This is a genomic window from Nonomuraea angiospora (assembly GCF_014873145.1).
Lineage (GTDB): Bacteria > Actinomycetota > Actinomycetes > Streptosporangiales > Streptosporangiaceae > Nonomuraea > Nonomuraea angiospora.
The window spans coordinates 6,651,238-6,705,943 of the sequence record NZ_JADBEK010000001.1; the positions used below are offsets into that span (position 1 = coordinate 6,651,238).

61 protein-coding genes, 2 tRNA genes and 2 pseudogenes (1 of these 65 cut by a window edge) are annotated in these 54,706 nt (G+C 67.5%); 32 read left to right on the forward strand and 33 right to left on the reverse strand.

Going from position 1 to position 54,706, the window contains the following annotated elements:
* A protein-coding gene (locus tag H4W80_RS29965; protein WP_225963734.1) for an alpha-L-fucosidase crosses the window boundary here: on the reverse strand, positions 1-515 show its 5' portion. The gene continues 832 nt to the left of window position 1, outside the view; only the first 515 of its 1,347 coding nucleotides appear in the window; it begins with the start codon at positions 513-515; its stop codon lies off the left edge, out of view.
* 91 nt (positions 516-606) lie between these two features.
* Here H4W80_RS29965 and H4W80_RS29970 point away from each other — a divergent pair, with 91 nt between their 5' ends.
* Positions 607-1,308, forward strand: a complete 702-nt coding sequence (locus tag H4W80_RS29970; protein WP_192788142.1) for a GntR family transcriptional regulator — start codon at positions 607-609, stop codon at positions 1,306-1,308.
* A gap of 262 nt (positions 1,309-1,570) precedes the next feature.
* Here H4W80_RS29970 and H4W80_RS29975 read toward each other — a convergent pair whose 3' ends face one another.
* Together H4W80_RS29975 and H4W80_RS29980 are read right to left on the reverse strand one after the other, a co-directional pair.
* Positions 1,571-1,786, reverse strand: a complete 216-nt coding sequence (locus H4W80_RS29975) for a hypothetical protein (RefSeq protein WP_192788143.1) — start codon at positions 1,784-1,786, stop codon at positions 1,571-1,573.
* A gap of 165 nt (positions 1,787-1,951) precedes the next feature.
* Positions 1,952-2,563, reverse strand: a complete 612-nt coding sequence (locus H4W80_RS29980; protein WP_225963735.1) for a TetR/AcrR family transcriptional regulator C-terminal domain-containing protein — start codon at positions 2,561-2,563, stop codon at positions 1,952-1,954.
* A 50-nt stretch (positions 2,564-2,613) separates the two neighbouring features.
* Here H4W80_RS29980 and H4W80_RS29985 point away from each other — a divergent pair, with 50 nt between their 5' ends.
* Positions 2,614-3,414: an alpha/beta fold hydrolase gene (locus tag H4W80_RS29985; RefSeq protein ID WP_192788144.1), complete on the forward strand. Its 801-nt coding sequence runs from the start codon at positions 2,614-2,616 to the stop codon at positions 3,412-3,414.
* Between the two features lie 34 nt (positions 3,415-3,448).
* Here H4W80_RS29985 and H4W80_RS64670 read toward each other — a convergent pair whose 3' ends face one another.
* Positions 3,449-3,949, reverse strand: coding sequence for a BTAD domain-containing putative transcriptional regulator (locus H4W80_RS64670; protein WP_192788145.1), 501 nt, complete (start codon positions 3,947-3,949; stop codon positions 3,449-3,451).
* A gap of 214 nt (positions 3,950-4,163) precedes the next feature.
* Positions 4,164-4,772 (reverse strand): helix-turn-helix domain-containing protein, encoded by a 609-nt coding sequence (locus tag H4W80_RS29995; protein ID WP_192788146.1) that lies wholly within the window; start codon positions 4,770-4,772, stop codon positions 4,164-4,166.
* 113 nt (positions 4,773-4,885) lie between these two features.
* Between H4W80_RS29995 and H4W80_RS30000 the strand changes: the two genes are divergently transcribed.
* Positions 4,886-5,797 carry an MBL fold metallo-hydrolase gene (locus H4W80_RS30000; protein ID WP_225963736.1) on the forward strand — a complete coding sequence of 304 codons (912 nt, stop codon included), beginning with the start codon at positions 4,886-4,888 and terminating at the stop codon, positions 5,795-5,797.
* A 179-nt stretch (positions 5,798-5,976) separates the two neighbouring features.
* Here H4W80_RS30000 and H4W80_RS30005 read toward each other — a convergent pair whose 3' ends face one another.
* Complete coding sequence (locus H4W80_RS30005; RefSeq protein WP_192788147.1) at positions 5,977-6,720, reverse strand: polysaccharide deacetylase family protein; 744 nt, start codon at positions 6,718-6,720, stop codon at positions 5,977-5,979.
* Between the two features lie 30 nt (positions 6,721-6,750).
* Here H4W80_RS30005 and H4W80_RS30010 point away from each other — a divergent pair, with 30 nt between their 5' ends.
* Positions 6,751-7,242, forward strand: coding sequence for a hypothetical protein (locus H4W80_RS30010; protein ID WP_192788148.1), 492 nt, complete (start codon positions 6,751-6,753; stop codon positions 7,240-7,242).
* Between the two features lie 335 nt (positions 7,243-7,577).
* Here the strand turns inward: H4W80_RS30010 and H4W80_RS30015 are convergent, their stop codons facing one another.
* The 4 genes from H4W80_RS30015 to H4W80_RS30030 form a co-directional block, all read right to left on the reverse strand.
* Positions 7,578-7,811 carry a hypothetical protein gene (locus H4W80_RS30015; protein WP_225963737.1) on the reverse strand — a complete coding sequence of 78 codons (234 nt, stop codon included), beginning with the start codon at positions 7,809-7,811 and terminating at the stop codon, positions 7,578-7,580.
* A gap of 317 nt (positions 7,812-8,128) precedes the next feature.
* On the reverse strand, positions 8,129-8,830 hold the full coding sequence (locus tag H4W80_RS30020) for a DUF6199 family natural product biosynthesis protein (protein WP_475717270.1): 702 nt from the start codon (positions 8,828-8,830) through the stop codon (positions 8,129-8,131).
* Positions 8,722-9,291, reverse strand: coding sequence for a zinc-binding dehydrogenase (locus H4W80_RS30025; protein WP_225963739.1), 570 nt, complete (start codon positions 9,289-9,291; stop codon positions 8,722-8,724). The genes H4W80_RS30020 and H4W80_RS30025 overlap by 109 nt, the downstream gene beginning before the upstream one ends.
* A 627-nt stretch (positions 9,292-9,918) precedes the next feature.
* On the reverse strand, positions 9,919-10,386 hold the full coding sequence (locus H4W80_RS30030) for a hypothetical protein (RefSeq protein WP_192788150.1): 468 nt from the start codon (positions 10,384-10,386) through the stop codon (positions 9,919-9,921).
* Between the two features lie 230 nt (positions 10,387-10,616).
* Here H4W80_RS30030 and H4W80_RS30035 point away from each other — a divergent pair, with 230 nt between their 5' ends.
* From H4W80_RS30035 to H4W80_RS30045, 3 genes are all read left to right on the forward strand, one after another.
* Positions 10,617-10,937: a TetR/AcrR family transcriptional regulator gene (locus tag H4W80_RS30035; RefSeq protein WP_318787126.1), complete on the forward strand. Its 321-nt coding sequence runs from the start codon at positions 10,617-10,619 to the stop codon at positions 10,935-10,937.
* Between the two features lie 637 nt (positions 10,938-11,574).
* Positions 11,575-12,021: a VOC family protein gene (locus H4W80_RS30040; RefSeq protein ID WP_192788152.1), complete on the forward strand. Its 447-nt coding sequence runs from the start codon at positions 11,575-11,577 to the stop codon at positions 12,019-12,021.
* Positions 12,022-12,428: 407 nt separating this feature from the next.
* Entirely contained in the window at positions 12,429-13,562 is a 1,134-nt protein-coding gene (locus tag H4W80_RS30045; RefSeq protein ID WP_192788153.1) for a serine hydrolase domain-containing protein, read from the forward strand.
* Between the two features lie 371 nt (positions 13,563-13,933).
* Here the strand turns inward: H4W80_RS30045 and H4W80_RS30050 are convergent, their stop codons facing one another.
* Positions 13,934-14,530, reverse strand: a complete 597-nt coding sequence (locus tag H4W80_RS30050; protein WP_192788154.1) for a DUF6461 domain-containing protein — start codon at positions 14,528-14,530, stop codon at positions 13,934-13,936.
* 267 nt (positions 14,531-14,797) lie between these two features.
* Here H4W80_RS30050 and H4W80_RS30055 point away from each other — a divergent pair, with 267 nt between their 5' ends.
* Together H4W80_RS30055 and H4W80_RS30060 are read left to right on the forward strand one after the other, a co-directional pair.
* Positions 14,798-15,364 (forward strand): hypothetical protein, encoded by a 567-nt coding sequence (locus H4W80_RS30055; RefSeq protein WP_192788155.1) that lies wholly within the window; start codon positions 14,798-14,800, stop codon positions 15,362-15,364.
* A gap of 48 nt (positions 15,365-15,412) precedes the next feature.
* On the forward strand, positions 15,413-16,081 hold the full coding sequence (locus H4W80_RS30060) for a hypothetical protein (RefSeq protein WP_192788156.1): 669 nt from the start codon (positions 15,413-15,415) through the stop codon (positions 16,079-16,081).
* Between the two features lie 372 nt (positions 16,082-16,453).
* Here the strand turns inward: H4W80_RS30060 and H4W80_RS30065 are convergent, their stop codons facing one another.
* Entirely contained in the window at positions 16,454-17,533 is a 1,080-nt protein-coding gene (locus tag H4W80_RS30065) for an amidohydrolase family protein (protein ID WP_318787127.1), read from the reverse strand.
* A 112-nt stretch (positions 17,534-17,645) separates the two neighbouring features.
* Here H4W80_RS30065 and H4W80_RS30070 point away from each other — a divergent pair, with 112 nt between their 5' ends.
* Positions 17,646-18,224: a TetR/AcrR family transcriptional regulator gene (locus H4W80_RS30070; protein WP_192788158.1), complete on the forward strand. Its 579-nt coding sequence runs from the start codon at positions 17,646-17,648 to the stop codon at positions 18,222-18,224.
* Between the two features lie 131 nt (positions 18,225-18,355).
* Here H4W80_RS30070 and H4W80_RS30075 read toward each other — a convergent pair whose 3' ends face one another.
* Positions 18,356-18,607 (reverse strand): FtsX-like permease family protein, encoded by a 252-nt coding sequence (locus H4W80_RS30075; RefSeq protein WP_318787628.1) that lies wholly within the window; start codon positions 18,605-18,607, stop codon positions 18,356-18,358.
* 17 nt (positions 18,608-18,624) lie between these two features.
* Here H4W80_RS30075 and H4W80_RS30080 point away from each other — a divergent pair, with 17 nt between their 5' ends.
* Positions 18,625-19,071: a tyrosine-type recombinase/integrase gene (locus H4W80_RS30080; RefSeq protein WP_192788160.1), complete on the forward strand. Its 447-nt coding sequence runs from the start codon at positions 18,625-18,627 to the stop codon at positions 19,069-19,071.
* A 57-nt stretch (positions 19,072-19,128) separates the two neighbouring features.
* Here the strand turns inward: H4W80_RS30080 and H4W80_RS30085 are convergent.
* The 7 genes from H4W80_RS30085 to galU form a co-directional block, all read right to left on the reverse strand.
* A tRNA-Ala gene (locus H4W80_RS30085) sits at positions 19,129-19,202 on the reverse strand.
* Positions 19,203-19,251: 49 nt separating this feature from the next.
* Entirely contained in the window at positions 19,252-19,839 is a 588-nt protein-coding gene (gene sepX, locus H4W80_RS30090) for a divisome protein SepX/GlpR (RefSeq protein WP_192788161.1), read from the reverse strand.
* A gap of 124 nt (positions 19,840-19,963) precedes the next feature.
* Positions 19,964-20,608: a GNAT family N-acetyltransferase gene (locus H4W80_RS30095; protein WP_192788162.1), complete on the reverse strand. Its 645-nt coding sequence runs from the start codon at positions 20,606-20,608 to the stop codon at positions 19,964-19,966.
* A 54-nt stretch (positions 20,609-20,662) separates the two neighbouring features.
* Positions 20,663-21,145: a MogA/MoaB family molybdenum cofactor biosynthesis protein gene (locus H4W80_RS30100; protein WP_192788163.1), complete on the reverse strand. Its 483-nt coding sequence runs from the start codon at positions 21,143-21,145 to the stop codon at positions 20,663-20,665.
* A complete protein-coding gene (gene moaC, locus H4W80_RS30105) occupies positions 21,142-21,624 on the reverse strand; it encodes a cyclic pyranopterin monophosphate synthase MoaC (protein ID WP_192788164.1) in 483 nt (160 codons plus the stop codon). The genes H4W80_RS30100 and moaC overlap by 4 nt, the downstream gene beginning before the upstream one ends.
* Positions 21,621-22,808, reverse strand: coding sequence for a molybdotransferase-like divisome protein Glp (gene glp / locus H4W80_RS30110; protein WP_192788165.1), 1,188 nt, complete (start codon positions 22,806-22,808; stop codon positions 21,621-21,623). Before glp ends, moaC begins: the two co-directional genes overlap by 4 nt.
* Positions 22,795-23,697: a UTP--glucose-1-phosphate uridylyltransferase GalU gene (gene galU / locus H4W80_RS30115; protein ID WP_192788166.1), complete on the reverse strand. Its 903-nt coding sequence runs from the start codon at positions 23,695-23,697 to the stop codon at positions 22,795-22,797. The genes glp and galU overlap by 14 nt, the downstream gene beginning before the upstream one ends.
* 24 nt (positions 23,698-23,721) lie before the next feature.
* On the opposite strand from galU, the gene H4W80_RS30120 reads away from it, so the two are divergent.
* The 3 genes from H4W80_RS30120 to H4W80_RS30130 all read left to right on the forward strand — a co-directional run bounded on the left by H4W80_RS30120 (position 23,722) and on the right by H4W80_RS30130 (position 26,184).
* Positions 23,722-24,291: a 5-formyltetrahydrofolate cyclo-ligase gene (locus H4W80_RS30120; protein ID WP_192788167.1), complete on the forward strand. Its 570-nt coding sequence runs from the start codon at positions 23,722-23,724 to the stop codon at positions 24,289-24,291.
* 23 nt (positions 24,292-24,314) lie between these two features.
* A complete protein-coding gene (locus H4W80_RS30125; protein WP_192788168.1) occupies positions 24,315-25,820 on the forward strand; it encodes a potassium/proton antiporter in 1,506 nt (501 codons plus the stop codon).
* A 67-nt stretch (positions 25,821-25,887) separates the two neighbouring features.
* Positions 25,888-26,184, forward strand: coding sequence for an FmdB family zinc ribbon protein (locus tag H4W80_RS30130; protein ID WP_192788169.1), 297 nt, complete (start codon positions 25,888-25,890; stop codon positions 26,182-26,184).
* A gap of 196 nt (positions 26,185-26,380) precedes the next feature.
* Here H4W80_RS30130 and H4W80_RS30135 read toward each other — a convergent pair whose 3' ends face one another.
* Positions 26,381-26,611, reverse strand: coding sequence for a hypothetical protein (locus tag H4W80_RS30135; RefSeq protein WP_192788170.1), 231 nt, complete (start codon positions 26,609-26,611; stop codon positions 26,381-26,383).
* 141 nt (positions 26,612-26,752) lie between these two features.
* Here H4W80_RS30135 and H4W80_RS30140 point away from each other — a divergent pair, with 141 nt between their 5' ends.
* From H4W80_RS30140 to mscL, 3 genes are read left to right on the forward strand one after another with little or no spacing between them, the layout of a single operon-like run.
* Positions 26,753-27,559: an S-methyl-5'-thioadenosine phosphorylase gene (locus H4W80_RS30140; RefSeq protein ID WP_192788171.1), complete on the forward strand. Its 807-nt coding sequence runs from the start codon at positions 26,753-26,755 to the stop codon at positions 27,557-27,559.
* Positions 27,556-28,146 (forward strand): RcpC/CpaB family pilus assembly protein, encoded by a 591-nt coding sequence (locus tag H4W80_RS30145; RefSeq protein WP_318787128.1) that lies wholly within the window; start codon positions 27,556-27,558, stop codon positions 28,144-28,146. Before H4W80_RS30140 ends, H4W80_RS30145 begins: the two co-directional genes overlap by 4 nt.
* Positions 28,147-28,167: 21 nt before the next feature.
* Positions 28,168-28,560, forward strand: coding sequence for a large conductance mechanosensitive channel protein MscL (mscL, locus tag H4W80_RS30150; protein ID WP_192788172.1), 393 nt, complete (start codon positions 28,168-28,170; stop codon positions 28,558-28,560).
* Between the two features lie 6 nt (positions 28,561-28,566).
* Here the strand turns inward: mscL and H4W80_RS63830 are convergent, their stop codons facing one another.
* Positions 28,567-29,610: a D-alanyl-D-alanine carboxypeptidase family protein gene (locus tag H4W80_RS63830; protein ID WP_192788173.1), complete on the reverse strand. Its 1,044-nt coding sequence runs from the start codon at positions 29,608-29,610 to the stop codon at positions 28,567-28,569.
* Between the two features lie 810 nt (positions 29,611-30,420).
* Between H4W80_RS63830 and H4W80_RS30160 the strand changes: the two genes are divergently transcribed.
* Positions 30,421-30,493 (forward strand) — tRNA-Arg (locus H4W80_RS30160).
* Positions 30,494-31,474: 981 nt separating this feature from the next.
* Positions 31,475-32,119 carry a Crp/Fnr family transcriptional regulator gene (locus H4W80_RS30165; RefSeq protein ID WP_192788174.1) on the forward strand — a complete coding sequence of 215 codons (645 nt, stop codon included), beginning with the start codon at positions 31,475-31,477 and terminating at the stop codon, positions 32,117-32,119.
* Positions 32,120-32,139: 20 nt separating this feature from the next.
* Here the strand turns inward: H4W80_RS30165 and H4W80_RS61200 are convergent.
* Positions 32,140-32,334, reverse strand: a pseudogene (locus H4W80_RS61200) (IS256 family transposase); the annotation flags it as partial.
* Between the two features lie 803 nt (positions 32,335-33,137).
* Between H4W80_RS61200 and H4W80_RS30175 the strand changes: the two are divergent.
* From H4W80_RS30175 to H4W80_RS61215, 4 genes are all read left to right on the forward strand, one after another.
* A complete protein-coding gene (locus tag H4W80_RS30175) occupies positions 33,138-33,863 on the forward strand; it encodes a hypothetical protein (protein WP_192788176.1) in 726 nt (241 codons plus the stop codon).
* Positions 33,860-34,138 (forward strand): helix-turn-helix domain-containing protein, encoded by a 279-nt coding sequence (locus H4W80_RS30180; protein WP_192788177.1) that lies wholly within the window; start codon positions 33,860-33,862, stop codon positions 34,136-34,138. Before H4W80_RS30175 ends, H4W80_RS30180 begins: the two co-directional genes overlap by 4 nt.
* Before the next feature lie 709 nt (positions 34,139-34,847).
* On the forward strand, positions 34,848-35,720 hold the full coding sequence (locus H4W80_RS30185; protein WP_192788178.1) for a hypothetical protein: 873 nt from the start codon (positions 34,848-34,850) through the stop codon (positions 35,718-35,720).
* A 484-nt stretch (positions 35,721-36,204) separates the two neighbouring features.
* A complete protein-coding gene (locus H4W80_RS61215; protein WP_225963740.1) occupies positions 36,205-37,602 on the forward strand; it encodes a HEPN domain-containing protein in 1,398 nt (465 codons plus the stop codon).
* A gap of 327 nt (positions 37,603-37,929) precedes the next feature.
* On the opposite strand, the gene H4W80_RS30195 is transcribed toward H4W80_RS61215, so the two are convergent.
* On the reverse strand, positions 37,930-38,184 hold the full coding sequence (locus tag H4W80_RS30195) for a hypothetical protein (RefSeq protein WP_192788179.1): 255 nt from the start codon (positions 38,182-38,184) through the stop codon (positions 37,930-37,932).
* On the opposite strand from H4W80_RS30195, the gene H4W80_RS64675 reads away from it, so the two are divergent.
* On the forward strand, positions 38,158-38,472 hold the full coding sequence (locus tag H4W80_RS64675) for a tetratricopeptide repeat protein (RefSeq protein ID WP_225963741.1): 315 nt from the start codon (positions 38,158-38,160) through the stop codon (positions 38,470-38,472). The genes H4W80_RS30195 and H4W80_RS64675 overlap by 27 nt on opposite strands.
* A 558-nt stretch (positions 38,473-39,030) precedes the next feature.
* Here H4W80_RS64675 and H4W80_RS30205 read toward each other — a convergent pair.
* Positions 39,031-39,447, reverse strand: coding sequence for an NUDIX domain-containing protein (locus tag H4W80_RS30205; protein ID WP_192788181.1), 417 nt, complete (start codon positions 39,445-39,447; stop codon positions 39,031-39,033).
* Between the two features lie 451 nt (positions 39,448-39,898).
* Here H4W80_RS30205 and H4W80_RS30210 point away from each other — a divergent pair, with 451 nt between their 5' ends.
* Complete coding sequence (locus H4W80_RS30210) at positions 39,899-41,560, forward strand: GmrSD restriction endonuclease domain-containing protein (protein WP_192788182.1); 1,662 nt, start codon at positions 39,899-39,901, stop codon at positions 41,558-41,560.
* A 585-nt stretch (positions 41,561-42,145) separates the two neighbouring features.
* A complete protein-coding gene (locus H4W80_RS30220; protein ID WP_192788184.1) occupies positions 42,146-42,706 on the forward strand; it encodes a cysteine hydrolase family protein in 561 nt (186 codons plus the stop codon).
* 190 nt (positions 42,707-42,896) lie between these two features.
* On the opposite strand, the gene H4W80_RS30225 is transcribed toward H4W80_RS30220, so the two are convergent.
* Positions 42,897-43,859: an ankyrin repeat domain-containing protein gene (locus H4W80_RS30225; protein WP_192788185.1), complete on the reverse strand. Its 963-nt coding sequence runs from the start codon at positions 43,857-43,859 to the stop codon at positions 42,897-42,899.
* Positions 43,860-44,113: 254 nt separating this feature from the next.
* Between H4W80_RS30225 and H4W80_RS30230 the strand changes: the two genes are divergently transcribed.
* Both H4W80_RS30230 and prfH read left to right on the forward strand, forming a co-directional pair.
* Positions 44,114-45,280: an RNA ligase RtcB family protein gene (locus H4W80_RS30230; RefSeq protein ID WP_318787130.1), complete on the forward strand. Its 1,167-nt coding sequence runs from the start codon at positions 44,114-44,116 to the stop codon at positions 45,278-45,280.
* Positions 45,277-45,990, forward strand: a complete 714-nt coding sequence (prfH, locus tag H4W80_RS30235) for a peptide chain release factor H (protein WP_192788187.1) — start codon at positions 45,277-45,279, stop codon at positions 45,988-45,990. The genes H4W80_RS30230 and prfH overlap by 4 nt, the downstream gene beginning before the upstream one ends.
* A gap of 104 nt (positions 45,991-46,094) precedes the next feature.
* On the opposite strand, the gene H4W80_RS30240 is transcribed toward prfH, so the two are convergent.
* The 4 genes from H4W80_RS30240 to H4W80_RS30255 form a co-directional block, all read right to left on the reverse strand.
* Positions 46,095-46,313: an EF-hand domain-containing protein gene (locus H4W80_RS30240; RefSeq protein ID WP_192788188.1), complete on the reverse strand. Its 219-nt coding sequence runs from the start codon at positions 46,311-46,313 to the stop codon at positions 46,095-46,097.
* A 177-nt stretch (positions 46,314-46,490) separates the two neighbouring features.
* Positions 46,491-47,369, reverse strand: a complete 879-nt coding sequence (locus H4W80_RS30245) for a phosphorothioated DNA-binding restriction endonuclease (protein WP_192788189.1) — start codon at positions 47,367-47,369, stop codon at positions 46,491-46,493.
* Between the two features lie 212 nt (positions 47,370-47,581).
* Entirely contained in the window at positions 47,582-47,818 is a 237-nt protein-coding gene (locus H4W80_RS30250; RefSeq protein ID WP_192788190.1) for a DUF4190 domain-containing protein, read from the reverse strand.
* 13 nt (positions 47,819-47,831) lie between these two features.
* Entirely contained in the window at positions 47,832-48,110 is a 279-nt protein-coding gene (locus H4W80_RS30255) for a hypothetical protein (RefSeq protein ID WP_192788191.1), read from the reverse strand.
* Positions 48,111-48,240: 130 nt separating this feature from the next.
* Between H4W80_RS30255 and H4W80_RS30260 the strand changes: the two genes are divergently transcribed.
* The 4 genes and pseudogenes from H4W80_RS30260 to H4W80_RS64930 form a co-directional block, all read left to right on the forward strand.
* Positions 48,241-48,633, forward strand: coding sequence for a hypothetical protein (locus H4W80_RS30260; RefSeq protein ID WP_192788192.1), 393 nt, complete (start codon positions 48,241-48,243; stop codon positions 48,631-48,633).
* Positions 48,634-48,715: 82 nt separating this feature from the next.
* Positions 48,716-51,121, forward strand: a complete 2,406-nt coding sequence (locus H4W80_RS30265) for a DUF4132 domain-containing protein (protein WP_192788193.1) — start codon at positions 48,716-48,718, stop codon at positions 51,119-51,121.
* A gap of 14 nt (positions 51,122-51,135) precedes the next feature.
* Positions 51,136-51,534: a hypothetical protein gene (locus H4W80_RS61220; RefSeq protein ID WP_225963742.1), complete on the forward strand. Its 399-nt coding sequence runs from the start codon at positions 51,136-51,138 to the stop codon at positions 51,532-51,534.
* Positions 51,535-51,548: 14 nt separating this feature from the next.
* Positions 51,549-51,653, forward strand: a pseudogene (locus H4W80_RS64930) (hypothetical protein); the annotation flags it as partial.
* A 258-nt stretch (positions 51,654-51,911) separates the two neighbouring features.
* Here the strand turns inward: H4W80_RS64930 and H4W80_RS61230 are convergent.
* The 3 genes from H4W80_RS61230 to H4W80_RS30280 are packed head-to-tail and all read right to left on the reverse strand — an operon-like array spanning position 51,912 to position 54,624.
* Entirely contained in the window at positions 51,912-52,292 is a 381-nt protein-coding gene (locus H4W80_RS61230; RefSeq protein ID WP_225966531.1) for a hypothetical protein, read from the reverse strand.
* Entirely contained in the window at positions 52,289-53,539 is a 1,251-nt protein-coding gene (locus H4W80_RS30275; protein WP_192788194.1) for a hypothetical protein, read from the reverse strand. Before H4W80_RS30275 ends, H4W80_RS61230 begins: the two co-directional genes overlap by 4 nt.
* The gene (locus H4W80_RS30280) at positions 53,536-54,624 is read right to left on the reverse strand and encodes a hypothetical protein (RefSeq protein ID WP_225963743.1); all 1,089 of its coding nucleotides are present in this window, start codon (positions 54,622-54,624) and stop codon (positions 53,536-53,538) included. The genes H4W80_RS30275 and H4W80_RS30280 overlap by 4 nt, the downstream gene beginning before the upstream one ends.
* Positions 54,625-54,706 lie beyond the last annotated feature (82 nt).

Below are 54,706 nucleotides of genomic sequence, written 5' to 3' on the forward strand. Positions count from 1 at the left end.
GGGTAGGGGCGATCGGCGTCGGTGAACGCCGGGTAGTCGGGATGGCTCCAGTCGAGCAGCGAGTAGTAGACCCCGACGCGCAGGCCCTCCGCGCGCAACGCGTCGAAGAACTCCCGGGTGATGTCACGTCCGTACGGCGACGCCGCGATGGAGAACTCCGACTGCCTCGTGTGGTACATCGAGTACCCGGCGTGATGGCGGACGGTGAAGACCACGTAGCGGGCACCGGCGTCGCGGGCGAGCCGAGCCACGCCTCGCGGGTCCCAGCGCCGCGGGTCGAACGTGGCCGCACTCGACTGGTACTGCGTGATCGTCATGTCTGCTTCGGGTTCTGTCCGGCCCGGAAGGATCGAATGGCCGACCAGTGGCCAGCCGATCTCCACGCCTTGCTGACTCGCATGGTCCCAGTGCACGAACAGGCCGAAACCCGCGTCGCAGAACCAGTCGGGAAGGGTCACGAGCTCATCCTTCTGCGTCGAGCGGGCTCGCTCAGATCGGATACGATACGATTGCATGAGAATGCAGGGCGTTTCGGGCACGTGTCAACCATGAGTGGCGAAGTTGTCCGGAACCCAGATGTCCGCGGCGGCCTGGGATGGAGGGGCGATGAGTGACTCAGCGCAGGTGACAGGCGCATCCGGCGGCTCGGGTTCCGACGAGCCTGCCAAGGTCAGCGTCCGCGAATCGGTCTTCCAGGCCCTGAAGGCCAGGCTCATGGATCACGACCTGGAGCCCGGGACCAAGCTGTCCATCGACGGGCTCGCCCGCGAACTGGACGTGTCGCAGACGCCGGTCCGCGAAGCGCTCGCGCGCTGCGAGTCAGAGGGGCTCGTCGTCCGCCGGCCGAACGCCGGCTACCTGGTGGCTCCCCTGCTCGACCGGGCCGCCCTTGACGACCTGTACGACGTTCGCCTGCTCCTCGAACCGTCGGCTGCCGCGCGTGCCGCACGGTACGCCACCGACGCCGAGGTGAACGTCATGCGGGAGGCGCTGGAGCAGATGATGTCACCGCTGCTCGGCGACACCTACGAGGCGTACCGCGGCTTCGCGGAACTGGACGCCCTGTTTCACAACGCGATCGCCGAGGCCAGTCGCAGCCCGCTCATCGCCGACACGCTGCGCAGGTTCCGCGCGCACACCCATGGCTACCGCCTCTACTTCCGCCACGGGATCGCCACTCACGCCGCCGATGAGCACCGCGCGGTGCTCGATGCCATCCGCCGCAAGGATCCCGAGGCGGCGGCGAGCGCCATGACCGCCCACCTGGAGGCGTCGCGGTCACGCCTGACGAGCGCCTACAGAGCTTGACCCGGCAGGTCCGCGAGAGCGTGGCGTCTTGAGCGCAAGGCACTCGCCCGGCAACAGGCCGAGCACTGCTGAAGGTCGCCGAACTCCATGCCTACGTGATGATCGGTCTCATCACGGCAGTCCGCACCGAGGAGGCACGCGCGCCGCGCTGGGATCACGTCGTCGCCTCGGGCGCGCGGCGCGCCTTCCGGCCGGGCACTGACAGCGCTCTGCGTGCGGCACACGTCGGCGAGGAACCGGGAGGTCATCCATCACCTGAGGTTCAGGGGCCGTCGGACCAGATGTACCAGGGGCCCGTGAAGTGCTCATACCTTCCCTCCGGCGCGTCGGTCTTGACGAGCAGCACGGTGCCCAGCACCCGTGCGAGCGGGACGAACATCCAGGACACCCGCCCCCGCCGGCCCGACCCTCGACCCGACATCCACGACCCGATCGCCCCGCTGAAGAGCAGAGCGCGGCGGTTGCGTGTCAGGCCCACAGGGCGATCTTGCCCGACACCAGGATCAATCGCAGCAGATCATCTGCCTGCACCCTGGACAAGTTCGGCCGGGACTGCCCTACCTGAGCCCACACTGCCGCAGCGCGTGCCCGCCGCCGGCTTCACCATGCCCGGCAGCGTGTTCACCGCGCCTATTTGGCGCCCTCACGCCAGGGCGGCGGTCGTCCCGGCGATGATCGCATGCAGGCCGTGCTCGAAGGCGTCCTCGCTGAGCGGGCTGCCGCCCTCGCGCAGGGCCGCCGCCAGGGTCGGTACGGGCTCTTCCATCGGTTGTGCTGTGGGGCGGGTGGCCTGCTCCTGGAGGACGAACCCGGTGATGTAGTGGGTGAGGGTGCTGATCGTGCGCACCGCGAGCACGGGGGTGAATCCGCAGGCGGTCATCGCGGCCAGCTCCGCCTCGAACATCCGCACGGTATTCGGGCTCAGCGTCGCCGCGCCGGCCACGATGCGGGCGCCGTCTCGGTGGGCGAGCAGCGAGGCCCGGTAGGCGCGGGCGCGCCGGGCCAGCCACTCCTGCCAGGTTTCCCCCTGCCGCGGTGGCCCCATGCCCGCGGACTGCACGATCGCGTCGGCCATGCCGTCCAAGAGCTCCTGCTTGGTGCGGATGTGCCAGTAGAGCGCAGGCGACTGGACACCTAGCTGCGCGGCGAGTCGGCGGACCGTCAGCCCATCCAGGCCGACCTCCTCCAGCAGCCGCAGCGCGGCGTCGATCATCGTCTGCCGGGTCAGCCCGGCCCGTCCGCGGTCGCTCATCATTGCCACCTTAGCAGCGCTAAGCTAGCCTTAGCGCTGCTAAGGAGGTCGCCATGCTCATCACCACGGCATCTGACGGCACCCAGGTCCGTGCCATCGACGAGGGACAGGGGCCGGCCCTGCTGATCCTCCACCCAGGGCTGGACGACGGCCGCTCCTGGGGCAAAGTGGCAGCCCTGCTGACGCGGAGCCACCGGGTCGTACGCCTGCACCGACGCCAGTACCGCCAAGACCTGCCCAGCCCCGCGACGATCTCGCAGGAGGTCCAGCACGTGCTCGCGGCAGCACGAAAGATCGGCACCCCGGTTCTGCTCGTCGGCCACTCCTCCGGCGCGGTGGTCGCCCTGGAGTCACTGGTCGCCGCGCCCGGCACCTTCACGGGCGCCGTCCTCTACGAGCCACCGGTCGTGATCGGGCCCCCGCTCGGTGGCCCCGGCGGCGAGATCAACATCCGCGCACGGCAGGCCATCGCGGCCGGTCGACCCGGCCGGGCGCTGCGGATATTCATCCGCGACACCGTGCGGCTGCCGGCTTGGGTGGCCTTCCTCAGCGGCCTGTTCGTCGCTCTCAGCCCGCGACTGCGCCTGCTCGTCCCCCACCAGATCGACGACAACGAGGCAATGGACCGGCTCGGCGTCCGCCTCGACGCCTACGCCGGGATCGACACCCCGGTATTACTGCTCGGCGGCGACCGCAGCCCCGGACACCTGAGCGAACGCCTGGATGCGCTGGCTCGCGCACTGCCCCGCGCCGAACGCGTGGTGCTGCACGGCCAGGGACACAGCGCCCACGCGGCCGCACCCGCCAAGGTCGCCGCCGCCATCGAGTCCTTCACCGCCACAACCACCGGCTGACCCCACCGGCTGACCCCAACCCGGGCCATGCTCTTCACCGCGCTCGGCAGGCCGTCGTTGACGTGTCTCTCATCTCCTTATTGGACCCAGGCCCCTCGCGATTCTGTGCCGTCTCCCGACCGAGCGGCACAACGCCGATCAGGAACGTCGGCGCTCGCCGGTAGCGTGGCGTCCGCACCGTCGAAGACAGCCACCACCGATCGAGCGAGGCCATCCGCGACACGTGCGACAGCGCAGGATTACGGCGCCGGTCAGCGAGCGCACCAGCAGCGGGCTGTCCAGGTCGCAGTAGACCGGCTTGGGCTGACCGGCGATCTTGGCGTACAGGTGAAGGGGGAGCGCGAGTCGCCAGCGCAGCCGCTGGACGGCCAGGAAGGCCGCCGCGTGGCCGGCGGCCCGCAGGTCCGCCACCGTCGGCGAACGCCTGCCCCCGCCACAACCGCAACGCCTGCCTGGCCATCTGTCGGGCCTGATCGGGCCGGCCTCCGACGAGCGTCTCGCGGGCCCGGGCGACCAGCCGTTCGAACTCCTCCACGTCGGTCGCGCTCGGCGGGACGAGCAGGGAGTAGCCGGCGGAACGGGTCCGCAGCTCCCGCTCGGCACGCTGATCGACGAGCTGTGGGAGGACGCGCCCCTGGCAACACCCGCCCGCTGACCCCGCACAGCGAGGGCTACGACTTCAACGTCCTGCCCGTACCGGGACGGGTCCGTGTGTTGCAGGGCAGGCTGGTACCGCAAACTGCGGCCGATCAGGTTCTGCGTGAGATGACCATGATGTATTCGCAGGGAGCGTTCGTCCGGTTGGCGAAGCCGTGGTCCGCGTCGGCCTGGAAGAACAGGGAGTCGCCTGTGTTCAGGGTCTCGCTGATCCCGCCGATCGCGACGGTGAGGGTGCCTTCGAGCACTACGAGTTGTTTCTCCGTACCCGGCGGATAGGCGGGCAGCAGCCCGGTAGACACCTGCGCGGGAAGGTAGTGGACGACCATCTCGGCTCCTCCCGCGCCCGGCGCCGCTGACACCATGTGCCGCTCGAAGCCGGTTTCCGGGTCATGGAAAACAGGGCGATCGTTCTTGCGCATGACAATGGCCACACCAGACGCGGCAGCAGCGGGCGCACCGATCAGGTCCGAGAGTGACGCGTCGAGCGCGTGGGCGATCCTGGACGCGACGCCGATCGTCGGGCTCTTCTCACCGCGTTCGACCTTGGACAGCATCGCCCGGCTGACCGACGACCGTGTGGAGAGCTGCTCCAGCGTCAGGCCCGCCTCCTCGCGGCGTCGCCGCACGTTACCGCCGAACGCGCCGGCCAGATCGTCTCCGTGCTGGGGTTCGGCCGCGTTTGCGTCTTGCTTGACCACCGTGCTCCTCGATCGATGAGTACCTCGCTCGCCCACAGTGTAGAGTTTCTCCTAAAGAAGACAGAGTCTTCTATTGGAGACGGGCGATGTGCGCCCAACGCGACGGAGGTTCCATGCGTTTCATCTCGAGTGGCCGGCACCATGCCACGTTCGAATTCGGCGATCTGCAGGTGATCTCGTTGCGAGACGGGTACATCGACATGCCGCCGACACGGCTCCGCGACGAGGATGGGCGCCCGCTCGATGAGCTGCCGGCCGCCGTCCCGCTGGCCGGCGACAACTTGCGGCTGTCGGTCAACGCCTTCTTCGTCACCGACGGCACGCGGTCGGTTCTCATCGACACCGGCGCGTCCAACGCCTGGCACGACCCCACCATGGGATTGATCTACGACGCGCTCGACGAAGCGGGAATCGACCGCACGCATGTCACCGATGTGGCCATCACCCACAAGCACGAAGACCACGTGAGCGGCCTGATCGCGCCGGACGGTTCAGAGGCGTTCACCAAACTCGAGCGCGTGTGGATCGGCGCGGGCGACACCTCGGTGTTCACGGGGCGGCTCGAGCCGATCCGCGACCGGGTCGTACCCGTGTCGGAGAAGGTCGCGATCAACGACTGGACCACCGCGATCCCGACACCGGGCCACACACCCGGTCACACCGTCTACGAGGTCAGGAGCGGCGCCGGCCACCTTCTCGTCTGGGGCGACACCGTTCACGTTCCCACGCTCCAATTCGATCAGCCGAACGTGTCCTGGGAGCTCGACGGCAACCAGTCCCAGGCCCGCGCCGCGCGAGCGGCGCTCCTCGAACAACTGACCCAGCCACACCACTTCGTAGCCGGCGCCCACCTCGACTCACCCGGCATCGCCCGCGTAACCGCCTCCGGCGGCGGTTATGCGCTGGAGTACCTCGCACCACCACACGGGTCTTGTCCACCGCCAGGCACAGGCCAAGCCGAGCAAGAACTTCTGCGATCTGCTCGCGCAGCATCCCTGCCCGTTCGGTTGTCCCGAACACCATGACGACGAAGTCGTCGCAGTAGCGGACCAACCGCCAGTTACCCTGCCCGGCTCGCCTGCGCTTGGTGCGCTGGCAGTAGGCGCCCATGAAGGAGCGCTTCCCCTCCAGCATGCGCTCGCCGGAAGGTCGGACGGCGGCGTGAGCGGAGGCGGGGTTCACGGCCCGGACGACGACGTGGGGCTCAGCCGAGCAGCTCGGAGACAGTGACGAAGCGGTAGCCATCGCCGCGCAGGGCGGCGATGAGCTGTCCGATCGCCGCGCGGGTGTTCGCGCCGCTGGCGTACCAGGGGTGGAGCAGGATGATCGAGCCCGGCCTGGCCTGGGCACGGACCTCGGTCACGAGCTCGGCGGGGGTCGGGGTGCGGCCCGAGTCGGGCTCGATGTCCCACATGATGGTGTGCCGGTCGTGGTCGGCGAGGTAGAGGGGGAGTGTCAACAGCTTCTTGCCCGTCGGAGGCCGGAAGTAGATGGTGCCCCGCTGGCCGGCGGTCCGGATGAGGGCGTCGGTCCGCTCGATCTCGTCGGCGACGGTGCCGGGGGCGACGAACACCATCCGGCGGTGGGTGTAGGTGTGGTTGGCCAGTTCGTGCCCGGCCGTCACGAGCGCTCTGCCGTCCTGGGGCCGCGCCTGCAAGTGGGAGCCCACGACAAAGAAGGTGGCGCGCACCTTCTCCTTCTGGAGGAGGTCGAGGATCTCCTGGGTGTGTTCGTCCGGACCGTCGTCGAAGGTGAGGGCGACGACCTTCTCCGAGGTCTCGACCCGGGCGGTGAGCTGTCCGGCCAGCTGGAAGGTGCGGGCGTTGGCCAGCCGGTAGAGGGCGAAGGCGGCCAGCAGGAGCACCGCCATGACAGCCGGGAGCACGATCCGCCATCTGCGGCGCGGGGTCGCCGGGGAGCTCCTCTTGCCGGACGAGTGGGCGATCATGGAAGGTCATGGAACCATGACCGGGCCGCCGTGTCGAAGCGGCGTGTGGAGCCGGAACTTCACGTGGCCGTCGTCCTCCTGCCCGCCGACGAACCCCTCCGGCCCTCCAGGGGCAACGGCGACCCAGCGCACATCTGCGCGCAGACCACCATCACCCTGCACCCCGACGACCTCGGTGCCAAGGACAAGTTCCGCCAGGACGTGGCATACCTCAGTCGTGCCTGGATCGGAACCTACAAGTCCGTCCGGGCCAATACCGAGGGCCTCAACGGCAGGGTCAAGGAACATCATCTTCATCTCGGCGACCCGAAGAGCCGGCTCGCCCACGGCCGCGTCACCCAGACCATCCTGGTCGCCTTGCTCGTCACCGTCGCCAACGACCACTTCCTCGACCAGTGGCGCCACACCCACCAGCCCCCAGACGAGCCCGACACATCCGCCGACATCCCCGAGATCCCAGCAGAGCAGCACACCGACCGCACACCGCTCACGGGCCGCGGCAGGCCACCACCCGCCCCATAACGCACAATTCAGATCACCTTGTCGCAGCACCCAACCCGGAGCCGGCATCGTTATGCCCAGCGACGCGAACGCGGTCCTCCACCAGCGGCCTGACATCACCCGGGCCTCCCCGGACACCTGCTCCGCGATCCCCAAACCAGGACGAACCCGATTCGGAAACTCCCGAACCGACAAGATCCCCCGCCCGATGGCGATGATCAGACGGGATCCCGTCAACTTCAGTCCAGCCGTCTCAAGAACGGCCCTGGGTGGGGTGTTCACGAGTGGGTGTGACCTGCGGTTGAGATGGGGCTGGGAAGATCGCTTCCCACGAGGACGTTGATCGTTTCCCAGGTCTACATGGAATCGGTCGGACCCCGGAGAATGAGGTCGAGTACGGCCTTGCCTGGAACACGGCGGCCAAGGAGGGCATCTATCGCCTCATCCACCCGTTCCCAGGGGCCGCGCCAGCCGATCTGCGGATCGAGTTCTCCTTTCTCCAGCAGGTGGATCAGGTAGGCGAGATCCGGTCCGAAGGGAGCGGCCTTGGTTATCTGGGGTTGTCGAACGAACTTGCTGGTCAGCCGCATGGCGGCCGTTAAGGCACGTCAGGCAAGTAGACCCCGGCATGCCGAGCACGGTGGGGTCCGGCGCGAAAGTATCCGAGCGTGTGGAGATGCGATCGATCGGCGATGGGCCGTTGCGATGAGGCGTCGCAGTGCGGCGTGGGGCCCCACGTGGCCTCGCCACCTCGGCGACTGCAGACGCCGGCTTCTCCGATGAGGATGCCACTGAGGGCGCGTTGCACCACCCGTCCACGGGCGCGGCGCAGGGTCGCGGCGTCCGGGGCGGCGCCGCCGATGATCTGGCCGCAGTCGTATTTTGAGCTTCTGCCTGAGGGCGCGGCTCAGCCGTCATAGTCATCAACAGCTGACATACACAGCCTCGACAGCCGCACATTGGCGTCACACTTGTCGAGCTCGCGCGACTGCACGTCGTCGACGATCACCACCTTCCGCAGGCCGAGCGGCGCGTCCAGGTGGAGGACCTCTGCTCTCGTTCCCCCCGGGCACTCGCTGAGCGCCGGATCTCCCGACGCGCGTTCGTAGGTGAGCCTGACGCGCACATGCTGCCCGGTCTCGTACACCTCAGCGGGGCCGAAACGGCGACAACCTGACGGTGGCTCATAGACGAGCGTGAGCTTCCTCCCGCCCTCCTCAGCCCAGTAGGCCCGGAAGAAGCCACCGTCCAGCGCCCTGGACACGGGCTCGGCTCTCCGGTTCGGGGCGGTCTCGCTGACGTGCTGGTTGCCGAAGAGCGGCAGGAAGACGACCAGCATGACGATCGCGACCACCCGAGTGACCATGTGAGCCGCCTCGCTCGGCTCGTTCGCCTCCGGGTTGCGGTACATCCAGGCAGTGAGCCCCCAGACCCACCTCGGGCTGATCACCAGGGGAACAAAGAATACCGCCAGAATGACCATCATCCAGGACCAGTTAGTCATAGGCCGCACCCGCCTCCCGAGACACGCCAAGAATCCGCCGCCGCAATCAGCCCCAAGAACGCACACAACCCGCGCCCCAGTTCTCCACTGCGCCGATCGGTCCATCTGAAAGCGGGAAATCTCGGCCAGATATACCAGCACCCCGAGACAGCGACTGCTGACCCAGACGTGCCATACGTACCTGAAGAACTCTCGGTGAAGGGTTCGAGACGCTTGAGAACGCCTTTCATCCGTTCTTCCTCGAAGTCGAGGATGGTCGGCTCGCAGGATGCCCATCCGATGGACAGGGCAATGCCGCCGTCTTCCAGGGCCCCGAATACCTCGGCCAGCAGGTTGCCGCCTACGTTGTCGAGTACGCCGAAGACGGGTTCGGCGGGCTTGGCCGTACCGGCGAGGATTTCGCCGGCGCCCAGGGCCTGCAGCCCCTCGGCACGTTCAGGACTGCCCACGGAGGCGATCACGTGCGCGCCTGCCCGCGCGGCCAGTTGCACGGCGAATCGTCCGACGCCGCCCGATGCGCCGGTGACCAGCACCCGGCGGCCGAGCACCGGTCCCAGCCGTCGCATCGCCTGCAGGGCGGTGACGCTGGCAGGGGGCGCGGGCTGAACGAGCAGGCCGACCGGCTGTTCTGGTGCCGGAGGCTCTGGCCTCCCCCTCGATTCACGCGGATCAGGACAAACTATCGCTCGCCATGTACGAGGCCGGCCGTGCGCACCTGGCGATGGGCGATCTCACGACCTCTCTTCCCCTGATCCGCGGCCGAGAAGATCGACGTCCGGATCCAGGCCTGGTCGAACGCCGGCATCACCGCCACCACGCTGGCCGGGGTGCTCCCCCGTCCTGCCGGACGACGACGCCACAGAGGACACGCCCGAAGAACTGAAGAACGCCCTGGAGCTCGTTACCCGCTGGAAGACGGGGCGGGCATCAGACGCCAATGTGCGGAACGTCCTGCGGGAGCTACTGTCCCGGCCGAGCCTCACCTACCGGCCCCACGACCAGCTCTGGTTCTATGAGAATGTCCTGCTCCTGCCATCGCGGGTTCTTCGCCCGCCACGGCAGGAGACCAGCGCAACAACCCTGAACCACCCTCCCGGGCTTGCCTGAGCCGTGTGCCGCGACCGAGTGGCACGCATGGTTCTGAAGGGGCCGGGGCGCGGCAATGCGTCCCGGCTACCCGCCGAGTTCCAGGCTTAGAAGCACATCGTGAAAGAGCCTTTGCTCACCACATACCAGTCGCTCTGCCCATGCCCGACCCGCAGAACGGCGCAAGCCCCAGCTGCCGGCTTCGTGCTCCACTTGCATTCCACCCACGTTCCGGTGCCGGAGCTGTTCGCGTAGTTGTTACGGCAGCGCCAGGTGTTGCCGCCCGCTGCGTGTTGCCCTAGCTTGAAATTGCCGCTGGCCTTTTTGCTCTGTACGTACGTTGCGTTCCGGTCGTAGCGGTAGCACACTACGGCGTCGGTGATATCGAGCTCGGGGCCAAAACACCGCATATCGCCGGAGTCGACATTGGAGAACACATAGCTGTGGCTGACACTTGTACCGGTCTTCGCGTACAAGGCTGCGGCGCCCGCTGTGGATTCGAGACCGATCGAGATTCCGGCGGCAAGCGCTATTACTGCCGAGCTTGACAGGATGTGTTTCCTCGCGAATCGCACTTCGGTCCTCTCTGATGGTCATCTGGCAGCCAGGCCACATAACTCAGCGCAGCAGCATATTGACCGACATTGACTTCTCCGTCGCGCCCAGACGGGTTCTACTCCCCTCCCGAATCGGGGCGCTGAGGCAACTGTCCCCAATGAGGTTGAAGCGACGCTGAAATACCGCTGAAAGCGCAGCTCAGGTGAAGGTATTGGCCGGGGCGGTCGGGGGCGGGCCCGGCGTTCGTGTGAACGCCACGACGGTCGGGCAGATCGCCGAGCGCGCCGGGGTCACCAAAAGCACTTTCTTCCGGCACTTCCCCGATAAGCGCGAGCTGCTGGTTGCCGGACAGGAGACGCCGAGTCGGCTGCTGACCGAGGAGATCGCACAGACGCTCCGTAACGCCAGCCCGCTCGAGGCGATCGCTGCCGGCCTCGAGCGCGCCTCCAGCGCGAGGGGCCCGATGAATCGCGAGCTCGCCCCTCGCCTGAAGGCGGCCGTCGCCGCTCCGGGTTTGTGTTGGACCTTGCCGAGCAGGCCTTCGCCCCGATCGTCACGCGGCGTCTGAACCTTCGCCGACGACTTCCGGGTCTGTGATACGGGCTCAGCCGCGCTTCCACGGCCAGTTCCGCCAGACGCACCGGCTCACTCAACCGATCACGCATGTACGCGATGGCCTTCCGCGCCCGCCGCGGTGGGGTGCCGGCTCTCCGGCGGCCGCGGCAGGTGACGTCACCCGGACCCGGGGACTCGGGTTGCCGGGCACTCGGGTCGGCGTGCGGCGAGTTGAGCAGCGGCCGCGACAGGTGCCGTGTCGGGGTGCCGGCGGTGGTGTCGTTGCCGGGCTGCCCTGCGCCGCATGGTGGCCGGGCGGGGGAGCGGGCCGAGCGTCCGCTCGCTCTGTGGTGTCACGTCCGTGCCCGGTGACAGGGGTGATGTCGTCCTTGGGTCGCCGACTGCCAACCTGAGTGAGCACCACCGGCAACTCCGCCCTACCCAGCCATGGCTCGATGTGGCTATGTGCTGGACCGTCTCGTGGTCCCCGACAGCGGACAAGCGTCCCCCTGAACCAACTCGCAGCTCGGCTCAGTGGAGATGCACCGACTCCGGCCGGCCTCGCGGTCGGCGGGAAGTCGCGTGCGGGTTTGAGAACGGGTAAGTCTGCTTCGTCTTCGTCCTCTTCGACTTGGAGCATCAAGAACGCGATGTCCGCCTATTACCACGTCTGCTTCACCGTCCCTGATCTGCAAGCAGCGATGAGGGATCTCTCCAGCGCCGCAGCGGTCACCTGGCATGACCCCCGTGACGGACGCATCGGGGACTGGGACTATCGCATCGTCTTCTCCACCGACGGTCCTGCCTTTATCGAACTCATCGAGGCCGCGCCCGGCGGCCCGTGGGGCGACACAAGCCGACCTCGCTTTCATCACCTCGGGTTCTGGACATCTGACCTCGTAGCCGGAGCGGAGAGACTCGCTACCGCCGGCTTCCCCGAATCCTTCTCCGGCTGCCCCTACGGCCGTCAGTTCGCCTACCACCGCCTTGACTCCATAGGGGCGGACATCGAACTCGTCGATATGAGGCAGCAAGCCGCGTTTCTGCAGACCTGGCAACCGGGTGGACTTTCCATGCCTCCCATCGAGGAGGCGTAGAAGCAGCGATGTCTCCTAACTCGCCCCTTTCGAACCGATGAGGCATGCACTGACAGCGCAGCCTGGGAAACGATCACCCTGAGTGCGGGAAGCGATCTTCCGGATATCCGCTGCACCACAGCTCCAAGACACTCGTGAACGCCCCAGTCCAGCCGTTTCAAGAACGGCCCCTGGTGGGGTGTTCACGAATAGCCCCGACCTGGGCCGGAAGAACGGTCGAGAAGTTCGCGTCCCGGCGTAGCGCTGATCGTTTCCCAGAGTGCGGGAGCGGAGGCCAAGGTCCGCGCCTGTGCTCTGGGCTCCGTGCAGAGCCACCTGGCCCTGCACGGAAACGCCGAGGAAACACCGCCCTCGTTAGAACTTGTGGCTCGACAGCCGAGTATTCGAACCTGGAAGCGGGAGACTTCATGATTCTGCGTCGAGCGACGTTCACTGGCGCAGCCTCGCTGGCGTGCGCGGCGCTGGTCTTGAGCGCGGCCCCGCCCGCCACCGCCTCGACAGCTGCCGCCCCCGTCAAGGTCGGGGATGTGCAGAAGGCGATGGAAGACTTGGTGAAGACGGGCCACGTGGTGGGAGCCATCGGCGAGGTGTACGTGGACGGCAAGCGGGTCGGGAAGGGCTCAGCCGGCTCCCGCCTGCTCGACGGCAAGGGCGGCACGATCCCGGCGAGCGCCCGCTACTGGATCGGCTCGCAGACCAAGGCCATGACCGCCACCGCGGTCCTGCAACTGGTCAGGGAAGGCAAGCTGAGCGTGGACGACAAACTTAGCGAGGTCCTGCCCGAGGTGGCGGAGAAGGACCTGGTGGAGCGGGCCGACGAGATCACGGTACGCAACCTGATCCAGCTGACCTCGGGCATCCCTGACTACATCGGCCCGGACACCTCCGACCCCACGCGTAACTATCGCCCGACCGACCTGCTGGCGGCCTCACGCAAGAACGCCCGGCCCGTGGAAGTCGGGACCTTCAACTACTCCAACAGCAACTACATCCTGCTCGGCATGATCATCGAGAAACTGTCCGGAAGGTCACTGGCGGCCGAACTCAACCGCAGGCTCTTCGCCCCGCTCGGCATGCGCCATACCTACCTGCCCACGAAGGCGGGCCAGGGTATCAAGGGCCCGCACGGGCACGGCTACGCCCCGGACGAGACGGGCACGATGCGCGATGTCGACAAGATGATGAACGCCACCAGCATGCTCGGTGCCGGCGGCGTGATCTCCACCACGCGCGAGATGAGCGTCTTCCAGCGCGCCTTCCGCCAGAACAAGCTCCTGCCGGCGTCCCTGAGCAAGCTGATCACCGACCCGCCGCCCGGCCAGACGCCGCCGCCTGCGGGCGGCCCGTGCGCCGGCAACCCCGAGTTCGCCGCCGGGGGCGGAGGCAGCGCCCCCGGCTTCACCGCCGCGACCATCACCTCCTCCGACGGCCGTCTGCAGTTCGCCGTTTCCCTGACCCTGGCCATGGACAACGACGAGCGCAGCACCGTACCGTCGCGCATCACCAACGCCCTCAAATCGCTGTTCTGCCCCGCGAAGTGATCACTCCAGCCGCAACCCAGCCGTCCGGCCCCCGGGTCGACTTCACCGCCGGCCTCCTTCATTCGCCGGCCCACATCGCGTGGCCTACTGCACGGCCGCCGATCTCCCCGCCTTCGCGCGCACTCTGTGGGACGGCACGCTACCCACCCCCGCCTACGTCTCCATCCCCGATGGCAAGATGATCACGCCGTCTTCGGAACAGCCGGGGCTCACCCGCTGGCAGCCGTTCCATGGCGACACCTCTGTGGCACCCATCGGCGAGACGGCACGACAGGCGCCTTGATCGCTTCCCGTGCGCCATGTGATCGTTTCCCGAACTCTGCCGAAGCAGTTCTGCACCGCCCGAGCGAGAAGTGCCAAGCGGGTGGATGTCAGGCAAGTTCCGGTGCTCCGCCGTGCTCAGGCGAGTAGTAGTGCGCGATGGACGCGTACACCGGCATTGACTGCAGATGCCGACGTTCAAGACGAACGCCGGTACGGCGCTCGGCAAAGGCGAGCGCGGCTTCGAGATGACGATCGATGAACCCGTCGCCGGGATCCTGGTAGCCGGGGATCATGTCGAGATATTCACCGTTGAGCAGTTGATCGTCCGGGTGACGGGTGGGACTGTTACCCCAGTACATGGGATCGAACCTGGCGCGTACCTGGCCGTCGACGACATAGAGGAACGTGGCATGCCAGTTGATGTTGCGTTTGACGCTGGCGATGATCGCACCGGCCGATAGATCGCGAACGACGTCTCGCATGATGCCCGCGTAGCCACCCCATTCGATCATGACGGATCCCCCCGATGCAGTGTCCACCTCGATGCCGCCCGGGCCGATGTAGTCGGGGTCGTCCACCGCCCGCAGGCGGCGCAGCACGTCCTCCGGATCAAGCGCCTTGGCGAAGGTGAAGCAGAAGCCGGAGTCGAAGCGGTAGCCGAACTCCTCCAGCCAGCGATAGTCATCGGCCGTCACGCTGTTCATAGCCATCTACTTTGTCGGCAACCGCCATCATTCCGCGACATCTGACGGGATCACGTGGCCCTTCAGATGATCTTTCACTTCCCAGCGGATGAGCCGTGTCTCTCACCCCTACGACGGCGGAGCTGACTGCGCTCTTCAAGACTCTGCAGCGGACAATCGCCTCAAGGCAGCGCACAGTGCGTGGGTCGTCGAGCCATCCGGCAGGTCTGCAGTCGCACAGGGGCAGTTGCGCTCGGTGGTGGAAGGAGCGAGTGCAGAGGTGTCTCTTTGGGCGAAGCATCGCTGCTGGAGCAACTGGCTGCGGACGAGGAGTCCGTCCGCGGGCAACTTGAGTCGTTGCGTGAGCAGGTGGCGGCCCTGGAAGAGCAGCTGAGCGACCTGGCCACCGCCCGAAGGATAGTCGCGCCGATGCTAGCCAGGCATTCCCAGCCCGCGCAAGAGCCTTCTGGCGGCACGCCTGACACCCCGACGCACACCTTGCCGGAGAAAGTCGCGCCGGCGCCAAAACAGGTCACCGGGCTCGACCAGCGGGTCGTCGTGATCATGGCGAGTTCCGGACGGACGATGCGTGCCAAAGAAGTGGCTCAAGCGCTGGGCGAGCCTGACGTGCGAGGCCGGGTGGAGACCACACGGGCACGGCTCAAGCGGCTGACGGCGCTTGGATGGCTGACTCAGCACGAGCCGGGCCTATTCTCCATCGCCGCGGGCATCAATGGCCACGCGCTGGGGGAGTCTCCAACGACGAGGCGTAGAGCGACAGACACATTGCAGGCCAGGCGTTCAACGACGGTCGTGGGACGCCGGGCCGGACGAGCAGGGTGCCGCCGAGATTAGGCCCTCGGCGGCACCCGAGGCGGCCCGCCCGGGCTGCCCATCGCCGCGGTGCTGACCTGCCTGCCGCTGTCCATCAACCACACCGGCAAGGCCACGCTCGTCGAGGCCTGGCGGATCGCCGTGTTCTGTCTGAGCGCCGCCGCACGCCATCGGCTCGGCCTGCCCGACATAAACCGCGAAGACATCCACCAGGTGCTCGCCTCCTCCCGCCGCTTCTACCGGGCCTTCGACCGGCTGACCACCCTGCTGGATCCAGCCCGCCACGATCGGCGCGTCCGCCTGCCCCAGCACCAGGCCAACGTGCTGGCCACCGCGTGGGAGCATGACGACCCAGCACACGCGCGCAAGCGGGAACTGCTGCAGGACATCGTCACCGCGCTGGTGCTCACCCCAGTGCGCTGGGCCAAAGGGCGGGGCTACCTCCGTCACTTCCGCGGCGACGTCGGCATCGACACCACCGCCGCCCCTGTCTTCGCCCGCCCACCCCGGGCCCGCCGCTCCACCGGGGAACTGATCGCCTCCACCGAGATCACCGCGGGCTGGCACCACTCGGCCGGCAACGGCCCACCCGAGTACGGCTACAGCGCCACCCTCACCGTCGCCGCCCGCACCCGCACAGCACTCGGCTCCTTCCCTCAACTGGCGCTCGGCCTGGTCCTCGACACCCCATGTCGGAGCCCACCACGGCCAAGGCCCTGCAGGCCTTGGCCGTCATGAATCATGAGCGAACCCGCCTTACATCGACGATCGACAGCCTCACGGCCGCCAGGGAAGCGCTTGATCACCTGATCGAGGTCAACCGGTCTTTCCTGGCGAATGCGGCGGATGCTGCTTGAGTGACGGTGGGCGGTAGCGGTGACGTGGCCTTCAGGAAGCCGGTCGATCTGTCCCGTCGAGGCGGGTGGGCAGCAAGTCGGCCAGTGCCCAGCGGTGGCGGGGGTAGGGGACGCGGCCCTTGAGCCAGCGGTCGACCGGTACGTCGAGCGCCGTTGTTGACTGCGGGGCCGTCGCCGGCCTGTGGCGGTACTGCCTCGACCTGCTCGACGCCGCCGCGGTTGCGGGAACCTCCGCTCGTGCAGCCGCTCAGGTTCAGGGTTCGCGAGCGGCGGCCGGAGTGACGGGGTGACCGGCGCACCATACGGCGCGGATGTCGCGGGTGGCCGTGATGTCCCGGGTCGGGTCGCCGTTGACCAGCAACAGGTCGGCCCGCATGCCCGGCCGGACGGCGCCCCGGTCGGCCAGGCCGAAGGCGCGGGCGGGCAGCACGGTCGCCGAGCGCAGGATCTCCACCGGCGTCATTCCGGCCCGCGCCATCAGCTCGAATTCGTGATGCAGGCTCTCGCCGTGGGGCACGGGCAGCGGCGCGGACGCCTCAGCGTTCGCGTCCGTCCCTGCGAGGATCTCGACACCGGCCCGGTGCAGACGGCCGACGTCGCCCAGCACCTCCCCCAGGTGGTCGGCCCGCCCAGGCGACGGGCCGGACGTCATGAAGGCGGTGAGCAACGCCTCCATCATGGTGATCGTCGGGATGGACCTCTGGCCTGCGCTCCTCATCGCGGCCACGTCCTGCGCCCGGACCCCGCCGGCGATCGGCGTGTGCGTGACGAACTCCGCTCCCGACTCCACGGCCATCGTGTAGGCGCCCGGGGTGGCGGCGTGCACGATCGTCTTGAGCCCGTACTCGCGTGCCGCCTCCACCAGCGCGCGCAGCGCGTCCGCGGGCGGCCCGCCCTCGCCGGGAGCCTCGGCGACGCCCTTGATGTAGTCGACACCCTCCGCCGCCCGCGCCTCGACGTGCCGCCGAGCATCGGCTGCCGTCAGGATGACGGCTTCCGGCGGCATTCCCGGCATGCGAGCGTGGTGGCCGCCCGGCCCGATCGCGGGCAGTCCAGCAGTACGGAAGTCGGCCACTCCCCCGGCCTCGCGCAACGAGGCCACCCGCTCCGCCGGCCAGCAGGCCATGTCGAGCCCGGTCGTCACTCCCCAGGCGGCCAGGGCGGCCAGGTTCCCAGGGCCGTGCAGGTGGACATGCGCGTCGATCAGCCCGGGCAGCAGCGCCGCCCCAGCCGCGTCGATCTCCTCCGCCCCTGCGGGATCGTCGCCGATCAGCGTACCGTCGATGACGACGGTACGGGGCTCGCCGAGCCGTTTGCCATCGAAGACCCGCACATTGCGCAAGGCTGACCTGCCGTCAGTGGACATGGGTCACCCGCCTCAAATAGGGAACAACTTTGTTCACTAATGGAGGCTAGCACGGCGAAGTGCGTGATAATCCGTCCTCATGAGTCCTACCCGGCGCCGCGGAGACGCCCTCACCACCGCGATCTTCCAGGCCGTCCTGAGCGAACTGGCCGAGAGCAGCTTCGAGGAGCTGACGTTCGACAAGATCGCCTCCGCGGCCGGGACCGGGAAAGCGGCCTTGTACCGGCGCTGGTCCACCCCGGCCGAACTCGTCCTTGCCGCGCTGAGCGACCCCGCGACCGGCTTCGGCGAACCGCCGGCGCCGCCCGGCACGGGCACACTGCGCGATGACCTGATCGCCCTGCTCGAGCACTTCGTACGGGCGCTCGACGAGCCGCGCGGCCGCGCGCTGCTCCCGCTCATCGCCCACCGCCACCGCCATCCCGAGCTGTTCGAGCAGGTCCACCGGCTGGTGATCCGCCCGCACCAGGAAGTACTGCTGTCCGTCCTGCGCCAGGCGGTCGAACGCGGCGAAGCCGCACCCGGCAGCCTCACCCCGCGCATTGTCTCAGTCGGGCCACGCCTGATCCTCCTCCAGGCATGGGAGGGCGGTCTCGTGGACTCCTGCGAGATCGCCTCCATCGTCGATGAGGTGCTCATTCCGCTGACCAGGCCATGACCCCCTAGCCGGCATCCCGCAGGGCAGCAGTGCGAGACGAAAGGTGCACGTTGTGAGTCGCCGCCCGTACCGTTGGAAGCCGTCGGCATCTCGCCTCGACGAGGCGACGGCCGCTCACTGGACGTGGGGGCTCACTCCGCCCTGGCTGCCTCCAGGCCGGGTACGGACGCGGCCCGGCGCGCGGGCAGCGCCGAGGTCGCCAGCGTCGCCACGGCCGCACCCGCCGCGACCAGCGAGAAGAGCCACCACTGTGGGGCAGGGCGCAGGTACGAGCTGCCGCTCGTCAGATGCAGCAGCACCAGCGTGCCCATCGCGATCACCAGACCGAGGATCGTGCCGAGGGTGACCACGGCCGCCGCCTCCCAGCGGACCATCGAGCGGATCTGCGCCGCCCGTCGTCATGCTCTGGCGCTCGGTACGCGAAGGCGGCGACACCAAGACCCGCAAATCCCGCCGCACACTGGCCATGCCCAAACGCTGCGCGGAAGCCCTCAAGCTCCACCGCGAGCGACAGGACGTGGCCAAGAAGGCGGCAGGCGACCGATGGCAGGACGACGACCTCGTCTTCGCATCCAAGGTCGGCACGGAACTCGACTCCCACAACGTCCGCCGCTCGTTCCGAGCCGTCCTCAAGAAGGCCGGCCTCAACGCCCAAGAGTGGACACCGAGCGAGATGCGGCACAGCTTCGTCTCGATGCTCTCCGACGCCGGCATGCCCATCGAGGCATCTCTCGCCTGGTCGGGCACCGCAACACCAGCGTCACCGGAACGGTCTCCCGCCAACAAGCTCCGCCCCCTCCTCTTGGAGCGCGCCGAAGCGGTGGACCAGATCTTCCGGGACCTGTAGTCACTCAGCAACGCAAAAGGCCGCTTCCAATGCTCTGGAAGCGGCCTTTGACCTGGGTGGAGATGAGGGGATTCGAACCCCTGACCCCTTCGATGCGAACGAAGTGCGCTACCGGACTGCGCTACATCCCCAAGGACTCGACCAGATTAGCAAACTCTGAGGGGTCCTCGCGCCACCGTTTCAGTCGCCCACCGCTCGCCTGGGCGGTTCGGCGTACTGATCGAACAGAACATCCGCGTTCAGCGCCGTGAGGTCGATGACCTCAGCCTGGGCGGCCGCCTCCGCGGCCCGGCGCCGCTCGCGTGCCCGCCGCAGGCGCTCAGCGCGCGCCTGGCGGGCTCGTTCGCGGCGTTCCCTATCGACTTGTACGGCGATGCGGAGAAACGCCATGTACGCGAACGTGATGACGACCGAGGGAGCCACACCCCACCACGGGATCATCTTGACCGCGGCCGTCACGACGGAGGCCAGCACCAGCAGCGCGGTGAAGAACAGCAGCCGCCGCCGGCGGGCCACGATGATCGCGCGGCGCCGGAGCCGGAACTGGCGCACATCGACCTTCTCGACCTCGGCAGGAGGCGACCCGTCGTCCTCGTCCCCGTCCGATGGGCCCAGGTTGTCGAGATCGGGGAGCTGGTGCTCGCCGGTGTAGTGCTCTTCGAGCTCGGCCAGTTCGGCCAGGTTCGTCTTGTCTTTGCGCAGCCACATCGGGATCAGGACGCAAAGCCACATCACGACGATGACCAGATAGAGGAAGGCGCTGCTCATGGGCACCTCCGGGCAGCACAAAGACGCGAGTGTGCTTGTCGCGCCTTCAATGTGCTCACGTCACGCACCGTAAGACCGCGTGTCACTAATTGACGAGCATTCGGTGCGGTGTGTCGCGAGATCGTCAAACCTCTTCGACGGAAGGCCCCCCGTGAGCAGCTGACTCACGCGCGCGACGCCACTGCACGAGCAGACCGCCAGGAATGTCCTCAGCGGTCAACGCGTAGCAAATGTGGTCGCGCCAGGCTCCGTCGATGTGAAGTTGGCGCCGCCGAATGCCTTCTTCCCGGAAACCGAGCTTCTCAACCACCCGTCGGCTGGCTTGATTCTCGGGACGGATGTTCGCTTCCAGCCGATGCAGCCCCGTGGTGAAGAAGCAATGGTCAACGGCCATGGCCAGGGCGGTGGGGGTGATCCCCTTGCCGGCGAGGGCGCCGTCGATCCAGTAGCCGACCTGGGCGGAACGGGCGGCGCCCCACACGATCGCGCCCACGGTCAGCTGCCCCGCGAAGCGCCCTCCGTACGTGATCACCCACGGCATCGCCAGGCCCTGCCGGGCCTCGCGGCGCAGGGTGCCGACCATGGAGACGTACGGGCCGAGCCCGGTCCTGAACAGCGGTGTCTCGGGGTTGCTGGGCTCCCAGGGGCGTAGCCAGTCGGCGTTTCGCAGCCGGGTCTCGCGCCATACCCGCACGTCGCTCAGCCGCAGCGGCCGGAGGCCTACCGGACCTTCGTTCAGGGTCACCGGCCAGCCACGAAGTCGATCCACTCTCTCATCATCCCCCCATCGGGCATGATGTCGCCACGCATCACGGAATCGCGATCAGCGCGGGTGATCGCCTCCCCGGATCTGGTCGACCGCGTGCTGGAGAATCGGCGCGAGTACGGCGACGCCATCGCGTACGCCACCCGACGATCCGGGCAAATTAATGATCAAGGTGTTGCCCGCCTGGCCGGCCAGCCCTCTGGACAGAATCGAGGTCGGGACCTTTTCCCGATTCGCCAGCCGAATGGTCTCGGCTACACCGGGAATTTCCCGAGAAATTACCCGGGAAGTCATCTCCGGGGTCAGGTCCATGGGCGTCAACCCGGTCCCTCCGGTGGTCACGATGACGTCGTAGCCCTGCGCCACCCCGTCACGGAGCGCTCCTTCCACCGGCTCCCCGTCGGGCACCACCAGGGGGCCCTCCACGACCTCACAGCCCGCGTCGCGGCGCAGCAGGTCAACGAGCAGCGGCCCGGATTTATCCGCATAAACCCCGGCCGACGCCCGGTTCGACACGGTGATCACGAGTGCGCGGATCATTCCGGCTCCCTGCTCCAGCGACCGGTCTTGCCGCCCAGCTTCTCCTCCACCCGCACGTCGGTGATCACCGCGGCCGGATCGACCGCCTTGACCATGTCGATCAGCGCCAGCGCGGCCACGGAGACCGCCGTCAGCGCCTCCATCTCCACGCCGGTGCGGTCGGCCGTCTTCACCCGGCAGGTGATCGCCACGCCCCAGTCCTCGACGTCCAGCGTCACCTTCACCCCGTGCAGCGCGATCGGATGGCAGAGCGGGATCAGGTCGGGCGTCCGCTTCGCCCCCATGATCCCCGCGATCCGCGCCACGCCCAGCGCGTCGCCCTTGGGCACCTCGCCGGACCGCAGCAATTCCACGACCTCGCCCGACAGCAGCACCCGCCCGGTCGCCGTGGCGGTGCGAGCCGTCACGTCCTTGGTGGAGACGTCCACCATGCGAGCGGCCCCGGTCTCATCCACGTGGGTCAGCCCCGAGTCACTCACAGCCGGATCACCTCGACAGTCGCCCCCTCGGGCAGCTCGGTCACGTCCTCCGCCACCACGATCAGCGCGTTGGCCGAGGCCAGCGCGGCGAGCTGGTGCGAGCCCTGGCCGTGCGCCGGCGCCACCGTGCCGTCCGAGGCCAGCACGCCGCGCAGGAACGACCGCCGTCCGGCGGGCGAGCGCACCGGCCCGGTCAGGCGGGCGGTCACCGATTGCGGCATGTCCGCGGGGAGGCCGCGCATCTTGTCGAGCGCCGGACGTACGAACAGCATGAAAGACACATAGGACGACACCGGGTTGCCGGGCAGCGCGAAGATCGGCACCTGGTCCTCCCCCAGCACGCCGAACCCCTGCGGCATCCCCGGCTGCATCGCCACCTTCTCGAACCGGACGGTCCCCAGCGGCGACAGGGCCTCCTTGACCGGCTCGTACGCCCCCATGGACACGCCGCCGCTGGTGATGATCGCATCGGCCCGCATCAGGTGGGTGTCGAGCCGATCGAGCAGCACGCCCGGATCGTCCCCGACGGACCCTGCCCGGAACCCCTCGCCTCCGGCCTCCCGCACGGCGGCGGTCAGCGTGAAGCTGTTGGAGTCCCAGATCTGCCCGGGAGCCAGCGGGCCGCCCGGCTCGACCAGCTCCGCGCCCGTCGAGATGACGACGACCCGGGGCCGGGGCCGCGCCCAGATCCGCCGCCTTCCCACCCCGGCGATGATCCCGAGCTGGGAGGGCCCGATCACCGTGCCCGGCTTGAGCACGACCTCGCCGGCCTGCACGTCCTCGCCCGCCCGCCGGATCGCGTTGCCGGCGCTCACCTGGCGGGAGATCTGTACGGTGACCGTGCCCCCGTCCGTCCACTCGACCGGCACCACGGCGTCGGCCCCGGCCGGCATGGGAGCACCGGTCATGATGCGTACGGCGTGCCCCGGCCCCACGGCCCGCAGTTCCTGGGACCCGGCCGCCACATCGTCGGTCACCGGCAACGTAACCGGAACATCCGAAACATCGACAGCACGTACGGCATAGCCATCCATTGCCGAGTTGTCGAACGGCGGCAGCGGCACCGGCGAGACGACCTCCTCGGCCAGCGTCGCCCCCAGCGCCTGCTCCAGCTCCAGCTCCAGCGGCGCCAGCGGACGAACAGTGGCCAGGATCTCAGCCAGGTGCTCGTCAACCGATTTCATCGAGGAACTCCCGCAGCCACGGCACGAACTCGGGCGCCAGGTCCTCCCGGTCCACCGCGAACTTCACCACCGTCCGCAAATAGTCAAGCTTGTCGCCGGTGTCGTACCTGCGCCCTCTGAACAGCACCCCGTGCACGGGCCCGCCGTCGCCGGACCCGCGTCCGGCGAGGGTGCGCAGCGCGTCGGTGAGCTGGATCTCGCCCCCGCGGCCCGGCGGCGTGTTCTCCAGCACCTCGAACACCGCGGGGTCGATCACGTAGCGCCCGATGATCGCCCAGTTGGACGGCGCCTCGTCGGCCGGCGGCTTCTCCACCAGGTCGGTCACGCGGACGACGTCGTCGTCGGCGGTGGCCTCGATGGTCGCGACGCCGTACAGGGAGACCTGCTCCTTGGGCACCTCCATCAGCGCGATCACGCTCCCCCCGAACGTGTCACGCACCTCGATCATGCGCTTGAGCAGCGGATCGCGATAGTCGATCAGGTCGTCGCCGAGCAGGCAGGCGAAGGGGTGGCCGCCGACGTGCTGCTTGGCGCAGAGCACCGCGTGGCCGAGCCCCTTGGGCTCGCCCTGACGTACGTAGTGGAGCGTCGCCAGCGAGGCCGGCTCGCGAACCTGGGACAACCGGTGCTCGTCGCCCTTGGCCTCAAGGGCCTCCTCCAGCTCGAACGCGCGGTCGAAGTGATCCTCGATGGAGCGTTTATTCTTGCCGGTGACCATGAGGACGTCGAGGAGCCCAGCGGAGGCTGCCTCCTCGACGACATACTGGATCGCGGGCTTGTCGACGATGGGCAACATCTCCTTCGGTGTCGCCTTGGTCGCCGGAAGGAACCGGGTGCCCAGACCCGCGGCGGGCACGACGGCTTTCGTCACAGGGTCGAAGTCAGCCATGAGTAGACCCTAGTGGAGGTATCTGTGGACAAGCTGAACCTGCGTCGCGACCTGAGTTCGGCACGCGCCTCCCTCTCCCCCGAACAACAGCGGGCAAACTCCATCAAGATCCGCGAAACTCTGCTCGACCAGCCATGGGTCCAGATGGCCGGTCTCGTGGCCTGCTACTGGTCAACGGGGTCGGAGCCGGATACGCACGGGCTCGTGTTCGCTCTCTGGAAACATGGAGCCACCGTTATCCTCCCCGTCCTGCTTGAGGACAATGACCTGGATTGGGCGGTGTACGACGGGCCGGACTCGCTCGCCCCGGGCCGCTTCGGGATCATGGAGCCGGTCGACACCCGCCGCGGCGTCGACGCCATCCGCACCGCCGCCCTCGTGATCGTCCCGGCCCTGGCGGTGGACAGGGCGACGGGTGTACGTCTGGGGCGGGGCGGCGGCTCGTACGATCGTGCCCTGGCCAGGGTGGGCCCCAACGTCCCGACGGTCGCCCTGCTGCACGACGGCGAGCTGATCGAGGGCATCCCGGCGGAGCCTCATGACCGGCACGTCCGTTTTGCCGCGACCCCGGGGGGACTCACTAGGCTTATGTGACCGCAGGGACGAGAGGGGGCCAGATGACACTAGATGTCTGGCTTCTTCTGAGTGCCGCGATTGTCATCGCGGCCATCGCGTCCGTACGCGTCGCGCACCGTACCGGCCTGCCCAGCCTGCTGGTGTTCCTCGGCATCGGCCTGATCCTGGGCGAGGGCGGGTTCGGGATCCCCTTCGACAACCCCCAGCTCGCCCAGCAGATCGGCCTCACCGCACTGGCGGTGATCCTGGCCGAAGGCGGACTTACCACGAGCTGGTCGCATGTGCGGCGTTCAGTCCCGTTGGCCCTGATCATGGCGACCGTGGGCGTGACGGTCAGCATCGTCGTGGTGGCGCTGGCCGTACAGGTTCTTCTCGGCATAGACCAGACGACGGCGCTGATCCTCGGCGCGGTGCTGGCCTCCACGGACGCCGCCGCCGTCTTCTCCGTGCTGCGCAGACTGCCGCTCCCGCCCCGGCTGGCGGGCGTGCTGGAGGCCGAGTCCGGCTTCAACGACGCCCCCACGGTCATCGCCGTGATGCTGCTCAGCGGGGCCGGGCGCTCTTCCGCGTCCCCGGGAACGTTCCTCCTCGAGACCTCGGTCGAGCTGATCATCGGCGCCGCGGTCGGCCTGGCCGTAGGCCCCGCGGGCGCGTACGCGCTGCGCCGCGTCGCGCTCCCCGCCTCCGGCCTCTATCCGCTCGCCGTGCTTTCACTCACATTCGTCTCGTACGGCGGGGCCGTGCTGCTGCACGGCTCGGGGTTCCTGGCCGTCTACCTGACGGCGTTGATCCTGGGCAATTCGCGGCTGCCGCACCGGGCGGCGACCAGGGGGTTCGCGGAGGGGGCCGCGTGGCTGGCGCAGATCGGGCTGTTCGTCATGCTCGGTCTGCTGGCCAGCCCCACGGAGATGCCGTCGTCCATCGTGCCCGGCCTGATCGCCGGCACCGTCCTGGTGCTCCTGGCGCGGCCGCTCTCGGTCATGGTGAGCTCGCTGCTGTCGTGGGCGCTGCGGATGGGCCGGGTGAGCTGGCGCGAACAGGCGTTCCTGTCGTGGGCGGGGCTGCGCGGCGCGATCCCGATCGTGCTCGCCACCATCCCCTGGGCGTCGAACGTCGAAGGATCCAAGGAGATCTTCAACGAGGTCTTCGTGATCGTCATCGTGTTCACGCTGCTGCAGGGGCCGACGCTGCCCTTCGTGGCCCGGCTGCTCGGGGTGGCGGCCCCCGGGGAGGCGCACGACCTGGAGGTGGAGGCGGCGCCGCTCGAAGAGCTCAAGGCGGACCTGCTGCAGGTCAAGGTGTTTCCCGGCTCTCGGCTGCACGGCGTGGAGATCTTCGAGCTCCGCCTGCCCGCCGGGGCGCAGGTGACGCTGATCGTGCGTGACGGCAAATCCTTCGTCCCCACCGGAAATACCAGGATCAGGGTGGAGGACCAGATCCTGCTGGTCACCACCGCCTCCTGCCGTGACCAGGTCGAACGCCGCTTGCGCGCCGTGAGCCGAAGCGGAAAACTGGCGGGCTGGTACGGAGAGCGGGGACTGGAATAGGCGTTTGACCTAATCGGTTACCATTAGCAGTCGCATCCCTCGAGTGCCAGACCTTAAGGAGGAGCGCGTGCCGACGTACCAGTACGCCTGCAACGACTGCGGCGAGCAGCTTGAGGTCGTTCAGAAGTTCACCGACGACGCGTTGACGATCTGCCCTGCTTGCGAGGGGAACCTGCGGAAGGTCTTCTCGGCTGTCGGCATCGTGTTCAAGGGGTCGGGCTTCTACCGGACCGACAACCGCTCGTCGTCGACCTCGACTTCCACGGCGTCCTCATCTTCCTCGTCGTCGAAGCCCGCGGAGAGCAAGTCCGCGGACACCAGCACGTCCACCCCCGCCGCCGCCCCCGCCGCAGCCTCTAACTGACCCTCCCGTCAGCCACCGCGCAGCCTCTCGCCAGTCGTCCCCAGGACGTGGCCGCTCAGCGCCAACCGCCGCGGCCACCTGGGCGGGGTTCGCGCGTTTCAGGCCGCGTGCGGCGTCAGGCGGGGTCGCGTGCGCGCACCGACATGGGCACAGACGCACGCTTGAGGATCGCGGCTTTTGTGGGCCCACGCCGGCCTCACACTGGCACCTCGCGCGGCCCCGCACCACCCGCCACCGCGGCCGCGTCGGGTTCCAGCATCTCTTGGACGGGCACCATCACCTCACGGGGTCCCACCAGCACCTCATGCGGTCCCAATCCGCCCAGCACCGACCACACACTCATGCGTGGACCCTCCAGCACCTCACGGGGGATCTCCTCGCCGGCATCGGCAGCATCGGCGACCCCAGCAACCCGCCCGGCCCGCATGCGCACTGCTGCAAACCGACGACGGCCTTCACCCCCAGGCCCCTTGGACTCCCAGGCCTCCCCTCGAGCTGAAATCAAGTTATCCACAGAACGGAATTCGGCTCACCCTGGCCCGTCCCCGATCCGGCTACTCTCTCGGCCATGGTCACTCGCGCAGACATCGGCGTCATCGGCGGTTCCGGCTTCTACTCACTGCTCGACGACGCGGAAGAGATCAAGCTCACCACACCCTACGGCCCCCCGAGCGACGTCGTCACGGTCGGACGCATCGGCACCCGTTCGGTGGCGTTCATCCCCAGACATGGGCGAGATCACCGTTTCCCCCCACACCGCATCCCCTACCGCGCCAACCTCTGGGCTCTGCGCATGCTCGGCGTGCGCCAGGTGCTCGCCCCCAGCGCCGTAGGCTCCCTGAGAGCCGAGTACGGCCCCGGCGCCATGGTCATCCCCGACCAACTCGTAGACCGCACCTCAGGCCGCGTCCAGACCTACTACGACGCGGACGGCGCGGTCCACGTCTCCTTCGCCGACCCCTACTGCCCGTCAGGCCGGGCCACCGCGGCGGAGACCGCCCGCTCGACCGGCTGGGAGACGGTCGACGGCGGCACCCTGGTGGTCATCGAGGGTCCGCGCTTCTCGACGCGAGCGGAGTCCCAGTGGTTCGCGGGCAACGGGTGGTCGGTCGTCGGCATGACCGGCTTCCCCGAGGCCGTCCTGGCCCGCGAGCTGGCCCTCTGCTACACCTCGCTCTCCCTGGTGACCGACCATGACGCCGGGGTCGAGGCCGGCCAGGGCGTCACGCACGACGAGGTCCTGGAGTTCTTCGCGCAAAACGTCACCCGCATGCGCACCTTGGTGGCGGAGACCGTACAAGCCCTCCCGGAAGAGCGCACCTGCCCGTGCGGGGCGGCGCTCGACGGCATCAAGCTCCCCTTCGAGCTGCCGTGATCCGGGCCTGGCTGATCCGCTACGGCCGCCGTCGCCGCCTCGTCGCGGCGGCGCTGGCCGCCCTGGCTGTCATGTCGGCCTTCATCGCCACCCGCCCCGAGCCGTCCCCCACGGTCCTGGTCGCGGCCCGCGACCTGTCTCCCGGCCCTCTCGGCCCAGGCGACCTGACCCCTGCGGCCCTCAACCATCCACCCACGGGTGCCGTACGCGCCGCCGCGGCGGGCCAGATCCTGGCGAGCCCCATGCGCAAGGGTGAGCCGCTGACGGATGTCCGCCTTCTCCACTCCTACCGGCTCCCGCCGGGCCTGGTCGCCACCCCGGTCCGCATCGCCGACGCCGCGACCGCGAGCCTCCTCACCCCAGGCGCCACGATCACCGTCCTGGCGGCCGGGGAGGAAACCCATCCGGCCCGCGCGGTAGCCGAAGACGTACGAATCATCACGATCCCCCAGACGCCCGGCAAGACGACGAGCGAAACCCACGGCGCCTTGATCGTGCTCGCCACCACCCCGACCCAGGCCGCCGAACTCGCCTCCGCCCAGACGACCGGCCACCTTTCGATCACCATCAAATCTAACTTAACGTAATCACTCAGCTACGCTTTCATCATGAGCGGATTCAAGAAGTTCCTCATGCAGGGGAACGTCATCGACCTGGCCGTGGCGGTCGTCATCGGGGCGGCCTTCAACTCGATCGTGCAGTCGTTCGTGGCCGACCTCCTCACCCCGCTGATCTCGGCGTTCGGTGGCCTGCCCGACTTCTCCTCACTCAAGGTCACGGTCGGCCGATCCAACTTCATGTACGGCAACTTCATCAACGCGATCATCTCGTTCCTGATGGTCGCGACGGTGGTCTACTTCCTGTTGGTGAAGCCGTACACGCACCTCAAGGACCGCAGCGCCGCCAAGATCGAATCGAAGACCCGCGACTGCCCCGAATGCCTGTCGGAAATCCCCAGAGCCGCGTCCCGCTGCGCCTTCTGCAGCTCACAGGTCGCGTAGAGGCGGCTAGAGCAGCGAATCGATCTTGGGATCGTACTCCCAATGCCACGGCTCGAACGGGCCGGTGTAGGCCCAGGAGGGATGGAACCACCCGTACCTCTTCGAGTTCTTCTCCATCCAGACGAACTCCGCCGACCCGGACCGCTCCACCCCACCACACAGGTCCACGGCCAGCCCGAGCCCGTGGTTGCTCCGCCCCGGCACGGCGGCGAACCCCGGCCGCCGGTAGTAGATCGACTGCTGCTCGGCCAGGCTCCGATAAGCGTCGCGAACGCACATGTTCTTCCCGAACCGCTTCCGATACGCCTCGTTCAGGCTCACGAACGCGATGGTGGCGTCGGCCCTCAGGCTGAAACCCTTCTGCTGCAACGGACAGAGCATGCTCTTCGGAATCAGCCCGTTGGGATAGTCGTTGGCCGTCGCCGCCCGCAACGGATTGCATCCCAGCGCCGCCCGCCCGACCTTGTCGATCTTGATGCCCATCTTCACGAGCGCGGTGGTCAACGACTTCACGATCTTGTCGGAACGCTGCCGGAGCGTGTCCACCTCGACCGCCAGCTGCGCCTCGGCCAGCAGGTTGCCGGCCCGCAGCTCCTGGGCTTCCCCCGCCAGGCCCTCGGCCTGCTTGTACAGCGCGCTGGTCTGCTCGACGGCCTGCTGCCGTACAGTGACGATCTGGGTCACGTCGCTGAGCGCCCGCAGCGTGGTCTCGTCCGCGGTTCCGGACAGGAACGGCACGATCCCGTCCCCCACGATCGGCTGCTCATACAGCAACTCGGCCATCTGCGACACCGGCTGCCGCATCACCGAGACCCGCTGCTCCAGATCCTGCAGGGCCGCCAGCTTGGTCTTCAGCTGCTTCTCGGCGGCGGCGATGTCCGACCGCCGCTTCTCCAGCGCCTTGGTGGCGTCCTCGAGCTCCTTGGCCGACCGCTCGGCCTCTTTGCGCAGCTCCGCCAGATCGCCCGGCGCCTGCCGCTCCTGCTCCTGCACCACCTGCGCCTGAGCACGCCCCTGCCCGGAAGGCACGAAAAGAGAAGCCACCGCCATGACTACCGCGATCAGACCCGCTGATCGAGGGGCTGGCACGTTCGACTCCTCCGTTTGCAAACTCGTTACCCGGGTCAGGCACGCACGTTACTACAGCCCCCCGAGTGCCCGGACCGAACTCGGGAGAGCTGTTATGAGACAAAAAGCGCACTCTGTCCGCCCACCCCTCACAACCAGCCATCCCACCACCCAAAACAGGGCCGATCAGATGCCAGGCACCAAACTCCCACCCACCCTCAACCCCACCCCATCCCCCTCCTCCCGGCACAGATCCCACAACCAGGTGTCCACCCACTCCCCCGAACACCCGACCTGAGGCTGAGTCCGCACCGGAGCCGGCGTAACAGGCTCCTCCACCTCAGGCGCCAAATCCTCGACAGGCGGCACCGCCGGCACCACCACCACCCGCGGCCGACTCACCCCACGAACAGGAGCCGGCACACTCCCCTCGTACAACCGATCCGGATGCGCCGGCGCCCGCACCACCACCGGCCCGAACCCCACCCGCGCGACCCGCTCCCGAACCACCGCCGGGACACTCCCCTCAAACCCCCGCATCTCCCCAGCCAGCAACCCCCCAGCAAGGATCGCCGGCGCCAACAACGCCCCGAACAACACGACAGGCCGCCGCCGCGCCTGCTTGCATCGCCTCCTGGTCACAGGCAGACGCTATCCACGCCGCATCCACAGGATTCCGACCGCTTGCCATGCCTTTACCGCAGCTCAGAGCACCCATAACCAACCCCACCAAACTCACCCCTGCTCCACGTCCCACGCAGTGCCAGACTTTCGCTAGGCTTACGAGAGTCCGCCTCCGTAGCTCAGGGGATAGAGCACCGCTCTCCTAAAGCGGGTGCCGCAGGTTCGAATCCTGCCGGGGGCACTCATCTTGACCACGCATTTCGCCTTCTGACCTGCGGTTTCTTGACCGCAGGTCTTTTGCTTGCCAGACCCTTGGTAGGCCGCCGAGCGCACCCGAATGCTGCCGTAGGACAGTGCTCTGGGGACATATGGGGGATGATCTTTATGACGTCCCCAGGGGCACCTGCGCCTGGGTTCATACTCAGCCGAGCTTCCCCGCTGCCGCCCGCTATCCTCTGCAGGCGATGCCGGCGCGGCGGCGCCGTGGCCGGAGCAGCTGCGGTCAGTGCCGCGCTCGCAGCCAGAACGATGGCCAGCGCTGTGCGGCGTGTACGGAAACGCATGTTGCTCCTCGCTGTCGAGGTCCTGTAGGTATGGACAATCCCTTGATAACACAGTGTGTAGATTAAATGGCAGAAAGTAATGAAGGGTGACTTGCGTCCGCCGCCATTGGACCGCTCGGTCAAGCCCTCGACCTGCTCCACAAGTCGTGCGCTCGCACGCCTCCCCGATGCAGCGGAAAACGCTGCACCAGCGGCTCGAATCGCCATCCGGTATCGGGTCAGCGCCACACATCCGCCAGTTGGCGCCGATGCCCCCACGTCGGCGCCCCGGCCACGTTCCAATGTACGCAGAGCCGCGCGCGCGAAGATCATTCCAGGCGAGGTGACGCCGCACGATCGATTCACAAGGAGTGAATCAGAGCCGCCCTTCGCGGCCGCCCTCAGACATACTCGCCGCTTCCACCTGCAACGACGACTTCTTGGGCCCGGCAGGCTCCTCCCACCGAATCGGATCTTGAAGCCTCACGCATCGATGGTTGGGCTCGACAACTGAAGACTATTCTTCGTGATCATCGAAGTACGATAATTTTCTTCACATTAATGAGTGTCATCGTCGCTGTTCGACGGCTGTGGAAATGATCAATGCGCCATTCCCTGACCAGCCTTCCAAGTGTTCGAACACACCACCTCGCGAGCTCGGAAGCTTCTACACTTGGCCTGTGCAAGCGACCCCCGAACAAGACCTCTTGCAAGATCTCATCAAAACATCTCCGACCTACTACTGCCGCGCCGAGCAGCTCCTCCTCAGGCAAGGCGAACCAGGCGACCGAGTGGTCATCATCATCGAGGGTCTGGTCAAGGTGGAGCGTACGGAATTGAACGGCGAACGTAGCATCCTCGCCTTCCGCGGGCCATACGAGTTCGTCGGGAGAACTGCTGTCTTGCAGAGCTGTCGCCATTTTGCGAGCGTTGAGACACTGCAGCCGTGCAAAGTCGCTGTTGTGCGCCCTGACGCATACCTTGGATCCGTTGCGGAGCGATCACTCACCCTCCCGGTGGTGACGCATACCCATGGGCGCCTGATCGAGTCGATGATCGTGCAGGGGAACAGTCCTCCCTGGATCCGACTGGCGTTCGCCCTGGTTCGCCTCGCCAGCCGCAACTGGAGCGGTGCCGCACCTGACAGGCCAGCTGTGCTGCACCTCACTCGCACCGATCTCGCCCTCCATCTCAGGGTCAGCCGCAACACCATCTCTGCATCACTCAGGCAACTGGCGGAACGGGGTGTCGAGGCCTCACGAAACACGATCGTCATCACTGACCTTTCAGCACTGGGCGAGGCCGTGAAGGAGCTCGACCGCTGATGAGATCCTGCATCCGCAGGTCAATCGGTCAATGGCTGCGGGATCGGAGCCGGGGCGGGTGTGTCGCCGGGGACGAAACGTAGACGGGCTTTGGCCGGCACGTCCAATCCCATGTAGCGGCGAGCTTCGACCCGCTCATCGCTCTGCTCGGCCAGCACGGCGCTGACCAGCCGGATGATCGCGGTTCGGTCGAGGAAGACGCCGACCGCTTCGGTGCCGGCTGACCTGGCTTTTGGAGACGTGCTTGATGCCGGTTGCCCGACCAGTTCGTCTACCCGCAGTGCCGAGCCAATCGGGGACGTATGAGCCTGAGCGCAGCTTGGGGATCGCCGGTGCACGGTGCCCGCGCGGATGTCCCACGCTCGACGGCGATAGCCGTTACGCGCACTGGTCCGTTCGTTGCTGCACTCGCCGTACGGTGCTCCGCGCAGGGTGTCGGCCTCGGACATGGTCTTCACCACGGATCGCAACACGTCCGGGTCATTGCTTCGCCAGCCACCGCGATGGCCATCTCCATTTGCGGTCGCCACGCATGTGACCAGGGGGAACTCGTACCCACTCCCGTGGACGCAACCGCCGAGTTCCTCGGAGCTGTCACGTTCGAAATGCTCGTTAAGCACCCCTGGCCTCACAGTGAAGGGATGGTTCAGTGCAAGGTTCGGGTAGAGCGTCTGGATCTACGGTCCAGTCTCCTCGACCTCTGTCTCATTGTGAGACCGCCCCGGGTGATCGGCATTGCCGATCGGCCTAGGCATCGACTGTGTACGATCAACCCGGCCGCCAGGGACAACCTGCATCCAGTGCAACCGTGGCGCTTCAACTGCGAGTTACCAGAAGTACATCCGGTGAGAGCCAGATCACATGTCTTCTGCACTCGCAGTGCTGAAGCGCGTGAGCACACTCTGGAAACTATCCCCAACACCAGAGAATTTGGGCTGACCAGTGGTCTCGGCCCATCCTCGTATAGGGCGATCCCCGAGTGAACGACGCGGTTGCCCTATGCGGTGAAGGAGCACTGATGGCGAATCACCGATGGGGCGCCCTGTCCCGCATCGTCAACGAGCGGATCGAATCAGGAGCACACGACGGACTGTTGATCGATACGGGTAACGGCCTCGTCCGACTGACCGCACGCCAGGCCCGTGACGCGGTATGCGTCTCTGGCAGGGACACGACTCTACGCGACGCAATCTGGCGGGAGGCAATCCATGCAGCACAGCGAGAAGGGCCGACAAACGAGACGGGACGGCTGTTCGCCCTATGGCTGGCGGAGCCTTGGATGCGCCGGACCCTCTCCATGATCTCCATCCGGCTGCGCGTGAGCCATGAGGATCTCGAAGCCGAGATGGCCACCACTCTTCTGGAGGGCTTGACGACCATCGACGCAGATCTACCAGGTGCAGGCGAGAAGGTTCTCAAATCTGTGTCGAGCAGGGCTTGGTCCGAGGCTCGTTCCGGCAGCCGGGAAACTCCCGTGAAAGATCTCTTCGTATTCGCTCCTCCGAAAGGTCTGAATCGGTTCCCCGGCGGCAGATGGGAGTCGAAGACAGCTCCACCCGGGCATATCGGCGAGCGCTCCGCCCCGATCCACTTAGCCGCCACCCCTTCACAAATCGAAGGAGTCCGTCTTGGGGTGCTGGCCCAGCGCCTCGGGTTGACGGACATTCTTGATTGCGCTCGGCGCCCTACCAAGAGGCGCCTCATCGGTACCCTGTCCCTGCGCTCGACGGGAGCCCCTCGATGATCGGGACACCGATGACCTTCGCTGAGGCATTCTACCTCCCTCTGGTTGTCGACCTGGGCACTGCCGCGAGAGCTCTGGGAATCTGTTCTAGTACCGCATACCGACTAATCCACTCGGGCAACTTTCCGTGCCATGTCATCCAGGTCGGCACCCACTACCGCATCCCCACGGCATTCCTGCTCAAGGCCCTCGGCATTGAACAGATCCCGATCTACGAAGCGGACTTGGAGGGAGGCGTCAAGTACGCTTCCCAGGAGATGGAGGAGGACGAATAGCCGTGGCCGATTCGACCTCCCACCGCTCAGGAAAGAGCTTGAACGCCCAATAAAGGGTGGGCCGAGCAGTGTGACGGCCAAGCGACACACCCGGTGGTGCGTCCAGCTTCTGTAAGCACACCAACCCACGCCGCCGCGTACATGTGTTTCTGGCGATTAATCACTCTGAAGCGAAGTTCGGAGGATGCGTAACGGTCGAGAACGGATAATCCTGCCTTTGGATTGACTGGGCCGCTGATTGCGACCACGGCTAAGTGGCCTTTTGAGAAGGTTCACAGGAAGGGTGTAGTGTCGGGGGTGTGAGGCGGAACTGCATCCGCGCCGTGACCCGGTGCGCGCCTTGTTGGTACCTGGTGTGCACCGATTGCTCCCGGCAGGCACTCGCCCTCGACTAATCGCAGAACCGCCTGTATCAAACAGTGACTGAGGGCGTGGTTGCAGTCGGCGAGCATCCTCTCAGGCAGATTGATGAGCTGAGCCCAGGACCAGGTTTACTGGTCCATAGCTCCCCGACTGGGCTGTGACTTGTTTTTCCCATGATCGACCTCTGTAGAGGAGTCTATTGTTGACTCAGGTATCGAACGAGCCCGGAGCGACCGCTGAGGGGTGGTTTGACTTTCGAATTCGCTTTCGTGTTGGAAATACGTCCCAGGTGACGGGAGTCGAGGCCGACTCGTGCATTCAAATGGATCCCGGGAACCGTGTCACGATGGAGCGATGGGCGGTTGACAGTTCCTTCCTCATAGTTCGCGGCAGGAATTATATCTCCATCGCGGCGGCCGAGGCCGCCGCGCGGCAGTGGCGCGCCGCACTCATGCTGTCCTTCGCCAAGCTCAATATTGGTGCCGACTTTGGTACGCGAGCACCACAGGGGCAGCTAGCCGATAGTGGTCGCCGCATCCTCCAGGAGCACGTTCCTGGTCAGCTTCGGCAAGTGCTGGATGATGTCCACGGAATACTGGTGTTTCCCAGTGAACCAACGCCCTTGTTCGTGACTGCCATGCCGGTCAGGGCTGTGCTGAGTCGCCCTGTCCAAGACGTTGTCACCCAGGCGCTGACCCTCGTGGACAGAAGCGATCTGGTTCTCGACGATGCACAACTTGTCGCCCATAGTCTTTTCGCGTCCTCCTTCTCCGAGGCATCCGTCGATGCTCGCTTCCTGATGCTGATGATGGCCGTTGAAACTCTCATCAAGCCGGACGACCGATCAGACGCTGAAGTTGCTCTTGTGGATCATCTCATCGACCAGGCCAAGCGCGCAGATCTTCCGGTCCGGGAGAGAGACTCTCTCATCGGCTCCTTGAGGAGGCTTCGTAAACAGTCGATCGGACAGGCTGGTCAATCCCTGGCTTCTCGGCTCGGTGATCAGCAGTTCTCTGGCGAAAGCCCAGCCGAATTCTTCAAGAACTGCTACACCCTGCGGAGTCATTTGGTTCACGGCAAGGTGCCACGGCCAAGTCGGGAGGCGGTGGGGCTGCGTGCGGCAACCCTTCAGATCATGGTCGGGAGATTGCTCTCCCACCGGAATATCGTTGTTGCCGATGATCTCGAGGACGGCCAGGTAGATGGCCTGGGTATTTGATTTCTCCACCAGCCCGAACTGGATCCCCACCACGTCCGCGACCTGGCCGCCTTAGCCTTTGTCGAGGCCAACGCCGCGCTGCTTGGCCTGCCCGGTGCCGGAAAGACCCACATCGCCGCCCCCGTCGCGCAGCAGCAGTGCCTTGGCCGACGGCAGCCGGTGTGTCTTCTGCGGGCACAGCCCGCCACCGGCCAAGCGTCTGTGGATCGCACGCAAATCGGCCCATTGCCTGGCACAGGATCCGGCGCACGCCATGGGCCGGTGCGGTGTATCTGCGTCTGCACACTTCCTGGCAGTGGTCTTCAGATGCAAGGCCAGGGCGCGAATGAACAGCGGAATGATGGAGGGGCAAGACAGCGTCCAGGACACCCGGCCTGGACATCGGATCTCGGTCGACTGCTGCCCGACCGCAGGCGTTCCGCCATCTCAACTAGCCGGTCGGGTCGGTCCCGAGCGCAGCGTCAGGTTGGAAGGGCTCCGTATCATGAACGAATTCTCAGAGGTGATCACACCTGTGACGTCCAGCACAGATGCGTGCGGCAGCAGTATCGCCGGCACGTTCTGGAGGGCCACCGATCCGTCCGTCCGCTCCCCAGGACACCTCGAGCTCGCTAAGCAGGCTTCACCCTCGCTCACGGTGTCGCCTTCCCTCTATGGCGTTCCGGGAATTGTCACCATACAGGTCGCCGGCGACGGTTCGGTCGCCGCCAAGTCGGAGTCCACAGATCCCGGGATCGTCGTGATCCATGGAGAGCTTGAGGACGATATCCCGATCACCCTCCTGGAAGCGCGGTCCATGAAATGGGCCGGAGGGCTGACGCGCGAGAAACAGAAGCAGCGTTTCGAGGGGATCTTCGCGGTTGTCGGAGCGCATCTGGACAACGTCAATCACCACTTCGAAGGACTTCGAGTCCGCCTGCAGACGCTCACCCGTGCAGCCGATACGGCAAGCGCCCCCGTGCAGCTCGGCAATGGTGGCCAGCTGTTTTGGGAGGACTTCTCCGGTGAGCCTCAGCTCGTGCTGACGAATCTGCCGCCAGTCGGGATGCACATCCTGGAGCGCACATACCTGCAGCCACTCGTCACCCTGCTTCAGCTTGCCACCGCACGCCCCGTAACTGTGATGGAGTTCGCTGTTCAGGAGCATTCCCAAGCGCCCTGGTGGCCTGTCCACAGTCCTTCCCAGCACGGTGACGACCTCGCCCTCCCGTCGCAGCCCCTGCTGCCTCTCACTGACCTGTCGCCTGCCGTGATCGGGGCGTGGTTGGACCGTGTCGAAACCCTCGGTCCCCTTCCTGCGGGAGTGGCGAGTGTCCTCACAGCCTCGCTTCCCCTGGAGACCCAGGTTCTGATCCTCAGCACGGTCTCCGAAGGGCTACACCGGCGGCTCTTCCCCGACGCGCAGCGTTTCTCCCCTGAGCTCGCGGCTCAGATCCGCGAGGCAGCAGCCGAGGCGGTCAAGAAGGTCGACAAGTCCGCCGCCGAGGCCGTCAAGGGGTTCCTCGGCCATATGCATGAACCCGGCTACGGACAAAGGCTCAATCAACTGGCGCTTGACGCCGAAGCGCTCGTGCCGGGGGTCACCGGCCGCTCGAACAAGTGGAAGACCCTCGTCTACGGAGCCCGCAATGACTTCGCACACCAAATAAACCCTGGGTGGCTGGAGGACGGCGATGTAGATCGATACCTCACCGTCGCGTTGTCGTTGCGCTGGGTACTACGCGCTCTGCTCCTGGGCCAGGCCGGCCTTCATCCTGACCTTCTGCGCCGGAGGTTCGCGGAGAGTCAGGAATACGGGTTCTTCCTGAGGAACGTCCACGAGTGGCGGCCGGATGTATATCCGGATGCGCATCCAAGCAAGCTACGGGAATCGGTCACCTGAGGCCTTCACCGCAACCGGCACCTCACCTGATCGACTCTCCGGCAAGATCAACATGGCTTCCAGCTGGTACCAGCCCAGGCGAAGGAATACACCGGGTCATCCTGCCGTGCCCGCTGCCGTCTCCCGGGTGACCGGAGCTCACGAACGTGCCGCAGGTCAAGCTTCCCCGGCGGGCATGGTGGGTGCCGAGAACTACGTGGCCTGCTCAGACGTTCCGGGGCTCGGTGTTTGGAGTTGGTGCCTGACCTGCGGCTTCTTGATGGCGTCAGCCGGCGATCCGGTGTGGCGACCCACATGCGCCTGCCCTGTCCCGTCTCGTTCGGCCGCCTACGCTTGTTCCAGCGCTCGGGCGCCCCGCTCTTCGACTCGTATCACCTGTTCCACCAGTTCGATGATCTCGACGAAAGACGCCCGGCCGGCCGCGGCTGCGGCCACCTGTGACCATTGCTCGCCCGCCTGCCGGTAGACGGCCGCAGCCGCGTCGTGGCCTGTCTCGGTCAGGAAGTCGGCATACAGCGGCCGCGTGGCGCCCGTACTGGTGCCGTCTATTTGGCCATGGCCCAAATCTTTGGTGAGAAACACCCCAATACTTTGACTAGCCGCGGCAACCTTGTGACCGTACTGGGGGATTTGGGACGGTTCGAGGAGACTGAGCGCGAGGGCCGAGCTGTCTGGGAGATACGCCGCAGAACCTTGGGAGAAGAACACCCCAAAACTCTAAGGGCCCTGGATCTTATTCAATGGGTTAAGAAACAGCGAGGATGCGAGTTCGATATGAAGGTTCGTGACGGTTTTGGGGATATCGGTCGCAATGCGCTTTGTTTCTGCGGCTCGGGGAGGAAGGTACAGCGCTGTCATGGCGTCGTTTAGCACTCAACACTCGAGATGCTTTGTTGCTAGTCACCTCAATTAAGAATATCTAATAAGGCTTCCCCGAGGCTGATCATGGGAACGCCCCAGCTCTCCCAATTCGGGTATCGGCTGGCTGATGCCGTGACGATCGCGGACTTCGGCATACGCCGTACGTGGTCGGGGCGATCGCCGCTAGGCCCCTCCTTCGTCGGGTCCTGCCATCGGATGACCATGGCTTAAGTGACAGCCGAGCCAGCGGCAGTATTCTACGCTGGCCGATCTTGCTAACGCGGATGCAACAACAACTCTGGACGATACTGGAGGCCGGTGGACTGGGATCGCGTGGCTTCGTTCGCGAGATTGGGCGCCAGATGCTCGCGACTTTCGGCGCCACGTGGCTGGTGCCGCGTGCCGAGATGTCCGTGAGAACCGTCACCACTTGTGGACCTTGCCCGCCGGTGGCGCCGACGGTAGCTCCGGAGCCCGTTCACCCTCCGTGCAATCAATCATGAACCGAGCCGGGCGCGAGGGCGCGGATCTGCCGATGAGCGCGCACCCCTGGCTTCCGGAGCGATGTCACGTGACGAGCACGGCGGTGAGCATCGAGAGATACGACTTATGGGCGCGACGCAGACTGTCAAGGTCGGACGTCTCAAACCACGCCACAGCGTCGTGCTCGTCCGGCGTGGCGTTGACGGGTGTTCCGGTCCACCTGTCGACCAACCAGATCTGCATGTCGAACGTCGCGGTCCGGATCTCATGCATCGGCGGGCTGGACGGCTCCGACGCCGTGATTCCCGACTCCTCCCGAAGCTCGCGGACAAGGCTCTCCTTCGGATCCTCCCCCTCCTCAACATGACCGCCCGGCAGGTCCCACACGTCGGGATACCAACGGCGTCCGGCGTTTCGATGACACAGCAACACCCGATCGCCGTCGCGAAGAACGGCCGTCACAATCCGGACCCGACCGGAGTCGTCAGCGGAGATCGTCATCGCCCATTCTGACCATGCGGCTGCCGCAGGCAAGGCGCATCCCGCCTCCGACATCCGTCACCGTGCGTGAGCGGTGTGTTGACCGACGACAGACGTCTCCCGCCCCCGCCGAGGGGTGGCGCCCAAACTCACGAACAAAGCCAGGTCGCGTGATAGAAGCCCGCGACCAGCATGGCGAGGCATCTGCGGACAGCTATGGATGGCCAAGTTCTCACTCGGAATGAAGGGATCTGGTGTTCCCAGCCGGATCCCCTCATCAGCGATCATCATTCCCAACGTTATCGGGCAAGCGGGGTTCCAGACCTCGCGGCTTGGAGGCTAAGATCCTTGATCGTTCGCTGGACGACACTGAAGCTGTGCAATCTAGCTCCGATTTGATTACGCTTGGTGATCAGCAGGCAGGCTTTTGGTAGTAGTAGCAGCTGACCCGGTGCAACATAAGGAGCCGACGGTGGGGCTGAGCAACGAGAAGATCATCGATCAGGTCAAAGATCTGCTGTCCGGACAAACCGTCATCCCCTCCATACAGCGCGATTACGTATGGGCCCGGACCGACGTTCGTGATCTCTTGGACTCTCTCTACCGCGGCTATCCGGTCGGCGCGCTACTGCTCTGGAAGACCGCCCTGGAGCCACCGTTCCGCAAGGCGGGAGTCTTGCAAACCGCAGAAGCGAAGCACAAGCCGCTCTATCTCCTAGACGGACAGCAGCGGTTGACCTCCTTGGCGTGGGTGTATCAGCCCAGTTCCAAGACCGACGGCAAGGGTATCGACGTCCGGTTCGACATCGAGAACGAAGAGTTCATCAATCCCAACGCCGTACAGAAGAAGGACCCACTGCTTATCCCCGTCACCGACGTCCTACAGGACAACGCTCAAATGTTCACCATCCTCAAGACAGCAGGTGTCGAACCTGGACATCCGACCTTCGAGGAGTACTACCAGCGCTTGAAGCGCCTACACGGGGTCAGGGACCACATCATCCATGTGATCACCCATGATTCCGATGACTACGAAGAAGTCGCCGACATCTTCGCCAGGGTCAATAAGGGCGGTCGCAGGCTCTCCAAGGGTGACCTGGTCTACAGCGCGATCGCAGCTCGCTGGGCCGAGGGCCTAAACATTATGGATGCCTTCCACCACAAGCTCCAGGACAACCAGTTTGCGCTGGACCGCGAGGCGGTCCTCCGGCTGATGAGCCTACTGGCGGGCAAGGGTGCACGACACATACAGCTCCTCCATAAGGAGATCGACGGTGACGCGCTCAAGAGCGCGTGGAGCAGGACCGAAACGGCCTTGGCATGGGCCATCGATTTCCTGCGAGGCGAGTGTGGCATCCCCCGGGCAAAGATCCTGACCTCACCGAATGCCGTGATCGTGCCTGCTTATCTGCTCTACCGCAGGAAGAACAAGCTGGCGCCGGGCGACGCAGCGACGCTGCGCCGTTGGATCTTCACCGCGATGGCCTTCAGCCACTACTCCCTGCAGGTCGAGACCAAGCTCGATGCCGAGGCCCGACTCATCGACACCCGCGACGGAGCGGAACTTTTCAACGAGCTCATCCGCCGGGCATCCGGCCAACGATCCATAGATAGTCCGGTGCACCCCAAGGACCTGGAGAAGAAGTACGCCAGCAACGCCTTCTTTAACCTGCTCTATATCGCCGCACTCCGAACAGGCGTGCGCGACTGGAAGACGAACCTGAAGATCATCGACCAGCCCCTGACCTCCTCATCCTCGATTGAGTACCACCATGTGTTCCCCAAAGCGCAAGTGCAGAACGCGTACTCCAAAGAGGAGTGGAACAGCATTGCCAATCTGGCCTTCATCTCAGCCGAGAGCAACAAGTACATCAGCTCGAAGGCGCCAGAGGAGTACATGCCAGAGATCGCACCCGATCGCCTTGCCGAGCAGTGGATCCCCGAAGACCCCGAACTTCGCAAGGTCGAGAACTTGCCCCAGTTCCTGGATGCCCGGCGTCAGCTTCTGGTCCACGTCCTGAATGACATGCTCGGCCTGCCGCCCTACCGACCAGGCGCATCCCAGCGAGAGCAGGATGAGGTACAAGAAGACGACGCCGATCTCTACGCAGGCCCTGAACCAGGTGACGATTGACCGAAGCGACAGCCTCTCACACATTCGACGTAGCGAAGCCCTCCGCAGACCCCACCCGCTCTTGACTCAGTCGAGCCCTAGCCGATGGTTAGCCTGCTGACCAGCGCGCCAAGCTTCCTGTCATGGCTTCGCCGTTCACCCCTGCGCAACCCCGCCACCCTCACCGCTGACGAGTAGCGACACCTGAACGCACTCACCACCGCCCGGCCCACCCCTGGCCAGTCTCTGCAACCATGTCCGCGCCTTCGCCGAGATGATGGTCAGCTGGCAGGGTCATCCCCTTGAACGCTGGATGGCCACAGCCGAGGCCGACGACCTGCCGAACTGCGCTCCTTCATCACAGGGCCTGCGCCGCAATCTCGACGCAGCCCGCGCGGGCCTGACTATGCCCTACAGCTCCGGCCCGGTCGAGGGACACGTCAACCGCATCAAGATGCTCAAGCGACAGATGTACGGGCGAGCGCCGCGGCCGACGGCCCTTACGGGAATTTGTCCCACTATCGTCGTGCTAGATCGACGACAACAGCGCCAACGATACGACCGTGGATGGTGACCGATGGCGCGTCGTACAGAGAAGGAGACCGTATGACCACCACTGCGCTCATCGTCGGCGACCTGCAGGCGGGCATCGTGGACAACTACCCCTTCGCCGCCGGCGTGCTCCCCGTCGTGGAAAAGGTTCTCCCCGCGGCCAGAGCCGCCGGAATCCCGGTGATCTTCATCCGTTTCGGGCTCCGGGCCTCAGGCCTTGATGTGGCGGCGGGAAACCAGTTGATCAGAGGCCTGCACGGAGCGGGGACGCTGTTTCACGAAGAATCCCCCGAGACGCTCGTGCACCCGCGCATCGCGCCGTTGCCTGGCGAGGCCGTCGTTCTCAAGCGCCGCGCCAGCGCCTTCGCGGCGACCGACCTCGATCGGCTCCTGCGCGCCCAGCAGGTCGACTCGATCGTGCTGACCGGTGTCGCGACCGGGGCGATGATCGCCGCTACCCTCTACGACGCCTCCGACCGCGACTACCACGTGACCGTGCTCAGCGACGCCTGCGCCGACGGGGAACCGGACGTACACGACTTCCTGATCAACCGCGTCTTCCCGGCCAGGGGTGCTGACGTCCTCACAGGCCACGAGTGGACCGCCCGCCTGTGACCCGCCGTCAGCAATGCCCGCGATGAGACGGCGTGCTCCAAAAGGCCAGTGGCACTGACGCAGCCGGCTTCGGCCTGTTACCGCCACTCGCCGTTACGTTGTTGCTCGCCACAGCGGCGCCGCTGGACTGCTGCTCGACCGCGGCCACCTCGTCACGCCGCCGGTCGGGGAGCAAGACCCGCGGCGACGGTCAGCTCCAGTAGTCCCGTTCGGGCAGTCGCAGGTACGTGTCCGGGTGGGAGATCGCGTGGCCGTCAGCCGGGCGCAGGCCCGCGCCGGCGAAGCAATAGGCCTCGGCGTGGCCCTGGTACAGGTATTTGAGCAGAATCTCCTCGGCCGAATCGCCGGAGGACACGTCGCCGCCGCCCGGGTGGGTATCCCCGGCCACGACCTTGCCGTCGCGGTAGACGTAACCCTGGTTGCCGCTCTTGGGGTTGGCGTACATGCCGTAGGCGACCGTGCCCGCCGACAGTGTCTTCATGACGCCGGGGGTGGAGGCCATGTACGCCCACTGCTGGCTGACGACGCAGCCGCCTGGCACGTCGGATAAGCCGATGAGCCGCATGGCCTCGTCGTCTTCCGGGTCTTCCATGATCTCTTCCAGATCTTCCTCGTCTGCGGGTTCGGCGGCCAAGCGCCGTGCCGCCTCGGAGGCGGTGATGCCGCGTACACATGCCAGGCTGTAACCGTCCCACCCGAAGCCAGTCAGCGCGCCGGTCAGGCGTTCAGCCTCCGCCACGGCGGCGGCCTCGGCCTCGGACAGGCCGACATGACCCGGCGGGAACGGGAAGAACAGGCCGGGTGTGGGGCCCGCCAGGCTCAGCCGGCCGGGCGACCAGCCGCCCATCATCGGCCGCCATGGGTCCGCTCCGGCGGCGACCAGGACGCGGACGTTCTCGGGCCGGTCGTTGAAGACCGCCTCCCAGAGCGCGGTGCGGCCCTCGCACTCGGCGTCGACGTCATCGACCCGGCCGGCCAGCTCGGCGACCACCTCCGGCGAGCCGCGGTGCGCCGCGGCGTGCAGCGGCGGCTCGAAGGAGTACACCCCATCGTTCGGGTCGGCGCCCGCGTCGAGCCTGGCGCGGACGAGAGCGAGGTCCTGCCAGGAACTCCACCCGAAATCGGACCATCCGGCAGTTTCTTTCGCGGTCATGACGGCTCCTTCGAGATCACGTGAGCGGATACGAGCGGGGCCATCATGGCGGAGGGCAAGGACAATTCCGGGGCGTGCCCGCCGGCCGAAAACCGCTTGCCTCGGCCGGCGGGCTCAGGGGAATGTGGTGTCCATGATGCTCTGACGGACGCACCCCGCTATTCGAGATGCCACGGCGCCGACTCGCGCCGTGATGCCGCCCGCCCACACCCTGTTCAGCGAAGAGAGCGTCTTTGTCTCAGCAACAGTTTCCGGTGCCGTCCACCCTGGCCACGGGGTCGGCCAGCGTCACCGTGTTCGCCTCCCCCACCAGCTGGATCGAGTCCGATGCCGTCGCGCAGTGCCACCAGGTGGCCGCCCTCGACGGCATGATGCACGTCGCCGCCATGCCGGACCTGCACCCCGGCAAGGGCGCCCCCATCGGCGCCGCCATGGCGTCGACCATCCTGTACCCGTTCCTGGTGGGCTCCGACATCGGTTGCGGCATCGCCGTGTTCCCCGTCAAGCTCAAGCGCGCCGTACCCGAGAAGCTGGCCGCCCGGTTCCCCGACCTCGATCGCGCGCTGCACCCTGAGCAGGATGCCGACGACCCGGCCTGGGCCGTGGTGAAGGGCGATATTCCCGCTGGGTACGTCGAGGGCCTCGGTACGGTCGGCCGGGGCAACCACTTCGTCGAGCTGGCGCGGATCGGGACCGTCTTCGAGCCCGGTCACGCGAGCCGGCTTGGACTCGCCGCCGACGACCTGGTTCTCATCGTCCACAGTGGTTCCCGCGGGCTGGGCGAACGGATCCTGCGGGCGCACACCGAGGCCCATGGCGCGGGCCCCGCCCCTGATCCCGACGCCTATCTGGCGATGCATGACGACGCCGTACGCTGGGGTTCACTCAATCGAAGGCTGCTGGCCGCCCGGGTCGCCCATGCCCTGGGGTTCGAGCCCGCCGAGCCGATCGTCGACCAGTGCCACAACCTGGTCGAGGTCCGCGACGGGATCTATTTGCACCGCAAGGGGGCGGCGCCGGGTGACGGCCGGGACGTGCTCATCGCCGGTACGCGAGGCACCCCTTCCTACCTCGTGGCCGGCCACGCCGGACCGGAGGCCGGCCATTCCGTTGCGCACGGCGCGGGCCGGAAGATGTCGCGTGCGGACGCCCTGCGCCGGGGGCGGGCCAAGCACACGGTCGAGGAGCTGCGCCGTACTCCGATGGGGTCGCTGGTGGTGTGCGGGGACCGGCAGCTGCTCTTCGAGGAGGCGCCGACGGCGTACAAGCGCATCGAGCAAGTGATCGCCGACCTCGTCGACCATGACCTGGCCACGCCCGTGGCCACCACGATCCCTCTGGTCACGTACAAGACGCCCGACCTCGGGTCGGCGCCCCAGAGGGACCGCCGGGAGCAGCGCCGCAAGCGGGGGCGGCCGTGAGCGTCGACCTGCTGCTGTCGGCCGGGCGCGGCCCGCAGGAATGTGCCTGGGCGCTGGCGCAACTGCTGCACCGCCTGGAGGCCGACGCCGCCCGGCAGAAGCTGGAGACCCGGCGAACCCAGACTGTTCCCGGTGACCGGCCCGGCACCTATCGATCGGTCCTCGTCCGCATCGCAGGCGACGGCGCCGAGGCATTCGCCGCCTCGTGGACCGGAACCCTCTGCTGGCAGGCCCCCAGCCCTTACCGGGCCGGCACCGGCCGGAAGAACTGGTACGTCATCGCGGAGCCGTGCCAGGTCGACGCCCCGCGCACGACCTTCGCGGAAGCGGACGTCGACGTCGTCGCCTGCCGCACCGGCGGCCCCGGCGGTCAACATCGCAACAAGGCCAGCACGGCCGTACGGGCGACCCACCGGCCGACGGGGATCGTCGTCGTGGTCGACACCGAGCGGCAGTTCAGCCTCAACCGCCGCATCGCCATGCGGCTGCTGCGACAGCGCATCGAGCACGGCGACGAGGCGGCGGGGCGCGCTGTCACCGCTGCCCGCTGGCGCGTCCATGATGAGCTCGTACGCGGCAACCCCACTCGCATCGAACGCCCGGAAACGTCTGAGCAGAACCTGGCTCCACAGGCGCAGCAGCGCCGGCGACGGCGGCAATCCACCCCGACCGCGCCCACCGCGAAAAGGGGATCGCGTCCAGCGATGTGAGGTCGTCAGGGCGACGCGTGCATGGAGATCCGCACGCCCATCCGGTACACCGGTTCATGGATCACCTCGTCACCTCATAGCCGAAGGGCGACGGGGTGCCGTCGTCACTTGTTCCAGGCCACCAGGAACTCCGCCAACGAGATGCGCCCGTCCACGTCCCCGTCGTGCTCGTCCGAGACCTTGAAGATCGAGTCGAGCTCGGCGGAGGTGACCTCCTCGCCGCGCGCGTTCAGGGCGAGCGCGAACTCCTCGCGCGTGATGTATCCGTCCCCGTCGCGGTCGAACTCCTGGAACGTGGCGGTCGGGTCGTCGAGATCCGGCATGGGTGACCTCTCATCGTGCGATTCATGCGATGTACCGGCAAAGCAACATCGAAGCATGAGCTTGTGTCGGCACGCGAGGAAACCGGCGCAGATCGGCCGTGATAGGTGGGTGGGCTGCCGGGGCGGATCACGGCGTTCCGGGACGCTGGGCTCCGGCCGTGGCTGCCTGGGGTGGCGTCAGCTGCGGGCCGGGGTGCGGAAGACCTGGCGGCTGTGCCAGCTGATGTGATCGGGCTCCACCGCGTCCAGGCCGGGCTGGGGGCTTCGGGCGGGGCGGCCGGCGAGGGAGAGGACCATGTCGCGGGAGGCCTGTGACCGGCCCACGAACCTGGCGGAGACGGCGATGGTCCCATCGACGGTCAGGCCGAGGACGCCCTTGTCGAACAGTTTGTGGTGGATGGCGCACAGGCACAGCCCGTTGGTCAGGTCGTCGGGTCCGGCGAAGGCCCACCAGCGTACGTGTGCCGCGTCCAGGCCCACCGCCGCGCCGTCCAGCCAGCCGTCGTAGGAGCAGAACGCGCAGCAGTACTCGTACGCCATGAGCACCCGGTCGCGGAAGCCCGGGTCGCGGCGCAGCACCGGCGGTGTCCTGAGCTCCTCACCCGGCTCCAGGTCGAGGCCGGCCAGCAGGCACAGGTCCGGGTGCAGGGATGGGGCGAAGTTGGCGTCCAGAAGGTAGCGGGCGATCCGCCCCAGCAGGCCGGGCTCCTCCGACAGGGCGCGGGCCAGGTCGGGGTGGAGGCGGCCGGCGGCCTGGCTGTCGCGCAGGCGGCCCAGCTCAGGGCCCGGGCTGCCCGGGCCGTGGCGGGTGTCGACCAGCCAGAGGCCGTCGTTCGTCAGATGGTGGAAGGGGTAGCCGGGGCTGGTGTCGCGGGGCGGGCCGTACTCCTTGAGCAGCTTCTTGAGCTCGGCCTCGGCGGCGCTGAAGGAAATGGGCCGGTTGCCGTGGCGTTGGAAATGGCCCAGGGCGTACAGGAGGAGGAGCGGCTTGTGCGGGGCGCGCTCGCCGCCTCTGGTCCAGCGCCGGATCTCGGCGACCCGCTCGATCCAGTCCACGGTCGGCCAGTTTAGGGCGATCTTCCGTGCCTCGGCAGACGTATTTCATTGTGGCCGGCCGCGGTTGTATGCCACCGCCTGTTGCCCGAGAACCACATCTGCAGGGCGTCCAGATAGCCGATGTCTGCCACGGAGGGAGCGTAGAAGGGGCAGCGCTCGGACGACCAGCCGACGCCACCGCCGGTTCCCGTGGCTGCGGTGGCCGGCTGGGGTCAGAAGTTCCACAGGAGGAGGCTCCACAGGATGAAGACCGTGGCGTAAACGGAGATGCCCACGTAGCCGAGGATCATCGCCGTGATGGAAACGGCCCGCCCCTTTCCGTTGAGATGATTCGCCCGCCAGAGGGCTAAGTGTCCGAGTATCACCCCGGCCACGCTCGGAACGGCGAGGGTGACCAGCCCGAGGATCGAAAGGGCCAGGGCGGCAACGGCCCACTGGTTCTTTGGCACGGAGGCTCCGAAGCTATGACTCATGATGGTGGCCATAATGGCGCTGACGCCGGCGTTCGAAGTAGCCCAGGCCTGCGAAGAACACCCCGACGAAAACCGAGAGGCCGAGAGAGAGGAGCAGAGCGGTCGAGGTGAGGGGGCGCCCCACGCCGGCCATGGCGCTGATGAGCAGGATGACGCCGATCAGGGCGCCGAAAGCGGGCCCCATGATCAGGCCGAGGCGCAGCGGGTGGGCCGCAGCGAAGCGTTGACCGCGGTGCGGCTCGGCGGCACCGCCCAGGGACCTGTCCATGCGACGGATTCAGCCCTCAGGGAAGAGGGCGCAGGTCTTGTTCGGGAGGCCCGCCGCCGTCGGGGTTTCTGTCGTTCGCCGCTGCTATAGATTGCCGCACCGCCTGATCTTCATGGAAGCAGGGTGTCCGATGGCATCAGTGACGTTTCGCGACGAGAGCGCGACCGGCCGGGCTCTGGAGGAGTTCTCCGTGCCCGAGCTGCCCGAGCGGATCTCGGCCCGGGAGCTGGTACGGCTGCGCGTACGGGAGGAGGTGGCCCGCTACAACGCCTCCCCCTCCCACCACTTCCGCGGCCTGGTCAGACCGACCGATGCCGAGGCCGAGCTGAACGGTTACCGGATGCGGAGCGCGCGCAGGCTGGACTGGGAGAAGCAGGCCGACGCCGCCGAGGTCGCGTTCGGCCGCAACGGCTTCCTGCTGCTGGTCGGTGACCGGCAGATCCTGGATCTGGACGATGAGATCGACCTGATCGCCGACCCCGTCGTCTCCTTCGTCAAGCTCGTCCCGCTGGTCGGAGGCTGACGTGGGCGTCCTCGACGGCCTCCCGGCCGACGTCCGCGGCTGGCTCGGCGAATACGGAAGGGAAAGCCAAGGTGGAGGTGGATTGGGGAAGGCGGAGCTGGAGATGTTCCGTCGGCTCGACGCCACTCTGCGTCCCCAGGAGGCCTACCACTTCGTCGATGAGGCGCCGCTGAAGGAGCTCTCCGTCGGGTGGGGCGAGGCCGAATGGCGGGCGACGGCGTTGTGGGCGCAGTTGCTCACGCGGGCCACCGACGGCAGCATCGCCGGCGAGACGCTGCTCACCAGGCTGGCCCAGCGCAAGCTGCGCTGGTCCGCGTGGGAACGGGAGCTGCTGTGGCGGACCACGCTCGGCCGGCCGGAGCCGCACTGGACGGATCTCGACTACCGCATTCCGATGTCCTCGATCAAGGAGCTGCCGGCGAGCGAGCGCGAACCGCTCCTGCCGCTCCTCATGCAGGCGCAGCGGGAGATGGAGGCGGGCCCGCTCTCGGCCGGCTGGACGATCCGGCGGCTGCTGGACGGTCTCATCGCCGAGCACCTCGCCGGCGACCCCGCCGCGGCCACGCGTTCCCTCGTGCCCGAGTGCGACGGCTTCGCCGCGCTGCTGCGCGAGGAGTACGGCAAGCGGCTGGGCGAGCCCGATGCCCTCCCGCTCGCGCGACACTGGGCCACCGCGATCACCGTCACCCCGGCGCCGCAGTGGACGGCACGCGCGGGCGAGCTGCTCACACCCCACGCCACCGAGCTGATCCAGGAGATCCTGGGCCGCGTGCCCGCTTACCGCGAGGGGCTCTGGCACAACGGCTACAGCGAGGTCGTCACCTATCTTCACGAGCGCACCGCCGAGCTCCTGCGCGGGATGATCTGGACCTGCGAGCTGATCGACGAGCCGTGGGTGACCGGGCTCCTGGGTGACGTGGCCCTGGCCACCGGCATCGGAATGGGCGGATCGGGCCCGAACTCCCGCAGCGAGCGAGTGGCCAACGCGGCCCTCGGCGTGCTGGCCCGGCGCGGGGGCATGGAGGTGGTCGCCCAGCTCGCCCGCATCCAGGCCAAGGTGCGCAGGAAGAGCATCCTGACCAAGGTCAGGCAGATCCTCGACGAGACGGCCGTACGGACCGGGCTGTCTCCGGAGCAGTTGGTCGAACGCACTGTCCCCAGCTTCGGCCTGGGCCACGACGGCACGCGCACGGAGCAGGGGCTGACCCTGGCCGTGACCGGCGCGATCACCTACAACGGCCGCAAGACCGTCCCCAAGAGCGTCGACCGGGAGTTGCTGGCCGGATTCAGGGCCACGGCGAAGGAGCTGAAGAAGACGGTCCCCGCCGAACGGCTCCGCGTCGAACGCGCGCTGGCGGCCGGGCGGACCTGGTCCTGGCAGGAGGTGTGCGAGTTCTACCTCGACCACCCGGTCACCGGCGTCTTCGCCCGTACCCTGATCTGGGAGGTCGTCCAGGGCTCTGCCGGGCTTCCCGTCCACGTGGCTGGAGCGTGGGAGCTGAGCGATCCGGCCGGGCGCCGCATCCGGCCCCGCCCGGAGACCCAGGTCCGTCTGTGGCATCCCATCTCCCACACCCCCGAGGAGGTCCGCGCCTGGCGGGACCACCTGCTCGTGATCGGCCTGCGGCAGCCGTTCAAGCAGGCCTTCCGCGAGGTCTACCTGCTCACCCCCGCCGAGGAGGCGACGCGCGACCATTCGCGCCGCTTCTCCGGCCATCTGCTCCGGTACGGCCAGGCCAAGGCGCTGCTCACCGAGCGCGGCTGGACCGGCATGTCGCTGGGCCACTGGGACGCGGCCGGAGGGTCCGGCCAGTGCGAGGCCGCCAAGGAGCTGCCCGGCGGCCTGACCGCCACTTGGGAGTTCTACCTGGACGAGCACTCCTACGAACGCGACGGCTACGGCACCACGGTCTCCATCTGCGTCAGCGCCGACCTTCGTTTCCGCTCCCCCTCCGGCACCTCGCCGGTCCCGCCGACCGACACCGGCACCTCGCCGGTCCTCCTGGCCGACACCCGCCGCTCGCCGGTCCCGCTGGTCGAGGTTCCGGCGCTCACCCTGTCGGAGGCGCTGCGCGACGCCGACCTGGCCGTCGGCGTCACCTCCACCGGCCTGGACCCCGAGGGACACGGGGACTACTGGCAGTCCTACAGCTTCGGCGACCTGACCGAGAGCGCCCAGGTCCGGCGGGACGCCCTGGCCGGGCTGCTGCCCCGCCTGGCCATCGCGGACCGCTGCACACTGGCAGACCGGTTCCTGCGGGTCCGCGGCGACCTGCGCACCTACAAGATCCATCTCGGCTCGGGCAACATCCTCATGGAGCCCAACGACGCCTACCTGTGCATCGTCCCCCACGGCACCGGCGACCAGGTCTTCCTGCCCTTCGAGGAAGACGGCGGCATGCTGTCGATCATTCTGTCCAAGGCGTTCCTGCTGGCCGCCGACGCCGCCATCACCGACCCGTCCATCACCCGACAGATCCATTTCTGACAGGACCCACCGGCATGCGCCTCTCCCCCCTCGCGCAGCGCCTGCTCCACCTGATCGACGGGACCGCGAACGACCCCACGCGCCGGCCCGACGCCTCCCAGCTGAACGTCGGGCTGACCGGCGTCGCCGGCTCGGCGCCGGGGCGGTACGCGACCGACGAGCGCGCCAGGCGGCAACTGGCCGCGCCGGCTCGCGAGCTGGTCGGGTTCCTGCTGCCGGAGGACAGGACCTGGCCGTACGGGCGCTTCCCCGCGCTGGTGGCGGCGGGGCTGGCGGGCATGGACGCCGAGGTGGGCGCCCGGCCGGCCGAGGGGTGCGGGCCGATCGCTGCCGCCGGGACGGACTGCTGCTCTGGCGGACCACGTTGCGCTGGCAGCGGGCCATCGCCGCCGCGCTGGCGCCCTTCGATCTGACGCACGTCCAGTTCGTGCTGCTGGCCGGCACCGAGGGGCTGAACCGGCAGGGCGAGCTGCCCAATCAGCTCGCCGTCGCCACATTCGCCGACACCGACGTCAAGATGACCTCCCAGGTCGTGCGCAAGCTGGAGGAAAAGGGCCTGCTCGTCCGCGAGCCGGACCCCGCCGACAGCCGTGCCCGCCTGCTGCGGGTCACCGATCAGGGCGCCGGCCTGGCCCGGCGGGCCGTCGAGGAGGTGGAGCGGGCCGACGCCGAGTCCTTCCGGACCGGACCTCGACGCGCCCGCCGGCGGGAGACCGGACCTCGACGTGCCGGCCGAGCGCTACGGATCCTGGGAGGGCTACTGGGCCCACTACCTCCGAGTCGGCGCCGGTCAGTCGGTGACGAGGGCGTTGAGGGTGAGGGTCTCCTCGCCGGAGCGGCCGGCGAGGCGGATGGACAGCTCCCACGCGCCGTTCATGCGGAACAGGTCACCCTCGGCGACGAAGTGGCCGGGGGCGGCCTTCCTGGCGGTGACCTCGGGCACCGCGTGACCCATGGTCGGCATCACGGCGGCGACGGTGACCGTGTCGGCCTCGCCCCTGTCCACCCGGATGTCGACCGCGCTCCGGTCGGCCGTGACCGTGACGGCGTAACGGGCGCCCGTCGTCGTCACCGGGTCCGGGCCCGAGGTGCGGGCGATGACGAACGCCGCCACCACGACCGCCACGAGCCCGGCGAGCACCAGCACCCTCAGGCCCTTGACCTGCTTCATCGGGGGACCTCCACGGTGAAGGGCACGGTGGTGATGCCGCGGTCCGTCGCGTACTGCGCCCAGGCGAGGTAGCGGCCCGGCGCGGGGAAGCTGAACGTGAAGCGCAGTCGGTTGCCGGGCGTCCCCATCTCGTGGACGTGGCCGAGGAATTCGCCGTCCGCTCCCCGCACGATGAGGTGGCCCGCCATCCCGAGCCACGGCCGCGGGGTGCCGGTGGTGGCCACCTCGACGGTGGCCGCCCGCCCCGCCTGCGGTGCGGCGGGCGTCACCGTGACCGTCCCGGCGGCGGCGTCCTGGATCGCCGGGTCGGGCGAGACCGTAGGAGACCCGGTGACCGTGAAAGAGCCGGTGAGGAGCTGGCCGCCGGAGTCGGTGCGTTCGAGCTCGACGTAGGTGAGATAGCGGCCGGGGCGGTCGGCGCGCAGCCGTACCTCCAGGCGGCCGGGCGCGGTGCGCAGCGGATGGACGTGGCGGAAGTAGCGGCCGTCCTCGCTGGTGACCACCAGGTGGGCCATGGCCTCGTGGTGAATGGTGAGGTCGTCGACGGGACGCCCGGTGGACCCGTCGAACAGCTCCACGCGCGTCACGAACTCCTCGCCGACGGCCGGGCCGGCGGGGACCGTGGTGACGACCCGCTGCACGTACGGCCGGCCGAGCACCGAGTCCGTGGGACGCGGCTCGGCGCCGGCCGGCGACCCAGCGGGCAGCCAGGGGTCGAGGATCACGATCAGCGCGGCCACCGCGAGCCCCGCCGCGGCGACCGCGGTCACCACGAACGCCGACCGGCCGCGCCGGTTGAACGCGCCGGTGAGCAGCCCGCCCACCAGGAGCAGCCCGGCCACGAACAGGCCGCCGTAGATCAGGAACTCCCACCCCGAACCCCGGTCCACCAGGACCCGGAACGGGATCACCGCGCTCTCGCCCCCGGCGCCGACGGTCAGCTCGTGCGGCCCGGTCTCCTCGACCCGCAGCTGGGCGGGGCGGCCCGGCGACACCGTGCCGGTCACGACGCGCCCGTCGGTCACCGACCGGAGCCGCAGGTCCAGCGTCGGGGCGGACGGGAACCCGATCACCTCGACGCGCAGCGGCCCCGGCACCCGGGTCGTGGCCTTGATCACGAGGGTCAGCTCCGCGCCCGCGATCGTCTGTGCGATGCGCAGGTCCGCCCCCGCCTTGACGTCGTGCGCAGTCGCCGGCGGCGCCAGCATCACCACCAGCAGGCCGACCAGGAAGAGAAGCCGGATCATGCCCGCCGGGCGCCGGACTCGCCCGCCTGCGCGGGCATGGCGTTCGGGAGGAACAGGGCGCCGAGGGCCAGGCCCACCAGACCGGCCACGATCGGGGCGCCGGTCCAGAGCTCGGGTACGGCGGGCAGCCGCCCGGCGGCCACGGAGGCGACCGCGATGTAGAGGGACCAGGTGGCGAACGCCGACAGGCCGGCGAAGGCCCAGTAGGCGGCCCGGCGCTGCCCCGAGGGCCGCAGCCACCGGATCAGCAGGTCGCTGACCAGCCCGGCGGCGACGAACGTCAGCAGGATCGGCAGGTTGCGGAAGCCCGTCTGCGCGCCCGGCATCAGGATGCCCACCACGGACAGCACGGTCACGCTCCCGAACGGGAGCTGCCAGCGCCGCAGGAGGAACAGCACGGGAGCGAGCACCACTATGTTCGTGATGATCATCGAGGCGCCCAGCATACCGGCGCCGCCGTCCTCCAGGGCGGAGAAGTCCCGGACGATGCCGTTGGCGCTCCGCTGCATGGCGTTGCCGTACGACACGAACAGCGACACGAGCGTGGCGCCGAAGCCGAGCCCCATCAGCGCGGGCAGCAGCCGCGACAGCCGGGGCCGCTCCCCGATGTCCGGGGCGTTCCAGGCCGAGCGGAGCGGCGTCGTGATGATGAGCATCATCGTCACGATCAGCCCCAGGTGGGACGGGCTGAACAGGATGTCGATGGTCTGCTCGATGCCCAGGAACGTGTGCCACATCATGTCGGCGAACCCGAACGCGGCGAATCCCGGGATGGCGAGCAACCCCGCGAGGTACCCGTTCGGCACCGCGGCCGGCCCGCTCCGGCCGGCCCGCACGTTGCGGTAGACCTGCCAGATGATCCACGCCGACACCGCCGCGAACCCCGAGTAGAACGCCGCGTGCCACGGCGTGAAGAACGTCTCCAGCTGAGGCTGGTTGCTGTGCGCCCAGGCGTCGATCATCAGCCCGACGCCGAACCAGACGCCGAGCAACGCCATGACCAGGTCCGCCCGAGGGCTCACCCATGTGCGCGCTTCCCCGGAATCCGCCAGCAGCCGCCGCACCCCAGCGTCCACTGCCACCATGAGCATGCTCCTTCCCGTCGATCCGATCCTTCGCGATGGCCGCCGGAAGCGGAACCCGGCTGGCACCCACAGGTAGGTACGG

Excerpts from the sequence above, each read along its gene's own strand:
- H4W80_RS29970 (WP_192788142.1), top strand. The coding sequence starts at position 607 with ATGAGTGACTCAGCGCAGGTGACAGGCGCATCCGGCGGCTCGGGTTCC.
- H4W80_RS29980 (WP_225963735.1), bottom strand. The coding sequence starts at position 2,563 with ATGATGAGCGACCGCGGACGGGCCGGGCTGACCCGGCAGACGATGATC.
- H4W80_RS29985 (WP_192788144.1), top strand. The coding sequence starts at position 2,614 with ATGCTCATCACCACGGCATCTGACGGCACCCAGGTCCGTGCCATCGAC.
- H4W80_RS30000 (WP_225963736.1), top strand. The coding sequence starts at position 4,886 with ATGCGTTTCATCTCGAGTGGCCGGCACCATGCCACGTTCGAATTCGGC.
- H4W80_RS30005 (WP_192788147.1), bottom strand. The coding sequence starts at position 6,720 with ATGATCGCCCACTCGTCCGGCAAGAGGAGCTCCCCGGCGACCCCGCGC.
- H4W80_RS30015 (WP_225963737.1), bottom strand. The coding sequence starts at position 7,811 with ATGCGGCTGACCAGCAAGTTCGTTCGACAACCCCAGATAACCAAGGCC.
- H4W80_RS30020 (WP_475717270.1), bottom strand. The coding sequence starts at position 8,830 with ATGGACCGATCGGCGCAGTGGAGAACTGGGGCGCGGGTTGTGTGCGTT.
- H4W80_RS30025 (WP_225963739.1), bottom strand. The coding sequence starts at position 9,291 with ATGCGACGGCTGGGACCGGTGCTCGGCCGCCGGGTGCTGGTCACCGGC.
- H4W80_RS30040 (WP_192788152.1), top strand. The coding sequence starts at position 11,575 with ATGTCCGCCTATTACCACGTCTGCTTCACCGTCCCTGATCTGCAAGCA.
- H4W80_RS30045 (WP_192788153.1), top strand. The coding sequence starts at position 12,429 with ATGATTCTGCGTCGAGCGACGTTCACTGGCGCAGCCTCGCTGGCGTGC.
- H4W80_RS30050 (WP_192788154.1), bottom strand. The coding sequence starts at position 14,530 with ATGAACAGCGTGACGGCCGATGACTATCGCTGGCTGGAGGAGTTCGGC.
- H4W80_RS30070 (WP_192788158.1), top strand. The coding sequence starts at position 17,646 with ATGAGTCCTACCCGGCGCCGCGGAGACGCCCTCACCACCGCGATCTTC.
- H4W80_RS30080 (WP_192788160.1), top strand. The coding sequence starts at position 18,625 with ATGCTCTGGCGCTCGGTACGCGAAGGCGGCGACACCAAGACCCGCAAA.
- sepX (WP_192788161.1), bottom strand. The coding sequence starts at position 19,839 with ATGAGCAGCGCCTTCCTCTATCTGGTCATCGTCGTGATGTGGCTTTGC.
- H4W80_RS30100 (WP_192788163.1), bottom strand. The coding sequence starts at position 21,145 with ATGATCCGCGCACTCGTGATCACCGTGTCGAACCGGGCGTCGGCCGGG.
- glp (WP_192788165.1), bottom strand. The coding sequence starts at position 22,808 with ATGAAATCGGTTGACGAGCACCTGGCTGAGATCCTGGCCACTGTTCGT.
- galU (WP_192788166.1), bottom strand. The coding sequence starts at position 23,697 with ATGGCTGACTTCGACCCTGTGACGAAAGCCGTCGTGCCCGCCGCGGGT.
- H4W80_RS30125 (WP_192788168.1), top strand. The coding sequence starts at position 24,315 with ATGACACTAGATGTCTGGCTTCTTCTGAGTGCCGCGATTGTCATCGCG.
- H4W80_RS30135 (WP_192788170.1), bottom strand. The coding sequence starts at position 26,611 with ATGCGGGCCGGGCGGGTTGCTGGGGTCGCCGATGCTGCCGATGCCGGC.
- H4W80_RS30140 (WP_192788171.1), top strand. The coding sequence starts at position 26,753 with ATGGTCACTCGCGCAGACATCGGCGTCATCGGCGGTTCCGGCTTCTAC.
- mscL (WP_192788172.1), top strand. The coding sequence starts at position 28,168 with ATGAGCGGATTCAAGAAGTTCCTCATGCAGGGGAACGTCATCGACCTG.
- H4W80_RS63830 (WP_192788173.1), bottom strand. The coding sequence starts at position 29,610 with ATGGCGGTGGCTTCTCTTTTCGTGCCTTCCGGGCAGGGGCGTGCTCAG.
- H4W80_RS30175 (WP_192788176.1), top strand. The coding sequence starts at position 33,138 with ATGGCGAATCACCGATGGGGCGCCCTGTCCCGCATCGTCAACGAGCGG.
- H4W80_RS30180 (WP_192788177.1), top strand. The coding sequence starts at position 33,860 with ATGATCGGGACACCGATGACCTTCGCTGAGGCATTCTACCTCCCTCTG.
- H4W80_RS30185 (WP_192788178.1), top strand. The coding sequence starts at position 34,848 with ATGGAGCGATGGGCGGTTGACAGTTCCTTCCTCATAGTTCGCGGCAGG.
- H4W80_RS61215 (WP_225963740.1), top strand. The coding sequence starts at position 36,205 with ATGAACGAATTCTCAGAGGTGATCACACCTGTGACGTCCAGCACAGAT.
- H4W80_RS64675 (WP_225963741.1), top strand. The coding sequence starts at position 38,158 with ATGGCCCAAATCTTTGGTGAGAAACACCCCAATACTTTGACTAGCCGC.
- H4W80_RS30205 (WP_192788181.1), bottom strand. The coding sequence starts at position 39,447 with ATGACGATCTCCGCTGACGACTCCGGTCGGGTCCGGATTGTGACGGCC.
- H4W80_RS30220 (WP_192788184.1), top strand. The coding sequence starts at position 42,146 with ATGACCACCACTGCGCTCATCGTCGGCGACCTGCAGGCGGGCATCGTG.
- H4W80_RS30225 (WP_192788185.1), bottom strand. The coding sequence starts at position 43,859 with ATGACCGCGAAAGAAACTGCCGGATGGTCCGATTTCGGGTGGAGTTCC.
- H4W80_RS30240 (WP_192788188.1), bottom strand. The coding sequence starts at position 46,313 with ATGCCGGATCTCGACGACCCGACCGCCACGTTCCAGGAGTTCGACCGC.
- H4W80_RS30255 (WP_192788191.1), bottom strand. The coding sequence starts at position 48,110 with ATGGACAGGTCCCTGGGCGGTGCCGCCGAGCCGCACCGCGGTCAACGC.
- H4W80_RS30260 (WP_192788192.1), top strand. The coding sequence starts at position 48,241 with ATGGCATCAGTGACGTTTCGCGACGAGAGCGCGACCGGCCGGGCTCTG.
- H4W80_RS61220 (WP_225963742.1), top strand. The coding sequence starts at position 51,136 with ATGCGCCTCTCCCCCCTCGCGCAGCGCCTGCTCCACCTGATCGACGGG.
- H4W80_RS61230 (WP_225966531.1), bottom strand. The coding sequence starts at position 52,292 with ATGAAGCAGGTCAAGGGCCTGAGGGTGCTGGTGCTCGCCGGGCTCGTG.
- H4W80_RS30275 (WP_192788194.1), bottom strand. The coding sequence starts at position 53,539 with ATGATCCGGCTTCTCTTCCTGGTCGGCCTGCTGGTGGTGATGCTGGCG.
- H4W80_RS30280 (WP_225963743.1), bottom strand. The coding sequence starts at position 54,624 with ATGGTGGCAGTGGACGCTGGGGTGCGGCGGCTGCTGGCGGATTCCGGG.